The 57,671-nt window shown below is 65.5% G+C and carries 52 protein-coding genes and 2 pseudogenes (1 of these 54 running past the window's edge); 14 read left to right on the top strand and 40 right to left on the bottom strand.

What is annotated here, in order from left to right; all coding sequences use genetic code 11:
• The 17 genes from H7J73_RS29385 to H7J73_RS29305 all read right to left on the bottom strand — a co-directional run.
• On the bottom strand, positions 1-663 hold the 5' portion of the coding sequence (locus H7J73_RS29385; RefSeq protein ID WP_264071351.1) for an enoyl-CoA hydratase/isomerase family protein. It extends 84 nt beyond the left edge of the window; only the first 663 of its 747 coding nucleotides appear in the window; its start codon is at positions 661-663; its stop codon lies off the left edge, out of view.
• An 8-nt stretch (positions 664-671) separates the two neighbouring features.
• Entirely contained in the window at positions 672-2,609 is a 1,938-nt protein-coding gene (locus tag H7J73_RS29380; RefSeq protein WP_264071350.1) for a CocE/NonD family hydrolase, read from the bottom strand.
• Positions 2,606-3,427, bottom strand: a complete 822-nt coding sequence (locus tag H7J73_RS29375) for an ABC transporter ATP-binding protein (RefSeq protein WP_264071349.1) — start codon at positions 3,425-3,427, stop codon at positions 2,606-2,608. Before H7J73_RS29375 ends, H7J73_RS29380 begins: the two co-directional genes overlap by 4 nt.
• On the bottom strand, positions 3,424-4,464 hold the full coding sequence (locus H7J73_RS29370; protein ID WP_264071348.1) for an ABC transporter ATP-binding protein: 1,041 nt from the start codon (positions 4,462-4,464) through the stop codon (positions 3,424-3,426). Before H7J73_RS29370 ends, H7J73_RS29375 begins: the two co-directional genes overlap by 4 nt.
• The gene (locus H7J73_RS29365) at positions 4,461-5,381 is read right to left on the bottom strand and encodes an ABC transporter permease (protein WP_264071347.1); all 921 of its coding nucleotides are present in this window, start codon (positions 5,379-5,381) and stop codon (positions 4,461-4,463) included. Before H7J73_RS29365 ends, H7J73_RS29370 begins: the two co-directional genes overlap by 4 nt.
• Positions 5,366-6,268 carry an ABC transporter permease gene (locus H7J73_RS29360; RefSeq protein WP_264071346.1) on the bottom strand — a complete coding sequence of 301 codons (903 nt, stop codon included), beginning with the start codon at positions 6,266-6,268 and terminating at the stop codon, positions 5,366-5,368. Before H7J73_RS29360 ends, H7J73_RS29365 begins: the two co-directional genes overlap by 16 nt.
• A gap of 1 nt (position 6,269) precedes the next feature.
• On the bottom strand, positions 6,270-7,934 hold the full coding sequence (locus H7J73_RS29355) for an ABC transporter substrate-binding protein (protein WP_264071345.1): 1,665 nt from the start codon (positions 7,932-7,934) through the stop codon (positions 6,270-6,272).
• Positions 7,931-9,415: an aldehyde dehydrogenase family protein gene (locus H7J73_RS29350; protein WP_264071344.1), complete on the bottom strand. Its 1,485-nt coding sequence runs from the start codon at positions 9,413-9,415 to the stop codon at positions 7,931-7,933. Before H7J73_RS29350 ends, H7J73_RS29355 begins: the two co-directional genes overlap by 4 nt.
• A complete protein-coding gene (locus H7J73_RS29345; protein ID WP_264071343.1) occupies positions 9,412-10,563 on the bottom strand; it encodes an aromatic ring-hydroxylating oxygenase subunit alpha in 1,152 nt (383 codons plus the stop codon). The genes H7J73_RS29350 and H7J73_RS29345 overlap by 4 nt, the downstream gene beginning before the upstream one ends.
• Position 10,564: 1 nt before the next feature.
• Positions 10,565-11,395 (bottom strand): SDR family oxidoreductase, encoded by an 831-nt coding sequence (locus H7J73_RS29340; RefSeq protein WP_264071342.1) that lies wholly within the window; start codon positions 11,393-11,395, stop codon positions 10,565-10,567.
• On the bottom strand, positions 11,392-12,261 hold the full coding sequence (locus H7J73_RS33770) for an acyl-CoA dehydrogenase family protein (RefSeq protein ID WP_264071341.1): 870 nt from the start codon (positions 12,259-12,261) through the stop codon (positions 11,392-11,394). Before H7J73_RS33770 ends, H7J73_RS29340 begins: the two co-directional genes overlap by 4 nt.
• Entirely contained in the window at positions 12,258-13,523 is a 1,266-nt protein-coding gene (locus tag H7J73_RS29330) for a CaiB/BaiF CoA transferase family protein (RefSeq protein WP_264071340.1), read from the bottom strand. The genes H7J73_RS33770 and H7J73_RS29330 overlap by 4 nt, the downstream gene beginning before the upstream one ends.
• A complete protein-coding gene (locus H7J73_RS29325) occupies positions 13,520-14,659 on the bottom strand; it encodes an acyl-CoA dehydrogenase family protein (RefSeq protein ID WP_264071339.1) in 1,140 nt (379 codons plus the stop codon). The genes H7J73_RS29330 and H7J73_RS29325 overlap by 4 nt, the downstream gene beginning before the upstream one ends.
• Before the next feature lie 132 nt (positions 14,660-14,791).
• Complete coding sequence (locus tag H7J73_RS29320; RefSeq protein WP_264071338.1) at positions 14,792-15,751, bottom strand: PDR/VanB family oxidoreductase; 960 nt, start codon at positions 15,749-15,751, stop codon at positions 14,792-14,794.
• A gap of 88 nt (positions 15,752-15,839) precedes the next feature.
• Complete coding sequence (locus tag H7J73_RS29315) at positions 15,840-16,634, bottom strand: IclR family transcriptional regulator (RefSeq protein WP_264071337.1); 795 nt, start codon at positions 16,632-16,634, stop codon at positions 15,840-15,842.
• A 9-nt stretch (positions 16,635-16,643) separates the two neighbouring features.
• Positions 16,644-17,231, bottom strand: coding sequence for a TetR/AcrR family transcriptional regulator (locus H7J73_RS29310; RefSeq protein WP_264071336.1), 588 nt, complete (start codon positions 17,229-17,231; stop codon positions 16,644-16,646).
• A 56-nt stretch (positions 17,232-17,287) separates the two neighbouring features.
• Positions 17,288-20,113: an FAD-binding and (Fe-S)-binding domain-containing protein gene (locus H7J73_RS29305; RefSeq protein WP_264071335.1), complete on the bottom strand. Its 2,826-nt coding sequence runs from the start codon at positions 20,111-20,113 to the stop codon at positions 17,288-17,290.
• 52 nt (positions 20,114-20,165) lie between these two features.
• Between H7J73_RS29305 and H7J73_RS29300 the strand changes: the two genes are divergently transcribed.
• Complete coding sequence (locus H7J73_RS29300; RefSeq protein ID WP_264071334.1) at positions 20,166-20,906, top strand: GntR family transcriptional regulator; 741 nt, start codon at positions 20,166-20,168, stop codon at positions 20,904-20,906.
• Here H7J73_RS29300 and H7J73_RS29295 read toward each other — a convergent pair.
• On the bottom strand, positions 20,903-21,886 hold the full coding sequence (locus tag H7J73_RS29295; protein WP_264071333.1) for a LysR family transcriptional regulator: 984 nt from the start codon (positions 21,884-21,886) through the stop codon (positions 20,903-20,905). The genes H7J73_RS29300 and H7J73_RS29295 overlap by 4 nt on opposite strands.
• Before the next feature lie 38 nt (positions 21,887-21,924).
• Between H7J73_RS29295 and H7J73_RS29290 the strand changes: the two genes are divergently transcribed.
• The 4 genes from H7J73_RS29290 to H7J73_RS29275 are packed head-to-tail and all read left to right on the top strand — an operon-like array spanning position 21,925 to position 27,101.
• Positions 21,925-23,082 (top strand): Glu/Leu/Phe/Val family dehydrogenase, encoded by a 1,158-nt coding sequence (locus tag H7J73_RS29290; RefSeq protein WP_264071332.1) that lies wholly within the window; start codon positions 21,925-21,927, stop codon positions 23,080-23,082.
• Complete coding sequence (hglS, locus tag H7J73_RS29285; protein WP_264071331.1) at positions 23,079-24,425, top strand: 2-oxoadipate dioxygenase/decarboxylase; 1,347 nt, start codon at positions 23,079-23,081, stop codon at positions 24,423-24,425. The genes H7J73_RS29290 and hglS overlap by 4 nt, the downstream gene beginning before the upstream one ends.
• On the top strand, positions 24,415-25,950 hold the full coding sequence (gene amaB, locus H7J73_RS29280) for an L-piperidine-6-carboxylate dehydrogenase (RefSeq protein ID WP_264071330.1): 1,536 nt from the start codon (positions 24,415-24,417) through the stop codon (positions 25,948-25,950). The genes hglS and amaB overlap by 11 nt, the downstream gene beginning before the upstream one ends.
• The gene (locus H7J73_RS29275; protein WP_264071329.1) at positions 25,947-27,101 is read left to right on the top strand and encodes an NAD(P)/FAD-dependent oxidoreductase; all 1,155 of its coding nucleotides are present in this window, start codon (positions 25,947-25,949) and stop codon (positions 27,099-27,101) included. The genes amaB and H7J73_RS29275 overlap by 4 nt, the downstream gene beginning before the upstream one ends.
• Position 27,102: 1 nt before the next feature.
• On the opposite strand, the gene H7J73_RS29270 is transcribed toward H7J73_RS29275, so the two are convergent.
• From H7J73_RS29270 to H7J73_RS29255, 4 genes are all read right to left on the bottom strand, one after another.
• Entirely contained in the window at positions 27,103-27,549 is a 447-nt protein-coding gene (locus tag H7J73_RS29270) for an SRPBCC family protein (protein ID WP_264071328.1), read from the bottom strand.
• 83 nt (positions 27,550-27,632) lie between these two features.
• Positions 27,633-28,610: an antibiotic biosynthesis monooxygenase gene (locus H7J73_RS29265; RefSeq protein WP_264071327.1), complete on the bottom strand. Its 978-nt coding sequence runs from the start codon at positions 28,608-28,610 to the stop codon at positions 27,633-27,635.
• Positions 28,611-28,612: 2 nt separating this feature from the next.
• Positions 28,613-30,016 (bottom strand): amidohydrolase family protein, encoded by a 1,404-nt coding sequence (locus H7J73_RS29260; RefSeq protein ID WP_264071326.1) that lies wholly within the window; start codon positions 30,014-30,016, stop codon positions 28,613-28,615.
• Positions 30,013-30,339 (bottom strand): hypothetical protein, encoded by a 327-nt coding sequence (locus tag H7J73_RS29255; RefSeq protein ID WP_264071325.1) that lies wholly within the window; start codon positions 30,337-30,339, stop codon positions 30,013-30,015. The genes H7J73_RS29260 and H7J73_RS29255 overlap by 4 nt, the downstream gene beginning before the upstream one ends.
• On the opposite strand from H7J73_RS29255, the gene H7J73_RS29250 reads away from it, so the two are divergent.
• The 4 genes from H7J73_RS29250 (at position 30,338) to H7J73_RS29235 (ending at position 34,423) form a co-directional block, all read left to right on the top strand.
• On the top strand, positions 30,338-31,312 hold the full coding sequence (locus tag H7J73_RS29250; protein WP_264071324.1) for an antibiotic biosynthesis monooxygenase: 975 nt from the start codon (positions 30,338-30,340) through the stop codon (positions 31,310-31,312). The two genes, H7J73_RS29255 and H7J73_RS29250, sit on opposite strands and share 2 nt — an antisense overlap.
• A 338-nt stretch (positions 31,313-31,650) precedes the next feature.
• Positions 31,651-32,322, top strand: coding sequence for a GAP family protein (locus tag H7J73_RS29245; RefSeq protein ID WP_264071323.1), 672 nt, complete (start codon positions 31,651-31,653; stop codon positions 32,320-32,322).
• Between the two features lie 14 nt (positions 32,323-32,336).
• Entirely contained in the window at positions 32,337-33,503 is a 1,167-nt protein-coding gene (locus H7J73_RS29240; protein WP_264071322.1) for an FAD-binding oxidoreductase, read from the top strand.
• Positions 33,504-33,520: 17 nt separating this feature from the next.
• The gene (locus H7J73_RS29235; protein WP_264071321.1) at positions 33,521-34,423 is read left to right on the top strand and encodes an aldose 1-epimerase; all 903 of its coding nucleotides are present in this window, start codon (positions 33,521-33,523) and stop codon (positions 34,421-34,423) included.
• Positions 34,424-34,480: 57 nt separating this feature from the next.
• On the opposite strand, the gene H7J73_RS29230 is transcribed toward H7J73_RS29235, so the two are convergent.
• The 11 genes and pseudogenes from H7J73_RS29230 to H7J73_RS29180 form a co-directional block, all read right to left on the bottom strand.
• Positions 34,481-34,870, bottom strand: coding sequence for a heat shock protein transcriptional repressor HspR (locus H7J73_RS29230; RefSeq protein WP_264071320.1), 390 nt, complete (start codon positions 34,868-34,870; stop codon positions 34,481-34,483).
• Positions 34,867-36,054 carry a molecular chaperone DnaJ gene (dnaJ, locus tag H7J73_RS29225; RefSeq protein WP_264071319.1) on the bottom strand — a complete coding sequence of 396 codons (1,188 nt, stop codon included), beginning with the start codon at positions 36,052-36,054 and terminating at the stop codon, positions 34,867-34,869. Before dnaJ ends, H7J73_RS29230 begins: the two co-directional genes overlap by 4 nt.
• Positions 36,055-36,088: 34 nt before the next feature.
• On the bottom strand, positions 36,089-36,694 hold the full coding sequence (gene grpE, locus H7J73_RS29220) for a nucleotide exchange factor GrpE (RefSeq protein WP_264071318.1): 606 nt from the start codon (positions 36,692-36,694) through the stop codon (positions 36,089-36,091).
• The gene (gene dnaK / locus H7J73_RS29215; protein ID WP_264071317.1) at positions 36,691-38,565 is read right to left on the bottom strand and encodes a molecular chaperone DnaK; all 1,875 of its coding nucleotides are present in this window, start codon (positions 38,563-38,565) and stop codon (positions 36,691-36,693) included. The genes grpE and dnaK overlap by 4 nt, the downstream gene beginning before the upstream one ends.
• 431 nt (positions 38,566-38,996) lie before the next feature.
• Positions 38,997-39,263: a F0F1 ATP synthase subunit C gene (locus H7J73_RS29210; protein WP_264071316.1), complete on the bottom strand. Its 267-nt coding sequence runs from the start codon at positions 39,261-39,263 to the stop codon at positions 38,997-38,999.
• 9 nt (positions 39,264-39,272) lie between these two features.
• Positions 39,273-40,523: a glycosyltransferase gene (locus H7J73_RS29205; protein ID WP_264071315.1), complete on the bottom strand. Its 1,251-nt coding sequence runs from the start codon at positions 40,521-40,523 to the stop codon at positions 39,273-39,275.
• Positions 40,520-41,149 carry a TetR/AcrR family transcriptional regulator gene (locus H7J73_RS29200; RefSeq protein ID WP_264071314.1) on the bottom strand — a complete coding sequence of 210 codons (630 nt, stop codon included), beginning with the start codon at positions 41,147-41,149 and terminating at the stop codon, positions 40,520-40,522. The genes H7J73_RS29205 and H7J73_RS29200 overlap by 4 nt, the downstream gene beginning before the upstream one ends.
• A 397-nt stretch (positions 41,150-41,546) precedes the next feature.
• Positions 41,547-42,044 (bottom strand): annotated as a pseudogene (locus tag H7J73_RS29195) (DDE-type integrase/transposase/recombinase); the annotation flags it as partial.
• 123 nt (positions 42,045-42,167) lie between these two features.
• The gene (locus H7J73_RS29190) at positions 42,168-43,325 is read right to left on the bottom strand and encodes a M24 family metallopeptidase (RefSeq protein WP_264071313.1); all 1,158 of its coding nucleotides are present in this window, start codon (positions 43,323-43,325) and stop codon (positions 42,168-42,170) included.
• Complete coding sequence (locus H7J73_RS29185) at positions 43,322-44,806, bottom strand: APC family permease (RefSeq protein ID WP_264071312.1); 1,485 nt, start codon at positions 44,804-44,806, stop codon at positions 43,322-43,324. Before H7J73_RS29185 ends, H7J73_RS29190 begins: the two co-directional genes overlap by 4 nt.
• 49 nt (positions 44,807-44,855) lie before the next feature.
• Positions 44,856-46,478 carry an amidohydrolase gene (locus H7J73_RS29180; protein ID WP_264071311.1) on the bottom strand — a complete coding sequence of 541 codons (1,623 nt, stop codon included), beginning with the start codon at positions 46,476-46,478 and terminating at the stop codon, positions 44,856-44,858.
• Positions 46,479-46,595: 117 nt separating this feature from the next.
• On the opposite strand from H7J73_RS29180, the gene H7J73_RS29175 reads away from it, so the two are divergent.
• Positions 46,596-47,363, top strand: a complete 768-nt coding sequence (locus H7J73_RS29175; protein ID WP_264071310.1) for a TetR/AcrR family transcriptional regulator C-terminal domain-containing protein — start codon at positions 46,596-46,598, stop codon at positions 47,361-47,363.
• A gap of 166 nt (positions 47,364-47,529) precedes the next feature.
• On the opposite strand, the gene H7J73_RS29170 is transcribed toward H7J73_RS29175, so the two are convergent.
• From H7J73_RS29170 to H7J73_RS29150, 5 genes and pseudogenes are all read right to left on the bottom strand, one after another.
• A complete protein-coding gene (locus H7J73_RS29170; protein WP_264071309.1) occupies positions 47,530-48,384 on the bottom strand; it encodes an NmrA/HSCARG family protein in 855 nt (284 codons plus the stop codon).
• Between the two features lie 232 nt (positions 48,385-48,616).
• On the bottom strand, positions 48,617-49,390 hold the full coding sequence (locus H7J73_RS29165) for a type II toxin-antitoxin system VapC family toxin (protein ID WP_264071308.1): 774 nt from the start codon (positions 49,388-49,390) through the stop codon (positions 48,617-48,619).
• Positions 49,391-49,720: 330 nt separating this feature from the next.
• Positions 49,721-49,930 carry a hypothetical protein gene (locus H7J73_RS29160; RefSeq protein ID WP_264071307.1) on the bottom strand — a complete coding sequence of 70 codons (210 nt, stop codon included), beginning with the start codon at positions 49,928-49,930 and terminating at the stop codon, positions 49,721-49,723.
• A gap of 14 nt (positions 49,931-49,944) precedes the next feature.
• A pseudogene (locus H7J73_RS29155) lies at positions 49,945-50,945 on the bottom strand (IS481 family transposase).
• The gene (locus H7J73_RS29150) at positions 50,942-52,519 is read right to left on the bottom strand and encodes an MFS transporter (RefSeq protein ID WP_264071306.1); all 1,578 of its coding nucleotides are present in this window, start codon (positions 52,517-52,519) and stop codon (positions 50,942-50,944) included. Before H7J73_RS29150 ends, H7J73_RS29155 begins: the two are co-directional and overlap by 4 nt.
• A 113-nt stretch (positions 52,520-52,632) precedes the next feature.
• Between H7J73_RS29150 and H7J73_RS29145 the strand changes: the two genes are divergently transcribed.
• Entirely contained in the window at positions 52,633-53,523 is an 891-nt protein-coding gene (locus H7J73_RS29145) for a helix-turn-helix transcriptional regulator (RefSeq protein ID WP_264071305.1), read from the top strand.
• Positions 53,524-54,408: 885 nt separating this feature from the next.
• Here the strand turns inward: H7J73_RS29145 and H7J73_RS29140 are convergent.
• Positions 54,409-54,552 (bottom strand): hypothetical protein, encoded by a 144-nt coding sequence (locus H7J73_RS29140; protein WP_264071303.1) that lies wholly within the window; start codon positions 54,550-54,552, stop codon positions 54,409-54,411.
• 158 nt (positions 54,553-54,710) lie between these two features.
• On the opposite strand from H7J73_RS29140, the gene H7J73_RS29135 reads away from it, so the two are divergent.
• The gene (locus H7J73_RS29135; RefSeq protein ID WP_264071302.1) at positions 54,711-56,402 is read left to right on the top strand and encodes a hypothetical protein; all 1,692 of its coding nucleotides are present in this window, start codon (positions 54,711-54,713) and stop codon (positions 56,400-56,402) included.
• Positions 56,403-56,500: 98 nt separating this feature from the next.
• Positions 56,501-56,644: a hypothetical protein gene (locus H7J73_RS34045; RefSeq protein WP_435405599.1), complete on the top strand. Its 144-nt coding sequence runs from the start codon at positions 56,501-56,503 to the stop codon at positions 56,642-56,644.
• Positions 56,645-56,920: 276 nt separating this feature from the next.
• On the opposite strand, the gene H7J73_RS29125 is transcribed toward H7J73_RS34045, so the two are convergent.
• A complete protein-coding gene (locus H7J73_RS29125; RefSeq protein WP_264071301.1) occupies positions 56,921-57,223 on the bottom strand; it encodes a hypothetical protein in 303 nt (100 codons plus the stop codon).
• 100 nt (positions 57,224-57,323) lie between these two features.
• Here H7J73_RS29125 and H7J73_RS29120 point away from each other — a divergent pair.
• Positions 57,324-57,671, top strand: a 348-nt coding sequence (locus H7J73_RS29120) for a hypothetical protein (RefSeq protein ID WP_264071300.1), incomplete at its 3' end; no start/stop codon positions are given.

Here is a 57,671-nt window from a genome sequence, read left to right as displayed (position 1 = left end):
CATGTTGTCGACCACGGGGTGCGCCGACTCCGGCATACCCATGAGTGCCTTGGTGAGCCGGACCGCGGCGGGCGCGCCCTTCGCGACCTGACCAGCCAGCCGAAATGCGCTGTCCAACAATTCTTCCGGCGCGACGACCTCGGTGACCAGTCCGGCCGTGAGCGCCTCCTGCGCATCGAGAACGCGCCCGGCCAGCAGGATGTGCTTGGCCATCGGCTCCCCGACCAGGGCCGCGAGCCGCCAACTCCCACCGGCCGCGGCGGCAACACCGAGACCCACTTCCGGATTACCGAACCGGGCGTTGACGGTCGCGATGCGGAAGTCGGCGGCGTAGGCCAGTTCGGCACCGCCGCCCAGGGCCCAGCCGTCGACGGCCGCGATGACGGGCATCGGCAGCTGTGCGATCCGCCGGAACAGGAACGAGTTGATCCCGGCCAGTGCCTGCGGGGCACGCCGGTCCCGCATTTCGGCCAGGTCGGCGCCCGCGGCGAACACCCCGCCGGATCCGCTGAGCACCAGCGTCCGCGGCGTCACCTCCAGACGTTCGCAGACTTCGTGCAGCTCTGCCGCCATGCCGGCGTCGATCGCGTTCTTCTTCTCCGGACGCGACAGCTGCACGTGCAGACAGTGCTGTTGTTCCGTGACGGTTATTGCCTGGGTCATGATTCCTGTCATCCGAGATCTCTGAGAATGCTCTTTTGCCAGCGCTTCTCGGCGAACAGCTGATCGCCGTCGAAGGCTTCGACGTGCACGTCGAGGTGTAGGTGCGTGGCGTCGAGGTCGACTGTCATCGTGGACTGCGTAGCGGTGCGACCTTCGGGGAACTCGACATCGAAGCGGGCGAATGCCTCCGCCCGTTGCGCGAAGGTCCGGGTGTCCAGCTCGACCAGTCCCGTGTAGTGCTCGCGACAGCGATAACCCTTTGTGCTCACCCAGTCGCTGCCATGCTCGGTTCGGCATCTCGTCCTGCGCGCCAACACATCTCGTTCGACCGCCCAGGTAATTCCGTCCGAGCTCTGCAACTTCTCCGGCACGACGTGCACCAGCTCGGGCTCGTCGAGGTCGTCCAGACTCGTCAACACCGGAACGGACAGCCGGGATGCTTCGCGGTCGATCTCCAGGGTGAGGGGTTCCGGTGGAACGGTGGCGTTGGGCCAGTCGCCGCCCGCGACCGCGAGCCGCAGTAGGTGCCCGTCGTCGAGACTCCATGCGGTCGCCTCGAGTTCGACATCGACGTCGACCCACTCACCGGGCTCCAACGCCACCGGGTCGGCGTCATAACCGCCACGGTGAGTCAGGTTCAGGAACCCGCGGGTGATCAACACCGAGGTGCCATCGGCGAACACGTCGCACAGTTTGGCCGACACGGACGCCACCGGGCGATCCGCACGGACCCGTAGCCGCAGTATGGGATGGCCGTAGACGTGCAGATCGTCCCCCGGGAAGTCCCACGTCAGCGATCCCGCATTGTCGTAGCGTTGGTCGGTCGGCTGCCCCCAGGGCAGTGCCCCCGCGCAGCTGTTCCAGGCTGCTGTACCGATATCGCCGATCATCGCGTGCTGGACAACGCCGGTGCCCAGATCGAAGTCGAGGGTCTTGTTGTCCGCCAACGGCATTCCCGGGTGCGCCCGCCACACTCCCCTCAGCTCGGCCAGGTCGGGTTCGGGCCGGGTGCTTCGGCGGTGGAAGATCTGGACGCGCGGTTCGGTGTCCACTCCGTTGTCGTCGTCACGAAGCCACCGGTCGAACCAGCGCGCCATCTCGGCGGTCAGGTCCACCCATGGTCCGGGCAGCGACGTCTCGGTCCCCATGTGACTCCATGGCCCGATCAACAGCTTCCACGGCGTGCCGGCCTCTTCGAGCGCCTCCACGGTGCGGAAGGTGTTGTTGCGGTAGCCATCCGCCCAACCGGCGACGATCATCGTCGGGCAGGTCACGCGGGCGTAGTCGGGCCGGATCGAACCCTGCTGCCAATAGGGTTGGCGACGTTGCTCGGCCCGCCAGGTGAACAACCACGGCTCGTTGGACTCGATCCGGTGCCGCCATTGCGCACGCCAGTCGCCCGACCACAGCGCCGGAACCGGCGGCATGGCATTCATGGCGACCATGAAGGACGGATAGTCGACCAAGTCCAGCAGCCGCAATGCGCCGCCGATGTTGTGCACGTCGTCGTTGTAACGGTCATCCGAGGAGTAGACGGGCACGATCGCTTTGAGCGCGGCGGGCCGGGTGGCCGCGACCTGCAGCGAGTTGAATCCGCTGTAGGACCAACCGAACATGCCGACAGAGCCATTCGACCACTGCTGCGCCGCCAGCCAGTCGATCACCGTGTTCAGGTCGTCGAGTTCGGTGACCGGGTATTCGTCGGTGGCCGGTCCACCGGAGGATCCGGTGCCCCGCACATCGACGCGGCACACGGCGAAACCGTATTGGGTGACCAGCCTGTCATATAGATCCCGCTCCAGCATGTCGTCCTTGCGGTACGGCAGCGCCTCGACCAGAACCGGCACGGGCCCGTCGGTGATCGGGCGGTACAGCGTCATAGCCAGCGCGACACCGTCGGCCATCTCCAGGGTGATGTCCTCGGTGCTCAGTGCGTAATCGGTCATTGGGCAACAACCTCCAGGGTGCGGTTCTTCGCGAGCGGGCCCGACAGTTTCCGGGTGTGGGGCGACGAGCCCAGTACCGCCGACAGCAGCTTCTTGGTATACGGATGTTGTGGTTCGCCAGTGACGTCGGCGGTGTCACCCGACTCGACGATCTTGCCCTGGCACATCACCGCCACCTGGTCGCTGATCCGGCGGACGACGTCGATGTCGTGCGTGATGAACAGGTACGCCAGCCCGTGCTCCCGTTGCAATCGGAGCAGTAAGTTGAGGATCTGGGCCTGGACGGACACATCGAGCGCCGAGGTGGGCTCGTCACACACGATGAGGTCCGGCTCGGTGGCCAGCGCACGCGCAATCGCGATGCGCTGCCGTTGTCCGCCGGAGAAGCCGGTGACCCGGCAGTCCAGATCGATATCGGTCATCCCGCACAGGTCGAGCAGCTCACGCACCTTCTCCCGGCCACCCTTGCGGTAATGGCCTTGCGCACGTAGCGGTTCGGCGACCACTTCACCCACGGTGAAACGCGGGTCGATCGAGTCATAGGGATCCTGCAACACCACGCCCACGGTTCGCTGAAGAGCTCGGGCGGCCCGTCCGCGGCGGGGCCGAGGCCGACCACCGAACAGCACCGTGCCGGAGTCTGCCGTCTCCAGACCGGTCACGATGCGGGCCAGGGTGGACTTTCCGGAACCCGACTCCCCCACCAGGCTGGTCGTCTTGCCGCACTCGACAGTTAGCGATACCTCGTCGAGTACCGTGACCTTACCGAATCGCTTTGATACCGATCTGATTTCCACGATCGGCGGCTTCTCGGTCATCTACCTGCTCCGATCTCGAGTGGATGATGACAGGCCGTCCAATGCGCCGGCGTCATCTCGAGAGAATGCGGCGCCTCGGTGCGGCACTGTTCATCGGCGCCATCGCAGCGCGGCGAGAACGGGCAGCCGACGCGGGGCGCCCGTGACGACGGGCTTCCGGGAATGGAGCTGAACGGATCCTTGAGGCCGGCCGATCTACCGCTCCGGAAACACTCGAGCAGCCGTCCGGTGTAGGGATTGCGCGGCGTGTCGAACACCGAATAGACATCACTCATTTCCAGCATCTGACCGCCGTAGAGCACTGCCACCGAATCGGCCATCTCGGCGACAACTGACATGTCGTGAGTTATCCACAGGCAGGTCAACCCGTTTCGCTCTTGGAGGTCGACGATCAGGGCCAGGATTTCGGCCTGAACCGTCACGTCCAGTGCCGTCGTCGGCTCGTCCGCGATCAACAGGGCGGGCTCGAACGCCAGCGCCATCGCGATCATCACCCGCTGCCGCATACCGCCGGACAGCTGATACGGATACATCTCGGCGACCCGTCCGGGGTTGTGGATGTTGACCTGCTCCAGTGCGGCGATGGTCTTCTCGCGGGCCACGCTGCGCTTGTCACCGCCGCGCACGGCGTAGATCTCGCTGACCTGGCGACCGATCCGCACCACCGGGTTCAGGGCCGCCAATGCGTCCTGGGCCAGATACGCCACGGCGTGGCCCCGCATTTCCCGTAGCGCCTGCCCGGTCAGGCCCAGTACGTCGACACCGCCGATGTCGGCGGTCCCCGAGTCGATGGTGGCGTCGGTGGTCAACAGTCGGCTCACCGCCAGCGCGATGGTGGACTTGCCGGATCCGGATTCACCGACCAGCGCCAGCGTGGTGCCGGCCTTGATCTCGAAGCTCACATCGCGCACCGCGTGGTGGTCGCCATAGGATACGGACAGATTCCGCACCACGACATCTGACCCGACGGTGCGCACCGGTGGCTCGGGCTGCGCGTCAGGGCGCGCACCGCTCACCATATTGACGGCGGATTTCACAGTGCACCTACCTTTGTCCGTGGGTCGACGAACGCCCGAATGACGTCGGCTGCCAGGTTTCCGAGTACGACGACCACCGCCGCGATGATGACCGTTCCCATCAGGACGGGACGGTCGACGTCGGCGAAGGCCTGCGTCTGCAGGGCGCCGATTCCCGGCCACCCGAAGATCGCCTCGACAAACACCACGCCGGAGAACATGATGGCGATGTCCATGCCCAGCATGGTGATCGAGGGTGGTAACGCGTTGCGCAGCACGTGCCTGGTGACGATGTAACGCGTGGGGAGCCCTTTGGCCACAGCGGTGCGGGTGTAGGGGGCCCCCAGGGCGTCTTTCATTCCGTCTCGCACCAGGTTCGCGTAGTACGGCGCTCCCAGCACGCCGAGTGTCACCGCGGGCAGTACGAGGTGCGACCAGCCCGTGCCGCCGTCCACGGGGAACACCGGGATCAGATAGCCGAAGCAGAGCAGCAGCAGAAACCCGAGCGCGAATGCCGGTATGGACAGCAGTGCGACGTTGACGGCCGCCAGCGCCCAGCTGCGGTCCTGCCGCAACGCTTCCCACAATCCGAGACCGGCACCGAGTATTACCTCGATCATCAGCGCGGCGAGGGCCAGCATCCCGGTGGCGGGCAGGCGCTCGAGAATCAGGTCGAGCACCGGCCGGTTCCTGGTGTAGGACTCACCGAGGTTGCCGTGCAGCACCGAAGTGAAGTAGTTCCACAATTGCAGCGGCAGTGGGTCATTGAGGTGCAGTCGGGTCCGAATACTGGCGAGCAGTTCCGGCGTCGCTTTGGGACCGGCGATGGTTCGGGCCGGATCACCGGGCATCAGGTACTGGATGATGAAGGTCAGCAGGATGACCAGCGCGATGGTGAGGATGCCGTACAGCACCCGCCGGGTCAGATATCGAGCCATGAATGCCGCTCCGAAAGAGAGTTACGTCGGTTGATACCTTCAGCGATAAGGACGAATGACAGCACCGTCGCCACCGTCAGCGCCAGTGGAACCAGCAGTAGGTGTGGCGCGTAATCAATTGCAGCGGCACCGTTTTGCAGGAGGTTTCCGAGTTCGGGCTGCGGCGCCTGGATACCGGCGCCGAGGTAGGACAAGCCGGCGCCGATCACGACGACGGCCGCCCCGTTGAGTGCTGCGATATTGATCAGCACAGTGGAGGTGTGCGGCAGAACGTGCCTTCGTAGGATGGTGAATCGCGCGACGCCGTGCACGGTGGCCGCTTCGACGAATCCCCGGCCCCGCAGGCGCAGCACCTCGCCGTAGACCAGCCGGGCAGTCCAGGCCCAGTACAGCGCGGTGACCACGACGACGATGCCCCACATGCCCCGACCGACGATGCTGGCCAATGCAAGCCCCGATAGCACGACGGGGATGGAGAGGAAGACATCCACGATGCGCATCAGGCTCTGCTCGACAAACGATCCGAAGAAGCCGGCCAGCAGCCCGACCACAGTACCCAGCAGAAGCGAGGTGACGTTTGCGACGATCGCGACGAACAGGGTGGAGCGCAGGCCGGTCACGCTGCGGGCCAACATGTCTCGGCCAAGAGAATCGGTGCCGAAGATGTGGTGCGGACTGAACATGCCCAACGGGGCGCCGAGATCGGTGAGACCGTCCGTGTGCATGACATAGGGCGAGCCGAACAACGGCGCCAGCAAAGCTAATATCATCAGGGCGGCAAGGAGCCCGGCTCCGAGGTAGAGCACCCGACTTCGGTGGGGAGCCTTGCGCGGCTTGTCCGACACGTCGAGCTCATCGCGCACCGCCGCGGCAACGATCGTGCTCATGTCACACCCACATTCGATCGTAGTAACTGCCAGTCTCACAGCGCATCTGGTAGTTCTGCACCCGCGGGGAACGCATCGCTACGAACCGCAGGCTGGCGGTGAACACCCCGGGAGCGTCCGCGGCGACCATGGTCTCCGCATCGGCCAGGTAGCGGTTGCTGTCCTCGACGGTCAGGCTGTTCTGCGACTTCGCGATCAATGCGTCAACGGCGGTGTTCGAATAACCCTGGTAGTTCGACGACGCGCCGGTGACGAAGTTGCCGGCCAACAGGTCCAAACCGGTGGGCTGCACCTGATAGTAACCCCGGCCGAATGCGTCGGCGTCGCCGTGCTCCACCGCGGTCCAGAAGGCCGCATTGCTCAGCGTGGTGACCTTGAGGTTGACCCCGATCGGCGCCCATTGCTGTTGGAGAACCTGACTGGCGCTGAGCCAGTAATCGTCTTCACTGCAGTAGAAATCGAGGTCGAGTGATTGCACTCCGGCCTCTTTCATCAGTGCTCTCGCCCGATCCGGATCCAACGTGTACGGCGTGACCGTGCGGCGATAGTCGGGCTCGTCGTCGGGTATGACCGCACCCCACGACACCTGCAGGCCTCGCGAGAACTTGGCCAGCTGTTCGCGGTCGGTCACCCAGTTCAGCGCCTGGCGGATCCGGGGATCTTTGAGCTTGTCGCTGTCCACGTTGAAGGCAACCCAGCTCGCGCCGAGGGTGGGGATGTCGACGGTGAACTTGTCTCTGAGTTCGCTGTTGCCCTGAACTCGCGCGGCGATGCTCTGGGTGAGGCCCTCACCGAGGATGTCGACGTCACCGTTCTGCAATTGCAGAAACTGCAGGGCCGGATCGATGCCCCATCGGTATTCGACAGAATCGAGGAACGGCAGACCGGCCCAGGCGAAGTGGGGGTTGCGAACGAACCGGGCATGCCGGTTCTTGGTGTCGTAAGACGTGATCATGAACGGCCCGTTACCCACCGGGGTGCGGTTGAACTGTGCGCCGAGGCGCTCGACCTCTTCTTGGGGCAGGGCAGCGGCATAGGGCTGGGAAAGCTGGCCGAGGAAGGTGATATCGGGCTCTTTGAGATCGACGACCAGGGTGTGATCGTCGCGGGCCACCAGACCGGGTAGCTCGGTGGACGTGCCCGCAATGAACTCGTCGGCCCCCTTGATCGACGCGAAGTACTGTGCGGCCCAGGATTCGGTCGCAGGATCGAGCACTCGACGCCAGGCGTAGACGTAGTCGGCGGCGACGACCGGGCGACCGTTGTGGAATGCGAAATCGGGTCGAAGTTTGATGACGTAGCGGGTGCCGTCCTGCGAGATCTCCGGCATGGCCGCGGCCGCCGCCGGTGCGGCCGAGCCCTTCTGCCCGGCGAACCGGAAGAGCGGCATATAGAGCAAGCTGGTCAGCGCCTCCCACGAATGCAGGTCATAGCCGATGGCCGCGTCGTAGGAATTGCCTTCCGCCGTCCAGGCCGTGACCACCCCACCACCGGAGCGGCCCCGATCCACGCTGCCGGGGCCCGGCGGCGCGGCGGTCACCCCGGATGGCGGACCCTCGATCTGCGTCGCACTCACCCCGGATTTTCGCCCGCACGAGGCCAGTACGACCGCCATGCTGCCTGCGCCGCCGATGGCGAGGAAGCCCCGCCGACTGACATCGGTCATGATTGCTCTCCTGGGAACAGCACGCTCTTCACTTCGAGATACTCGCGCAATCCGTGCAGCCCGAGCTCACGTCCGTTACCGGACTGCTTGTAACCGCCGGTGGGCGCCACCACGTCGAACGGGCCACCGTTGAGCACCACCCGACCGGTTTCCAATCGCCCTGCCACAGCAAGCATCCGAGCCGTATCGGTACCCCAGACCGCACCGCTGAGCCCGTAGATGGAATCGTTGGCGATCCGCACCGCGTCGTCGTCATCGTCGTAGGCCATCACCAAGGCGACGGGACCGAAGATCTCTTCGCGTTCGATGGTCATCCCCGGCTCGACACCGGCGAAGACGGTGGGCAACACCCAGTATCCGTCGCGCATCTCGTCGTCGAGGGCGGCCTCGTCGGGCACTCCCCCACACAGCAGCCGGGCGCCCTCGTCGACTCCGACCTGCAGGTAACGCCGCACAGTTTCATATTGAGCCCGGGTGGCGATGGGGCCGATGTGGTCACCGGGCAGCCGTGGATCACCGATCTCCCAGCCACCGGCGAGCTCTGCGGCGATGCTGATGGCTTCCTCATATCGATGACGCGGGACCAGGATTCGCGCGCACGCGGTGCAGGTCTGACCGGAGTTGTAGAACACACCGGCCAGCGCACCTGACAATGCGGTGGTCAGGTCGACGCCGTCGTCGAGGATGATGGCCGCCGACTTGCCGCCCAGTTCCAGGCCGACCCGCTTGACGGTGGCCGACGCGGCGGCGCTCACCCGCCTGCCTGCCTCCGTGGAACCGGTGAAAGACACTGCCGCGATTCCCGGATGTGTCGAGATAGCCTCCCCGACAACACTTCCACTTCCGGTCACCAGATTGACGATGCCCGGGGGAGCGCCCAGATCACCGGCCACCTCGACGATGGTCTCGACCAGCAGGACTGCGTCCAGCGGAGCGTCCTGACTCGGTTTGAAGACCACAGTGCAACCGGCGGCGAGAGCGGCGGCGATCTTGATGGCGGCCAGGTACAGCGGGTAGTTCCACGGCGTGATGGCGGCGACGACGCCGATCGGTTCGTATCGCACGACACCGGCGCGCAACGGCTCAGACCAGACGAACTCACGGGCGATCGTCGCGTAAGACCGGAACACATCGATGGCCAGCTGCGTCTGAACGTCCCTGGCGTTGTCGACGGGCGCCCCCATCTCGGCGGTGATCACTGCGGCGAAGTCATCGATCCGGTCGGTGATCCGTTGCGCCACGCGATCGAGCAGGTCCGCCCGGAACGCGGGATCGGAGCTGCCCCAGTGCCTTCCCGCATCGCGGGCCGCCGCAACGGCGCGATCCACATCGACCGGGCCGCCTACCGGCGCGTACCCGATCACCCGGCCCGTTGCTGGGTCGACCACCTCGGCCGGCTCGACGGGTGTTGCGGGCAAGCACTGTTGGCCGCCGATCAGCAGCCGATCGGTACTGCCCACGACGAACGCCGGGGAGCTCATCGCGCTGTCAGCTTGTCCAGCAGCCAGCTCTGGTAGCCGGCGATCAGCTTCTCGGACTCCAGCATGATCCGGCCCTGTTCCACTGCGCCGGAACGGATCCCGTTCTGCACCGATTCCACCAGAACGGTGTCCTCCGCGCCGACCTCGTTGTCGAACACGATCATGTCGTCGATCCACTGTTGCGAGACATCCGGACTGAAGTAGTAGTCCAGGAAGCCGTGACTGTTGTCCGGACCCATCGGGATGATCGGGCCGATCGACAGGTTCGGCAGGCCGGGGTTGATGTTGACCTTCATATTGGGGAACACCGCGAAGTAGCGGCCTTCCGGGACCGCGCCGTCGCGGCCCGTGTAGCCCTGGCCCGGCGCGGCGCCGGGGCTCAGCTGGCGCAGCGGACCGTTCTGCCAGGCCAGCGTCGGCTCGAGGACGAGCTGGTAGGCGGACATGTCGGTGTCCAGGACGTGACTGAAGCCAGGATGGGCGTTGGGGCAGTGGTAACACTCGAGGTAGTTCTCGATCGCGACCTTCCAGTTGCATTTCAGGTCGTATTCGACGCGGAAATGGAACGTCAGGTTGTCCACGTCGATGCCCGCGCCTGCGGTCAGGGCGGGCACATCGGCGAGTTGGGCCTCTAGCGGTTCCGGCGACTCGGCCAGATTGGCGAACAGGAACGGTCCCCAGGTGGCAGCCGAGGCCTTGCGCAGCCCCAAATCCGACTGGGGGAAGTCCACTTCCGATTTGGAGCGCGGCGCACCCTTGAGGCTGCCGTCGAGGCCGTAAGTCCAGGCGTGGTAGTGGCACGACAGGCTGCGGCGGAGGCCGCACTCTTCGAGCACCACCTTGGCCGCGCGGTGCCGGCACACATTGTGGAAGGCGTTGAGTGAGCCATCGCGGTCACGCACCACCACGATCGGCCGCCCGGCGATATCGGCGGTGACGAACTGACCTGCCTCGGCGACGTCGGCGGCCCGGCCGATGTACTGCCAGGTGTCGGAGTAGATCCGGTCGATCTCGGCAGCGGTGACAGCCGGATCGGTATACCAGGACAGCGGCAGGGTCTTGCCCGTCGCGAGCTCTTGGGCGATACGGGCGGCCTCGTCGGGCGTCACGTGGAATGCGGTGCTATTGGTCAAAGAGGTGCTGTTCATATCAGGATTCCCTTCCGGCGGCTGATGGAATGAGCTGTTCGGCAAGCGGATTCGGTTTGCTGGCCGGGTGCTCCGATACCGCGTCGTGCATCGATATCCCGAGCGACCGGCCACCGTCGGCCGCGAAGACCGCACCGGTGACGTAGCGGGCCCCGTCCCCGAGCAGGAAGGCGGCCACGTCGGCGATCTCTTCCGGGCTGCCGAACCGCCCGAGAGGGATCAGGTCAAGCATGCGCTCCTGAGCTCCCGGGCTGGACAGAATTCCGGCAACTGCGTTGTCGGTCGGGACGAAGCCGGGAGCCAACGCGTTGACCCGGATGTTGTTCGGTCCCCACTCCCTGGCGACCGATTTGGTGAAGGCGATCATGCCCGCCTTGGCGGCGGCCGAATGCGCCACCAGCGGAGCCCCGGTCCAGCCGTAACTGGCGACGATGTTGAGGATCGTGCCGGCCCTGTTCTCGCGGATGAGGCGCCTGGCCAGCGCCTGCGACGCGTTGAACGTCCCGTACAGCGAGATCTCGACGACTGAGCGGAAGGCCCGGAAGCTCATGTCCACGGTCTTCGCGGCGAAGTTGCCCGCAGCGTTGTTGACCAGTCCGTCGACTCGCGGCAGCGCGTCGATCAGCTCTGCCACCGCGTCGTGATCGCGAACGTCGACGGCGTGGACCGACACCGAGCCACGGCCGCCGGCAAGGCTGTCCGCGGCCGCCGACAGCTTCTCAGGATTGCGCGAGACCAGCACCACGTCGTCGCCGTCGTCGACGAGTCGCTGCGCTATGCCGTATCCGATTCCGGTGGCACCGCCGGTGATGACGATGGTGCGCGCGGTCATGACGGACTGCTCGACGCCGCGAGTGCGGTGACAACCGCAGGGGTCCAGACCCGTAGCGCCTCCACGCGGCGCGAATACCGCTGCAAGGGGTATTCGAGCGTGAAGCCGAGACCCCCGAGAATCTGGTGGCACGCGCGCATCACCCGGAATGCGGCGACCGGCGCCTGCTGCAATACGTAGGCGTCGGGCCGGCGCTCCGCGGCCATCTGCAGGCCCTCGGTTGCGGTGGCGCAGTCGGCGATTTTCTTGGCGACCGAATCGAGGTCTGACAACGGCCGGCCGAAGGCGATCCGTTGTGCGGCATGTCCCCCGGCGAGGTCGAGTGCGCCCACGGCGAGGCCGGCGATGTACCCGGTCATCGCGGCGATCCATCCGTCCAGTACCGCGCTCGGAAGCTCGGCCGGTGCAGCAGCCTTGGTGATGACTGACGACACCGACTGGGCGTCGATGTAGCACAGCGGTTCTGCACCGACGATCTCGACGAGTTCAACACTGTCTGCGCCGCACAGCCACACCGTGTCGCCTGCACCGGCATACCGGGTCAGCGCGATGTCACCGACGATGTCGGCACCCAGCGCGACCCGGTGTCCGAGCAGGTCGTCGATCAGGTCGAGGGGTGCCAGTGCCCGGCCCAGCTCGACACCGGCCGCGCCCAGGATATCCGCAGCATAGGACTCGGCGGCGACATCGAACCAGCCGGCATCGGATAGTCGGTTGCGTAACAACGTGTTTCGGTCATTGCATGGCTCCGTCGGCGACCACTGGTCCGGAGTCGGAGCCGATTCGCAGATCTTCCGCACGGTGGCGACGAAATCCCGGATGTCGGCCTCCAAGCCGACAGGAGCGGTGGCGGTCTGAGTACTCACTGGTGATCGATTCCTTCGAACGTCTGTACTTGGCTGAGCGATTCGCGCAGTGCCTCGGTGTGTTGGCCGAGACGCGGAGCGCTGACCGCATCGGGCGCGGCGGTCCCGTCGATTGTGAAAAGTGAGCCCAGCAGGCTGACCTGGCCGATACCGGGCTGGTCGATGGTCTGCACCAGTCCGTTGGCGCGTACCTGCTCGGCGTGGTGAGCCTGCGAGATCTCGTGTACCGGTCCGCCGGGGATCCCGAGCTCTTCGAAAACCGCGATCCAGTGGGCTACCGGCTTCACCGAAATCGCCTCGGCGAAAGCGTCTTTGAGTGCGCTACGGGCTGTGTATTCGGCTGCATCGGCGGGGACGGCCTGCGGATTGGCCGCCCAGGGGTCATCGACACCGAGTAGACCGGAGACTTTCACCCGTTGCGCATGATTCAGGCACGCCAACGCGATGAAACCGTCCGCGGCCCGGTAGCAGCGGTAGTAGGGCTCGAGCTCATCGGAATCGGCCACCGCGGTGGCGATCTGCGTGAGCCTGGTGTCGTCGCAGTATGACGTCCCACCGGAGGGGTCGGGAGCTGGGTTCACGGCGACGAACCGCTGCACCTGCACGGCCAGCGCGGCACCCAGCAGCGAGACCTCGATACCGCGGGCTTGTTCGTCGGCGCCACCCGCGGCGGCTCGCCGGAACCGGTCGGTGAGACCGATCAGGGCCGCCGAAAAGGTGAGCAGACCGGCCGTCAGGTCCGCCATCGCGATCCCACCGGACCGGCGAGGCACCTCGTCGCCGGGTCGGGCATCGGCGAGTAGCAGGCCCGAGGCGGCCTGGGCGATCAGGTCATAACCCAGCGTCGCCGAGTCGGGACCGGCGCTCCCGAACGCCGATACGCAGCACCAGACTGCCTGCGGGTTCACCGCGGCGACCGATTGCCGGTCGAGACCGAAGCTGCGGGCGCGCGCCGGCGGCATGTTGTGGATGACGACATCTGCGGTACGGATCAGAGCCGCACTGAACTGTTGTCCCTCTTCGGTTTTCAGGTCGGCGACGACCGACTTCTTGTTGCGGTTCAGCGACAGGAACCACTTTCCGCCGTCGGCAGTCAACGGCTCGTAGTGGCGCCAGGCGTCGCCTCGTGGCGGCTCGACCTTGATCACCTCGGCGCCCAGATCGGCCAACAGCATCGCGGCGAACGGGCCGGCGACATACTGGGCGTAATCCAGTACCCGCAGGCCGGCCAGCGGTAAACGGGTGGTCGCAACGTCGCTCATGACCAGGACCCCACCCGACGCCGGGAGATGTTCTTGCGCTGGATATCCGAGACACCGCCGGCGATGGTGGTGGCCACCGCGGCGCGGGCGAAAGCGGCGAGCTTGCCGTCGAGTACCGCACCGGGCCCGGACTCCACCAACGCACGCGGCCCGACCAGTTCCACCGCGGTGGCGGCGAGTTCCTGCATGAGCAGCGCGATGGACAGTTTCGCCATCGACGATTCGGCGCTGGCGTCGATGCCGTCGGCCAGTCGCGCGGTGGCACGGCGGCCGTGCTCGCGGGCGATATGTGCGTCGCCGCGGATCCTGCCCAGCGTCTGGCGGCCGGCGCGATCAGTGACCAGTGGATCGAGTTCGTCGAGCAGGCGCAACATCACGCCGACTTTCTCGCTGGTGACGCGTTCGTAGTCGAGGGTACCCATCAGGATCTGCCAGCCGCCGTCGATCTCACCGACCACCTGATCGGCAGGCACGGCCACATCAGTCAAGGTCAGTTCGCCGATGGTGCCGCCGCCGAGGGTCCGGTGGACGTCGACGACGATACCGGGGGTGTGGATGTCGACCAGGAACACCGAGAGGCCGCGGTGGCGCGACTCAGCGCTGCCGGTGCGCACCGCGAGATAGACCCAATCGGCGTGCTCGGCGCTGGAGGTCCAGATCTTGCGGCCGTTGACGATGTACCGGTCGCCGTCGCGGCGGGCCGTGGTCCGCAGCGAGCCGAGATCGGTGCCCGCCTCCGGTTCGGAGAATCCCTGGCAGAAGATCAGCTCACCGGAGGCGATCCGCGGGATGAACTCCGCGCACATCGCTTCGGTCGCGTACTGGAGCAGTGCGTTGCCGATGGTCTTCACCGACAGCAGGTAGCTCGACATCGGCAGCCAGTGGTAGCCCATCTGTTCTTCGACGGCGAAGGTAACCATGGGGTCGTGTCCACCGCCGCCGAACCGAACCGGCCAATGCAGGCCGATCAACCCGGCCTGACCGTAGGCCGCGTACGCCGCGCGGGAGTCGGCGTCCGAAGGTGAACCCTGCGTCGGGGGAACCCCGCAGCCGTGTGCCGCGAATTCCTCTGCCAGCCGTGCGATGTCGTCGGCGGTCCGGCCGGGAACGAAGGTGGGCTCGACTGTGCTGGTCATGACGGTGGCTGCGCTCCGTTAGGTATGAGATTGGTTTATTTTCACTCTATGAAAGAGAACTTTTACTAGATGAATCTTATGAGCCGGTCCGGTCGGTTGTCAACGAAATCCACCGTTTTACTGACTCGAGGATCAGATATCGAGGACCAGTCGGGGTGAACGCGACCGCCCGACACAGATCATCATCACCGTGTTCGCCGCCCGCTCCTCGTCGTCCAGGACGTCGTCGCCATGCTCGGGTTCGCCTGAAACGACTCTGGTTTCGCAAGTGCCGCAATACCCTTCGCGGCAAGACCACGGCACGTCGGGCGCAACTTCGAGCACCTTGTCCAGAATCGACGAAGCCTCGTCGACCACGACCGTGGCGCCGGTTCTGGCCAGCTCGACTTCGAAGCTGCCCCGCGCCGCAGATGACGCGGATGGGTCCACGGTGGCGTTTCCCGGGGCGCCGAAACGTTCGAAGTGCAATCCGCTCACCCGATCGTCGCCCGCACAAACTTCGCGGACCGCCCGCAGCAACGGCTCGGGTCCGCAGCAGTACACCCGGGTGGGTAGCGCGCACCGAGCCAGCTCACCGGCGATGTCAATCCGGCCCGCGACATCTTCCGGCAGGATGCTTGCCGCACCGCCCGCTGCGGCCACCTCGTCGCGAAAAGCCATCGAGGCCGCCGACCTGCCTCCGTAGACCACTCGAAAATTGCTGCCAGACTTGGCGACCGATCTCACCATGGGCAGAATCGGGGTGATCCCGATACCGCCTGCGATGAACAGGTAACTGTCGGCCGCCACCAGCGGGAAGTGGTTGCGCGGGCCGCGAACCTGCACCTCGGCCCCCGGGGTCATGACGCGGTGAAACTCGCGCGAGCCGCCCCTGCCCTCGGGTTGCTCGAGCACCGCGACAACGTAGCCACTGCGATCCTCGGGGTCTCCGCACAGCGAATACTGCCGGACGAGGCCCGACGGCAACGTGAATTCCAGATGTGCGCCGGGGTCCCACGGATCCAGCGCTGCGCCACCGGGTTGTTCGAACCTGAAGGACCGGACGCCGTCAGCTTCCTGTCGGACGCTGCGCACCGCCAGGGTGGTCAGCATGAAACGCACTCCCGCATGGCGGAGACTCTACGGACGGCGCAAACATCCCGTCAATAGTTTACTGACTGAGAAATCAGTAGTAACTGACTTATAACTCAGTACAATACCCTTCAGATGAAGCGATTTCACTCGCAACTGAACGCAGCAGCTGCTCACCGGTTGTACGAAGTTCCGCAGTCGCCCGGTTGACCGGCAGCGAAATATTGATGGCCCGCAACGAGCCATCGGCCTGGGTCGGCAAGGCAATCGCGAGCGAGGCCAGACCCACCTCGAACTCTTCGTCGGAGCGCGAGATGCCGGTACGGCGGACGGTGTCGAGCCGACCCTGTAGATCCGGCCAGTCGACCGCGCTGAATTCGGTCGACTGCGGATACGGCCCCTCCCCCAGCCGCGCGATGACCTCGTCATCGTCGAGCTGGGCGAGCAGCGCCTTACCCAGCGCGGTGTTGTAGGCCGTCAGTCGCAGCCCCACCGTCACCTGCGGCGTCAGCATCCGGCCACCCTTGACGCCGTCGAGGTAGACCACCGACGAACCCAAGAGTGTCGCGAGATTTGTTGTTTCGCCGGTAATTTCGGCGATCTGCTGGAGCTTCCGCCGGATCACGGCCGCCGGGTCGCTGCGCGCGATCAGGGGGCCGGCCAATCGCAGCACAGCGGCACCGATCCGATAGTTGCGCCCACCCGCGACAGGTTCGAGAAACTCATGAGTGACCAGGGTTCGGACCAGGCGGTGGATCGTCGGCATGGGCAGTCCGCATCGGGCAGCGATATCGCTCTGACTCAGCTCCGCGGCGTCGTCGGCGAAGAGCTCGAGGATCTCCAGTCCACGGCTGAGTGTGCGTACCGCGTTCGTGGTCGACTCTGACGTATCCGCTGCTGGCATGGCGTCAACCTATCCGGACTGCAGTTCGAACTCGAGGACCTCGTCGACCCAGCGCATCCGCTCGGTGGGAGTCGGCCCCGCGCCGCGCACCACCCGCTGTACGGCGAGTCCATCCAGGAGGGCGGTGATCCGGGCCGCCGAGACCTCCGGCGCCCGGCAGGTGAACTCCCCCGCATCGTTGCCTTCGACGATCAGATCACAGACCGTGGTGCGCCATACGTTGTCGATCTCGCGCATGACCGCCACCAGTCCCGGATCCCGCAGCGCCGCTGCCCAGCCGTCGATCCAGAGCCGCCAGCCGGGTGCGCCGCCGGCCGGGCTGTACAGCTTGATGACGGCTCTCAGCCGAGCCGACGCCGACGTCTTGCGCGCGACGATCTTGGCCAGGTCGTCCAGATCGTGCTGCATGGCCCGTGGAAAGGCCGCCGCGAGCAGCGCTTCTTTGGTCTCGAAGTGGTAGAAGATCAGCCCAGTACTCACACCCATCGCCGACGCGACATCGGCCACCCGGGTCGCCGCGATCCCTCTCGCCGAGATCTGGTCGACCATCGCGTCGATGATCTCTTCCCGCCGAAGGAGCACACCTTTACGCGCCATGGCGCTAACAGTAACGCCGCGACGGCAATGCACTGATCAGCAGGTCAGCAATGTACCTATCCCGCCGACAGCGCCTCCGCCAGCAGTTGCGCCAGGTGGACACCCCCGCGCTCGGTGAGATCGTCGAGCTGCGTACGACACGAGTAGCCGTCCGCCAGGATCGCCGTCGCCGGCGCCGCGGCCCGCACCGCGGGCAGCAGCTGCTGTTCGGCGACCGCAACCGACACGTCGTAGTGACCTTTCTCCACACCGAAATTCCCAGCCAGCCCGCAACAACCGCTCAGTCGCGACAGTTCGGCCCCGGCCCCACGCAGCAGCTGCGCGTCGGGACTCCAGCCCATCACCGCGTGATGGTGGCAGTGCGGTTGCGCGATCACCTGTCGACCGACCAGCGACGGCGGGTCCCAGCCGCGCTCGGTCAGCAGCTCGGCCAGGGTGCGGGTGGCTCCGGCGACGCGGTCGGCGGCCGCGCCGCCGACGAGTTCGGCGGCATCAGAACGCAACACTGCGGTACACGACGGTTCCATGCCGACGATGGGGATATCGCGTTCGGCGCTGACGGCCAGCGTCGACACCGTCTTGCCCAGGATGCGCCGCGCCGTGTCGAGCTGGCCGGTGGAGATCCAGGTGAGCCCGCAACACTGTTGCTTGTCGGTCAGCACCGGCCGGTACCCCGCCGCCTGCAGCACCGTGACGGTGGCAATGCCGACCTCGGGTGAGAAGTAATTGGTGAACGAGTCGACGAACAACAGCACCTCGTCGCCTGCCGGGTGGCCATCGGCGTTGGCGGCGAACCAGGATCGGAATGTCTGGCGCGCGAACGCCGGAATGTGCCTGCGATGGTCCACACCGGCCACCGCGAGCGCGGCCGGGCCGACCAGCGGCAGCTGCATCGCCGCATTGGCCAGTCGTGGGGCCGCGCCGGCCAACCTGGCCCAGCGGGGCAGCCAGCCGAGCGAATAGTGCGAGGCGGGCCGGCGGCGGCGTCGGTAACTCTGATGCAGCACTTCGGCTTTGTACGCTGCCATATCGACGCCGGTGGGGCAGTCCGATGCGCAGCCCTTACACGACAGGCACAGACCGAGGGCCTCATGCACCTCGGGTGAGCGCCAGCCGCCGGTGATCTCGGTGCCGTTGAGCATCTCCTGCAACACCCGCGCCCGGCCTCGCGTGGAGTCCTTCTCCTCGCGGGTGGCCTGATAGGACGGGCACATCACCCCGGCGGTCGCGCTGTTGTCGGCCCGGCATTTACCCACGCCGGTGCACCGGTGCACCGCCTGCGTGAAGTCCCCACCGTCGTGCCGGTAGGCCAATGCCAGGTTTCTGCGTAGCGGCGGTGCCGCCGACACCCGAAGATCAGCATCGAGCGGTCGCGGATCGACGATGATGCCGGGGTTGAGCAGATTTCCCGGGTCGAAGGCGTGCTTGACCGCGGCCTGCAGTGCCAACGCCGCGGGCGAGTACATCAACGGAAGCAGTTCGCTGCGCGCGCGCCCGTCCCCGTGTTCACCTGACAGCGAGCCGCCGTACCCGGCCACCAGCGTGGCCGCGGCGAACAGGAAACTGCGGAAAATGCCAGTGCCGCCAGGCTTGTCGAGCGGGAAGTCGATCCGGACGTGCATACAACCGTCGCCGAAGTGTCCGTAGGGCATCCCGGTGACGCCGTATTCGGTCATCAACGCATCGAACTCGCGTAGGTAGTCGCCGAGGCGCTGCGGTGGCACCGCGGCGTCCTCCCAGCCGGCGTGCGCGGGCCGGTTGGCCGTGCTGCGCGCGGACAGCCCGGCGCCGTCCTCGCGGATCCGCCACAGCGCCGCGGCGCGTACCGGGTCGCTGACGACGAGTGAATCCATGGCACCGCAGGATGTTCCGAGGACCGCCGCGCGGTTGGCCGCTTCTTCGGCGGAGTCGCCGATCACCTCGACGAACACCCATGCCGCCCCGGAGGGTAACGGCGGCACCGCGGCATTGCCCTTACGTTCGCGGACGACGTCGACGATGCGCGAATCGATACCTTCACACGCCGTCGGGCGGTGTTCGAGAATGGCGGGGGTGGCGTCACCCGCGGCGGCGATATCCGGGTAGCCGAGGACGACCAGCATGCGGTGGGCGGGTTCGCGGACGAGGCGGACCTGCGCTTCGGTGACGATCCCCAGGGTGCCTTCGCTGCCGACCAGCAGACGCGTCACGTCGAACTTGTTCTCGGGCAACAGATTGTCCAGTGCATAACCGGAGACTTGGCGACCGAACCGCCCGAACTGCGTGCGGATGGTGGCCAGGTCGGAACCGACGATCGCGGCCAGGTCGTCGACGATGCGCGACGATGGCGCGGCGGATTCGGTGAGGCGCATCTCCGCACCGGATGCGGTGAGGATGCGCAGTGCGGCGACGTTGTCGGAGGTGCGACCGTAGCCCAGCGCCCTGGACCCGCAGGCGTTGTTGCCGATCATCCCCCCGATCGTGCAGCGGGTGTGACTCGACGGGTCGGGACCGAACCGCAATCCCAATGGCAGTGCTGCGGCCTGGAGCGCCGACTGGACGACCCCGGGTTCGACCACCGCGGTGCGCGACTCGGGATCCACCGACAGGACGCGGTTCATGTACCGGCTGAAGTCCAGCACCACACCCGTGCCGACCGCGTTGCCCGCGATCGACGTCCCGGCTCCCCGGGCCGTGATCGGGACTTCCTCTTGTCGGCACACCTCAAGAGTCGCCGCCACGTCGTCGTGACTCGCCGGGAAGACGACCGCCGTGGGGGTGACGCGGTACAACGACGCATCCGAAGAGTAGGCCGCTCGACTGGTGAGGTCCACGCGGACATCGGCGACACCCGCTTTGTGCAGGGAGTTCCGCAACGAATCGACGAGGGCCATTCGTAGCATGCTAGGACTTCGTAGCATGCTACGCAATCCCGAATCTTGCTAGAGTGCGCTGATGGCCGACGCCCAGCTCGCGCTGCCGCCCCTGCCCCCGGTCGCAGGCAGGCGCGCTGAACTGGTGATGGAGGCCGTCCGGTCGGCACTGGACAGCGGGGTGATGCGGGCGGGCGTGAAGTACTCGGTGTATCAGCTCGCCGAGGCACTGGGCGTCTCGAGGACACCGGTCCGGGACGCGCTACTACGGCTGGAGGAAGTGGGCTTGATCCGCTTCGAGGCGCGCCAGGGCTTTCGCATTCTGCTCCCCGACCCCCGCGAGATCGCGGATATCTTCGCCATCCGCCTCGCCCTGGAACTGCCGGCGGTCGCCCGCGTCGCGTCGATCTGTGACACCGTGCTCGCGGCCCGGCTCGCCGAGCGGATGGGCGCGCTCCGCGCGGCGGCCGCCGCCGGTGACGAACGCACCTTCGCCGAGCACGATCAGCTGCTGCACGACCACATCCTCGAGGCGGCCGGCAACGGCCGCGCCAGGGAGATCGTGCGATCACTGCGCGAGTCGACGCGCCTGCTCGGCGCCAGCACCGCCGACCGCACCCGCAGCCTGTTCGATATCGACGCCGAGCATCTGCCGGTCATCGCCGCAATCGTCGACAATCAATCCGCCCGCGCCGTCGAGGCGATGCGTGAGCACCTCACCTCCACCGGGCGCCTGCTCGTCACGCAGGCCATCCACGCCCAGGACTCCGATCTCGACAGCGCGACAGTCTGGGCCGACGCGGTCGATCAACGGCACGCTTAGCGTCGCTTGCCCTCAGCATCACCGATTCGAGCGCTTGGCGACTTCTCCCCACGGCGCCGATCCGGCAAGGTGATGTACGGGCCCCATCCGGTGGTGTGCACGGTGCGCCCGAACGACTCGATCGCCTGAGGAACCAGCGGGTTGTCCGTGCTGTTTCGGTACACCGCGGACACCGTTCGCTGCGCCCATTTCGATTGCACAGGAAGAATATTCACACGATCATGCGACACGATGCCCAACGCAGGGACGATGGCCACGCCGAGGCCCGCCGCCACGAACTCGGTCACCAGGTCGTAGTACTCCGTGCGCAGGGTGACGTTCGGGACGAAGCCCATATCGGCACAGATCCGATAGGTCGTCGATTCGCCGGCAGTTCCCGAGCCGCTCGAAATCCATTCCGCGGCCGCCGAAATCGACGCGATCGCCGTGGTGTCGGGCACCGCCATCTCAGGTGGGCTCAGGAAGACCAGTTTCTCGACCATCAGAGCCTGCCTGGTCAGGCTGCCCGGCCACGTGCGCGACAGCGCGGCGTATTCGTAGACGAAAGCCACGTCGAGCTCGCCGGATTCGACCATCGCGATGGTGTGCGCAGGTTCGGCGATGCGCAAGGTCACCTCGACGTCCGGGTGACTGGCTTTAAGATTCGACAGCGCGGACGGCAGCACCCTGGTTCCCGCAGTGGGAAAACAGCCGACCTTCAGCCGCCCGGCCCGCCCCGCCGCGATGGACCGGACATCGGCGTCGAGTTCATCAAGATCGGAGAGCACTCGGCGGGCGCGCTCGGCGAGCATCACTGCGGGTGCGGTGATCTGCACACCACGGGCACCGCGCTCGAACAAGGTCAGGCCCGCAGCGCGTTCGAGCGCCTCCATCTGTTGCGACACCGCGGATGCGGTGTAGCCGAGCTCTCGTGCCGCCGAGGCGAACGAGCCGGTCCGCACGACGACTTCCAGAGTCTGCAGGTGCACCGGCGAAAGCATCGGACCATTCAACACCCAACCCACAGGAGGACACACCCGTGACCGACCCACTGACCGAGATCGACGAGTGGGGTCCGGAGAAGATCGTCGTCGTCTCCGACGCCCGCACCGGGATGAAGGGCGTGCTGGTCATCGACAACACCGCGCGCGGCATGGGCAAGGGCGGCACGCGCATGGGACCCGGCGTCTCCGTCGCCGAAATCGCCAGGCTCGCCAGGGTGATGACGTGGAAATGGGCCGGCGTCGACATGTTCTTCGGTGGCGCCAAGGCCGGTATCGTCGGCGATCCGAACGCGGCCGACAAAGAGGACATCTTGCGCGCTTTCGCCCGCAAACTGTCCAACGAGGTACCCCGGGAGTACGTGCTCGGCCTCGACATGGGCCTCAACGAGTACGACGCCGCCATCCTGGCCGACGAGCTCGGGGACCGAGGAGCGGCCGTCGGTAGCCCGGCCGAACTCGGCGGCGTTCCCTACGATCAGCTGGGCGTGACCGGATTCGGCGTGGTCGAATCCGCCCACGTCGCCGCCGACCGCCTCGGACTCGCGCTGAGCGCGTCGACGGTGTCGATCCAGGGTTTCGGCGCGGTCGGCACAGCAGCGGCCCGCCGCTTCACCGAATACGGCGCGACGGTCGTCGCCATCTCGACCTCAGCTGGCGCCCTGCATGATCCGGCCGGACTCGATGTCGAGGAGTTGCTGACGCTGGCCTCTCGATGGGGTGATGACGCCGTCCGGCACTACCGCGGACAGCCCGTGCTGCCGGTCGGTGCCGAGCTCACCGTGGCGTGCGATGTCCTGGTTCCCGCCGCACGTCAGGACACCATCGACGGACCGACGGCCGGTGAAGTGAAGGCCAAACTGGTGGTGGAGGGCGCCAATCTGCCGGCGAGCCAGCAGGCGCTGGAAGTCCTCGCCGAGCGCAAGATCCTGGTGATCCCCGACTTCGTCGCCAACGCGGGCGGTATTGTCGCGGCGGGAGTGGCGATGGAAGCTCGCTACTCGCCGTTTCGGCCTGACCCGGACGCCATTCTCACCTTGGTGGCCAAGCGAATTCGTGCAAACACTGCCGATGTGCTCGACGAGTCGGATGCCACCGCCGCGCTCCCCCACGACGCGGCCCGCAGCATCGCCCAGTCCCGGGTACGCGCCGCGATGACGGCGCGTGGTCAGATCAGATCGGAGCTCACGGCATGACCGTCCAGACCCTGTCACAACTGCGAACCCGCTTCGCCGCGGCCCTGTCGACCATGTATGGCCGCGAAGTCCCCGCTTACACAACCCTGGTCGAGGTCGCCACCGAGATCAATTCCGGGCTGGGCGGTAACCAGCGGGTGACCGCGGAACGCCACGGCGCCATCCGGGTCGGCACCCCGGAGGAACTGCGCCAGGTGGGTCAGGTGTTCCGGGGCTTCGGCATGCACCCGGTGGGCTTCTACGATCTGCGCGATACCGGCAATGTCCCCGTTCCCGTGGTCTCCACAGCTTTTCGCCCGATCGACGAGAACGAGTTGGAGCGCAACCCGTTTCGCGTGTTCACCTCGATGCTGACTGTCGACGACGAACGCTTCTTCAGCGCCGAGCTGCGGGGTCGGCTGGAGGCCTTCCTCGCCAAGCGGACCTTGTTCAGCCCGGAATTGCTGACCCTGGCCGCTCGGTCGGCCGAGGGGAACGGGTTGACCGGCGCCGACGCGGACCGCTTCGTGGAGCTGGCGACGGCCGCGTTCGAACTGTCGCCGGAACCCACCGACCGCGCCTGGTACTCGGAGCTGGCGCAGATCAACGCGGTGGCAGCCGATATCGGCGGTGTCACCCGGACCCACATCAACCACCTGACCCCGCGCGTGCTCGACATCGACGAGCTGTACCGACGGCTGGGTGCCCGCGGCTTGCAGATGATCGACAAGATCCAGGGCCCGCCCCGCTGGAACGGCCCCGATGTGCTGTTGCGGCAGACCTCGTTCCGCGCGCTCGACGAGACTCGGCTCTTCGTCGAACCCGACGGTACCGTCGCAGCCGGCACCACCCGGGTCCGGTTCGGCGAGGTCGAACAGCGCGGTATCGCGTTGACACCGGCCGGGCGGCAGCGTTACGACACACTGATGGCCGCCACCGACGCGGCAGCCGCCACCGGCCTGTCCTGGCAGGAGGCCGGCCGTAGCGTCTGGGAGGCCTCCGATTTCCCGACCGACGAGCTCGGCCTGCACCAGGCGGGACTGGGGTACTTCACCTATTCCGCGTCCGAAACCGGCACCGTCGCCGCCACGCCGATCGTGTACGAGGATTTCCTGCCACGCAGCGCCGCCGGCATCTTCCAGTCCAATCTGACCGACGATGGCTCCATGGACGGCGCCCGCGCCGGCGCGTACTACGATATCGATTGGCTCGCAGGCACTCTCGGATGCGAAGTGCATGCCCCGGACGACTTGTACGCCGCCCAGAGCCGCCGTTCGTTACGCGCCTGCGCCGAACAACTCGGACTCGACCCCTCTCAACTGACCGCTACCACAACGATTCTGGAGACCACCGATGTCCGCTGACACCACACCCACCACCGACCAGCTCGCCGGGCGGGCTACCACTGTTCTGGCCCGGCTCGGTGTCGACCTCGACGGCGCCGAGCGCGGCAACGTGATATCCCGCAGCCCGATCAACGGGGAGACACTCGCACAGTTGGCGGCCACCACCGCCGGCGACGTCGACACCGCGCTGACCACCGCCTCGGAAGCGTTCCTGCTCTGGCGTTCGGTACCCGCACCGCGGCGCGGTGATCTGGTCCGCCGGCTCGGCGAACTGCTGACCGAACACAAGACCGATCTGGCCACGCTGGTCACCCTGGAGGCGGGCAAGATCGAGTCGGAAGCACTCGGCGAGGTGCAGGAGATGATCGACATCTGCGATTTCGCGGTCGGATTGTCACGTCAGTTGTATGGCCGGACCATGCCGTCGGAACGGCCGCTGCACCGCCTCAGCGAAACATGGCACCCGCTCGGTGTCGTCGGTGTCATCACCGCCTTCAACTTCCCGGTGGCCGTCTGGGCCTGGAATACCGCGGTAGCACTCGTCGCCGGTGACACGGTGGTCTGGAAGCCCTCGGAGATCACCCCGCTGACGGCGCTGGCGTGTACCGCGTTGCTCGACCGCGCGATTCGGGACAGCAACGCACCCAGTGCAATTCACACCCTGCTACAGGGGGCGCGCGACGTCGGTGAACGTCTCGTCGACGATCCACGGGTGGCGCTGGTCAGTGCGACGGGCTCGGTACGGATGGGCCGGGCGATCGGCCCCCGGGTGGCCGCCCGGTTCGGCCGCAGTCTGCTGGAACTCGGCGGCAACAACGCGGTGATCGTGTCCGAGGCCGCCGACCTCGATCTCGCGGTGCGGGGCATCGTCTTCTCCGCTGCCGGCACCGCGGGCCAGCGTTGCACCAGCCTGCGCCGGCTGATCGTGCACCGCTCGATCGCCGAGGAACTCGTCGCTCGGATCGCCGACGCCTACCGCCAGCTTCCCATCGGCAGCCCGCTGGCGGCCGGCACCCTGGTCGGACCGCTGGTGCACGAGGCGGCTTTCCGCGCCTTCGAAGAGGCCTTGGAGAAGGCCCAGTCCGATGGCGGGAAAATCGTGGTGGGCGGTAATCGGGTGCTGGCCGAAAGCGCACCGCAGGCGTACTACGTCGAGCCGACCATCGTGACGATGCCGCAGCAGACCTCCGTCGTGCACGACGAGACCTTCGCCCCGATCCTGTATGTGTTGACCTACGACACGCTTGACGACGCCATCGAGCTCAACAATGCTGTACCACAGGGTCTTTCATCGGCAATCTTCACCACCGACCAGCGCGAAGCCGAGCTGTTCATGTCCGCCGCCGGATCCGACTGCGGGATCGCCAACGTGAATATCGGGACCTCCGGCGCCGAGATCGGTGGCGCGTTCGGCGGCGAGAAGGAGACCGGCGGTGGCCGCGAATCTGGATCCGATTCGTGGAAGGGGTATATGCGCCGGGCCACCAATACGGTGAATTATTCCTCGGAGCTACCACTGGCACAGGGAGTGAATTTCAGTTGAGCGTCGCATGGGACGACGATCCCGTCGTCGCAGCGTGGCCGGGTCTGCCCAGAATCGAGGGCGCCGAGACCGCCGATGTCTGCGTGGTGGGACTCGGCGGCTCCGGGCTGGCCGCGGTCGCCGAGCTGGTCGACCGGGGCTTGTCGGTGGTCGGTCTCGACGCGGGCCGGGTCGGAGCCGGTGCGGCGGGCCGCAACGGCGGCTTCCTGCTCGCCGGGCCGTCGGCATTCCTGCACACCGCGGTGCTGCGGTGGGGCGTCTCGGCAGTCGAGCTCTACCGCGCCACCCTGGCAGAGCTGGACCGGCTCGCCGACATGCTCGGCAACGACGTGATCCGCCGGACCGGATCGATCCGGCTCGCCGGCCTGCCCGGCGAACCGGTCACCGATACCGACACGGCGGACCGCGACGCCGATCTGGCCGACTGCATGCGCCTGGCCGCGGTGCTGCGCGAGAACGGTTTCGCCGCCGAGGACTACCAGAGTGAACTCGGCCGCGGAATTTTCCTGCCCGACGACGCGGCGATGAACCCGGCCCGACGTGCGTTGGGGATGGCCTCGCTGCTCACTGCGCGGGCCACTCTCTACGAGTACTCACCGGCGGTCCGCATCGAGCCGGGCCTCGTGCACACCGACGCGGGCAGCGTCAGCGCACCGGTCATCCTCGTCGCGATCGACGGCAAGCTCGAACTCGCATTACCCGAGTTGCGCGGGCGTGTCCGCACGGCTCGGCTACAGATGTTGGGCACCCGGCCCGTAGCGCCGCGACGGCTGCCCTGCCCGGTGTACTGCCGGTGGGGTTATGACTATGCACAGCAGGACGCGCACGGTCGGCTGTTCGTCGGGGGTGGCCGGGACAGATTCGCCGATTCGGAATGGACCACCGCCACCGAGCCCACCCAGCCGGTTCAGGACTACATCGAGGAGGTGGCGCGACGGATGGCCGGCACGGACGTCACCGTCAGCACCCGATGGGGCGCATCGGTCGCCTACACCGACGACGGGCGCCCGCTGTGTGCGGAAGTGGCGCCCGGAGTGGTCGCGTTCGGCGCCTACAACGGCACCGGGAATCTGGTCGGCCCGCTGGCAGCCCGGTCGGCCGTCGGGCTGGCCGTCGACGGTGCACCCATCCCGGACTACTTCTGCAATTAGCTCAGAGCCCGAGTACTTCACCGAGCCGGGCCGCCACCGTGACCCAGCCGCGGCCGAGAGTCCTCCTGGCTTCCTGCTCCGCCTCGTCGTGGGGATCGAAACCCTTATGCCGCAGGATGACCCGGGTGCCGTGACCTTCGGGGTGCAGTAGCCAGGTCACCACCCAACCGCCTGGCAGGTCGGACTCGGCGTTGGTCCAGCCGATGGAGAGGAGTTCGTTGCTCCGTACCGCGATCACCCGACAGGCGCCCTCGAACCCCAGGTCGGCCAGCGCGTCGATACCGGTAAAGGCGAAGTCGGTGCCCACCACCGGCCGGAAACCCTTCGGTTCCAGCAACCATCGGGCCATCAGCTCGGGCGTCGTCAACGCCTGCCAGACTCGCTCCTTCGCAACCTCGTAGAACTGCTCCACGTCGATGATGGCCGGGTCGGTCGCGATCTCGCTCACGTTTCCCGTCTACCCGCCTTTCCGGCGGAACAACCGCGACGGCACAGAGCAGGCTGGCGCATCCACACAGTCGTGGGTCGCTGTCACCTCGCGAAATCCCAGAACTGCAGATACTTCACGGAGGCGAAGATCGCCAGTGTCACCGCATAGAGCGCGAGGATGATCAGCGCCCCGCGCATGCTGATCCGGCGATCAGCCCCGTCGATGGGGTCGAGCCACCGCCGGAACGGTCGGGAGATCGACGGCATGAACCACCATTGCATCAGCGAGACGCTGATCACCTGACTGAGCCACAGGGCCAACCACGGTTGCGCGCCAACGCCGTCGAGGACCGGACCGAAGAACCGAGACAGCATCATCACCGTCGGGTACAGCACCAGCAGCACCATCATCGCGGACTTCCAGTCCGGTGTCATGACGGTCTTGCCGGTATCGGTCGTTCGCACCGTGGTGGCGAACGGCGTCGTGGACGATACCGGGGCGAATTCTTTTGTCAGGCTTGAGCGCAACTCCCCGAGGACCTCAGCACGCTCGTGCGACAGCAGCCACCGAGTCAGCTGCGCCTGAGTGCGGAACCTGACCAGGGAAAGCCATTCGCCGCCACCGGCAGGGGGGAAAAGCGAGGTGCCTTCGAAGCCGGCAAAACCGGCGCTGGCGGCGGTCAGTTCCACCTGGGTCGTCAGGAAGTCCGCCTCTTTACCCGACGCGACGCTGTGCCGGAAGGCGCCGATTCCGGGCGGGGCCGCCTGAGCCTCGACTACGACGATATCGGTGGTGCTGCACCAGTATCCGCGGCTCCGGCCGTGCGCCATCACACCAGCCCGCTCGACGCTGTCCAGCCAGGCATGCACCTGGTCTTCGGTGTCGAACGTAACGGCGACGGCCCAGTCGAAACGGGCAATGTCGTGCACCCCGCGCGCTGCACCGGAGAAACCGTCGGCGGCTTCGGCGGAGTCGATCAGGTCGTTGAGCCACACGTCGAAAGCTTCCGGCTCACCGACCGGGTGGAAGATGGTGACCGCGGTCGCTACGGCCGCCTCGCGTGGCGACTTGACGGCCAACGCTAGTCGGCCGTCACCAGGCGGCCCTGCACGTAAACCTGCGCGATCGAACTCTCCCGAATCCCCATCAATAGCCCGAACAGCGTTTGGTCCCTGGCCAGTTCGGGATCAGCGGCCCGGACCGCGTTCGCGAGTCGGCCGTCGAGCGCGGGGGTCCCGGCCGGGTCGATCACCACGAAATCGGCTTCCTTGCCGATATCGAAGTTACCGAAGCGGTTTTCCATATCCAGTGCGCGGGCGCCAGCCAGGGTTCCGATGAAGAGCATTTCGGCGGGATGCAAGGAAACCCCAGCCGCGCCGTCCTCCGTGATGTGTTGCTTGAACGCATCGCCGAGCACGCGTGGGATCAGCCATTCGTCGCCACCGCCGAAGTCCGTTCCCGCCGAGATATTCACCCCCGAGGCGACGGTCCGCTTCCATGGCATCGTTCCCGAGCCGAGGAACAGCTGGGAGATGGGGCAATGCGAGATGGAGGTGCCGGTCTCGGCCATCCGTTCCAGCTCGACGTCCTGGCAGTGCACGCAATGGGCCAAGATGGTCTTGCGGCCCAGTAAGCTCTTGCCGCCGACCTGCGATCCGGGCAGGAACTTGCCGTCGTAGGTGTCCAGATACGAGTTAACCTGATAGGCCTGCTTGGTCGAGTCGACCTCACCGGTGCCGGGCCGGTTGTTCTCGTTGAGGTGGCTGTGCACGTACACACCGCGGTCGCGGACCGAGTCATACAGTTCGCCAAGGTTTTTCAGCGTCTCAGTGGTGACCGACAGCGAGAACCGCGGCACGATCGCGACGTGCAGCAGAGCGGTGTCGGGGTTTCCGGTGTCCGCGCCGTGCCATTTGTCGATCTCGTCGCGGGTCAGCCGGATGGCGTCCTCCTCGGACGTCATCAGCGGCTGCGCGGTCTCGCCGCCGGCGGTCTGGATACCCCGACCACTGACGACGCGCAGTCCGGCCTTCTGTGTCTCGGTGAACAGCGCGTCCTGCGCGTGGGGGAATGCGGATCCGAACACCATGGCGGCAGTGGTGCCCGCGGCGATCCGCCGCCGGGTGAACTCGACTGCAGCCTGTTGCGCGAAGTCCGGGTCGGCGAATTTCGACTCGGACGGGAAGATGCACAGGTTGAGCCACTCCAGCAGTTGACCGCCACCGTAGGAGTCGCCTGCATAGGTCTGCGGGAAGTGGATGTGGGTGTCGACGAAACCGGGCAGCAAGAACCCTGGGCGGTGATCGAGTACCGTCGCCGACTCGTACTCGGCGGGCAGTGCCGTCCGCTCGCCACAGAAGGCGATGACCCCGGCGTCGTCAATCACCAACGCACCGTCGGCAATCGACACCAGTGCGGCATCCGCCTCAGTGATCAAAGGGCTACCCGCAATGTGGAACACGTGCCCGAGGTGAACCTGACTCACAGCAACTCCTGCGCGCTAGAAAAGACCCGAAACTGACACTTCGATCGGACGATGCCTGCATCCTCACCTGCGAGGCGGTAAAACAGTGCGTCAAACAGGCAGAACTGTGTCCGCCGACCAGCGAAGGACGGTTCGACAATACTCACCGGATTCGCCGTGGGCGCATCGAACAGGGCAGCATCGGGAAAAGTCGGCAAACCGTAGCATCGGCCGGCCCGGCCCTGGCCGCCGCGGCACACGATGCGACGGGCGTACGCTACCGCGAACTGCCGTTGACACCGGAGCGGATCTATGGCCGCCTCAACACACACGGAAAGATCCATGGACGACAGAATGCCGACGGACAACGCCGCAACCGTCATCATCGGTCAACGAGTCCGTGGCGGGTCCGAGCGGGAATTCGAGTCCTGGCAACGGGATATGAACAGCGAGGCCGCCAAATACCCGGGCTTCATCGGCGCCGAGATCAACCCGCCGACTGCCCTCCAGCCCGACTGGATCGTGATCTACCGATTCGACTCGGTCGCGCACGTGCAGGCGTGGATCAACAGCTCGACCCGCCAGACGTGGCTGGAGAAGGGCAAGCCGTTCGTGGTGGGTCCGGGTACCCAGCAGGTGGTCGGCGGTGGCGCGCGCGCGACGGATCCGCTGGTCACCGTTGTCGTCACCCATCGCGTCAGCAAGGAGAACGTCCAGGACTTCCTGGCATGGCAGGACCGTCTGAACGCCGCGGAGAGCTCGTTCGAGGGCTTCCGCGGAAGTGAACTGTTCCGCCCGGTCGAGGGCGTGCAGGACGAGTGGACCGCGCTGTACCGCTACGAGACCGCCGACGACCTGGACCGGTGGCTGGTGTCCTCGGAGCGCAAGCGCCTGCTGGCCGAGGGCGAGAAGTTCTCCGAATTCCATTCCAGGACGATCGACAACTCCTTTGGCAGCTGGTTCGCGTTCGACGAGAAGGGTTCCGGCGCTCCGCCGCCGTCGGATACCAAGACCTCGATCGCGGTCTGGGTGGGCCTTTATCCCACCGTCGTCCTGCTGACGTTGTTGCTCTGGCCGTTGAAGCTGCCGATCTGGCTCGGCATGCTCGTCGGCAACCTGATGTCCAGCTTCGTGATGAGCTTCGTGACGATGCCCTACTACGTCAATCCGCTGCTCAAGCACTGGTTGCGACCGCCGCCGAATGCCCCTGCGGCCAAGACGAACTGGCGCGGGCTGGGCATCGTGGTGGCAGTGATGGCGTTCTGGGTGGTGGTGTTCTATCTGGCCACCAAGGTGTTCTGGCATATCGGCGGCTGACGCACTCGCCCGCCAGCCTGCCGAGCCGTTGAATTACCATGTCGTGCAAGAGAATATGGTTGTCGATGCTCTTGGCGATGTAGCGGCCGAAGCCTGAAGGCAGCCGCCCGGCTCCTCGACCGGTTGTGGCTTCCCGCCGGGCCCGACGATGACTTCCACGCTGCGGCGACCGCGGAGCTGCGCACCGTGATTGCCCACCCACGCCTCACCTGCGGGCACCGCGTATGTCCCCGCCGAGGGCGGGGCGGACACCTGCAGCAAACAGTCAGCGGACCTGGATGCGGTCCATCCGTGTCGATACCTTCGCAATCCCGGCCCGGAACGGCTACGTTGCTCAAGTGTCAGCAGGCTGGGGCTCGGAACTGACCGAGCTCATCCCCCTCGCCCTCGTCGTCGCGCTGTCTCCGCTGTCGATCATCCCGGCCGTTCTGATCCTGCATACGGAACGTCCACGGCCGACCGGTCTGGCGTACCTGGCCGGCTGGATAGTGGGGCTGGCCGGCCTGACGGCGATCTTCATCGCCATTTCGGGTGCACTCGGCGGTATGGGCGGCAAGCCGCCCAGCTGGGCGTCGTGGCTCCGGATCGTGATCGGTGCGGCGTTGCTCGCCTTCGGCGCCTTCCGCTGGCTGACCCGCAACAGCAAACCGCACCAGATCCCGGGCACTCGGCACATCACCACGGCGGGTCCGGCGAAGGCGCTACTGATCGGCGCGTTGCTCACCGTGGTCAATCCCAAGGTGCTGTTCATCTGCGCCGCAGCGGGATTGGCGATCGGAACCTCGGGCGTGCAGGGACCGGGCACGTGGCTGGCGGAGGCCCTCTACGTCCTGATCGCGGCGTCGACCGTGGCGCTGCCAATCCTGGCGTACGCCATCTCCGGGGACCGGCTGGACCCCACGCTGGCGAAGGTCAAGACATGGATGGAAGACCACAACGCCGCGCTGGTGGCGGCGATCCTGATCGTGATCGGATTACTGGTGCTCTACAAGGGCATCCATGGCCTGTGACCTAACATAACCTCGTGGGATTGGAAGACAGCGAAGCGCTGACCTTTTTACGCGACGCCATCAGCCCGCTGGGCCAGTCCGACGCGATGATCAGCAAGTTCTACACCTGTTGGTTCGCCATCGACGGTTCCGTGCGCGACATGTTCCCGCCCGATATGGCTGAGCAGCGGGCGATGTTCGCCCGCGCGCTGGACTGGGCGTTGGGCGAGTTCATCGCCCAACGCGCCGAGGAACCGATCGCCTTCCTGGCTCAGCTAGGTCGCGACCACCGCAAATACGGTGTTACCCACAGCCATTACGAAAGCCTGGCGCAGGCACTGTACGCGACGTTGACAGCAAACCTGGACGACCAGTGGACCGACGCCGTCGACGAAGCCGCGCACCAGCTGATCAACCTGGTGACCGGCGTGATGAGTGGCGCCGCGGACGCCGAGGACGGCCCGGGCTGGTGGGAAGGCACCGTCGTCGAGCATCAGCGGGTGTCCAGGGATCTCGCCGTCATCCGGTTGTATCTCGATCAGCCGCTGCCCTATCACCCGGGTCAGTACGTCAACGTCGAAGTGCCTCAGGTTCCGCGCCGGTGGCGGTATATGAGTCCGGCCATCCCAACGCAAGCCGATGGCGCCATCGAGTTCCACGTCCGTGCGGTGTACGGCGGTATGGTCAGCAACGCCATCGTCAGCGAGACCCGGCCGGGTGACCGCTGGCGGATGTCCGGCGCGCACGGTGGGCTGGAGGTCGACCGCGACGGAGAAGACGTACTCATGGTGGCGGGCAGCACCGGCCTGGCCCCGCTACGCAGCATCATCATGGATATGACGCGGTTCGGCGTGAACCCGCGGGTACACCTGTTCTACGGTGCCCGCTACCCGTGCGAGCTCTACGATCTGCGGACGCTGTGGGACCTCGCATCGACCAATCCCTGGTTGTCCGTGACACCGGTGTCGGAATACTCCTCGGATCCGCCGTGGGCCGCCGACTATCCCGACGTGCAGCCACCGCGCGGGCTGCACGTCCGGCAGAAGGGGTTGCTGCCGGAGATCATCACCCGGTACGGCAGCTGGGGTGATCGACAGATCCTGGTCTCCGGCGGGCCCCCGATGGTTCGGGCCGTCCGCGCCGCCTTGATCTCCAAAGGTGCACCGGTACAGCGTATTCAGCATGATCCACTCGAGCTCTAGCGATGGAAGGACCTGACATGTCGGCGTACCCGACCGTCACACTGCAGGATCCGTCGTCGTCGATGACGGCCACCTACGTACCGGGCGCGGGAATGATCTGCACCTCGCTGGCGGAGGACGGTGTCGAGTACCTCGGGCAGCGGCGCGGTCTGGACGCCTACGTCAGCAACGGCAAGACCATGGGCATACCGATTCTCTATCCATGGGCAAATCGTTTGAGCGCCAACAACTATGACGTCGACGGCGCAGTTGTCACCTTGACCGCAGGGGCGGGCGGGGTGCGCACCGACGGACACGGCGCACCGATGCACGGTGTGCTGGCCGCATATCCGGGCTGGGTGGTCACCGCGCAATCCGGCAACCAGGTGACCGCCGCCCTGGACTTCGGGGGCACGCCACAACTGCTGGCCGCGTTCCCCTTTCCGCACGTTCTGGTGCTGACCGCCTCATTGGCTGATCGCACGCTGACCGTCGAGACCACCGTGCGGCCGACGACTGCGGCCGCGGTTCCGCTGTGTTTCGGCTTCCACCCGTATGTGCAACTACCCGGCGTACCCCGCCAGGAGTGGCAGCTGGAATCGCCGGCGATGCGGCACCTGCCGGTGGACGAGTTCGGGCTGCCGACCGGCGCCACCGCCGAATGGGCCGGCGGCGCCCAGATATTGGCGGAAACCGAACTCGACGACGGTTTCGACCAGGTACCCGACGGTGCGGTGTTCGCGATCTCCGCCGGTGGCCGACGCGTCGCGGTGACTTTCGCCAACGGTTATCCCGCAGCGCAGATTTTCGCCCCTGGTGGTGACGATCTCATCGGCCTTGAACCGATGGCGGCGCCCACCGACGCTTTGCGCCGGGGCGCCTACCGCGTGGCGGCACCGGGGAAACCGGAAACCGCCACGTTCTCGATCAGGGTCGGCTAGCGCCTGGAGCTCAGGTTGATGCCGCGCTCCTCAAACGCTCTCCGCAAGCTCCGAGGGTTATCGTCGACTGCGGGGCTGCCAGACCACCAGGGCTGTGCTCTTCGCCGGCGGAGTGACATCGCGACGCTGGCTTGCCCGCAGTTCCTCGACCTCGTCGGCCATCTCCATGAGCCGGGCCTTGAGTGCCTCGACCTGGTTGGTCAGTTCGATAACCCGTTTGATACCAGCCAGATTGACGCCTTCATCCTGCGAGAGACGCTGAACCTCACGCAGCAGTTCCACGTCACGCTGGGAGTACCGCCGCCCGCCGCCGGAGCTGCGCCGCGGGCTCACCAAGCCGAGCCGGTCATACTGGCGCAGCGTCTGCGCATGCATGCCGGCCAGCTCGGCGGCCACCGAGATCAGGAAGGTCCGAGCGTCGTCACGAGCCTCGCTTGAGGAGCTCATAGCCGATTCCCGGCCCATCCTGCCCGCGGATCGAACCCGCTGGCCCGCTCGGCGGCCTGATAGGCCTCGAGCGCTTCCAGTGCCGGGCCCTCCAGGCTCGGCGGTACCGCGACCTTCACGGTGACCAGCAGGTCGCCGTGTCCGCCGCTGCGCTTGGGCACTCCCCTGCCGCGAACCCGCAGGATCCGGCCGTCCGCGGTGCCCTTGGGCACCCGCACACCGACCTTCCCTTCCAGGGTTGGGACGGAAAGCGTTGTGCCCAATGCCAGTTCGTGGAAACTCACCGGCACGGTGACCGTCAGATCGTCCCCGTCACGACCGAACACCTTGTCGGGCCGGACGTGCACGGTGACGTAGAGGTCACCAGATGGTGCGCCACGGAGACCGGCTTCGCCTTGCCCGGCGAGCCGGATCCGCTGCCCGTCCTCCACACCCGGTGGGATGCGCACGTTGATGGTGCGCGACCGCGTCGTGACGCCAGTGCCTTTGCACTCGTCACACGGGTGCTCGATGATCGAGCCGCTGCCGCGACATTCGGTGCAGGGCTCGGAGAATCCGAATGCGCCCTGATTCCGATTGACGACACCGGCACCGTTGCAGTTCGGGCAGACCTTCGGGCTGGTTCCTGGCCGGGCGCCACTGCCATGGCAGTTGGTGCACGGGGCGGGGCTGGTGAGCCGGAGCGGCATCGCCACCCCCTTGGTGGCTTCCAGGAAGTCGAGTTCGGTCTCGGTCTCCAGATCGTTACCCCGACGGGGCCGACTCGGCCGCGGCTGGGCGCCGCGACCGAACAGACCACCGAACAGGTCACCGATATTGTTGCCGCCGGTCTGGCCGGCCGCGTCGAAGAGATCGTTCAGGTTGAACTCGGCGCCGTCAGTGCCGGCGCCGAAACCACCGAAGTTACCGCCTGGGTTTGCACCTGCCCGTCGACTGAAGCCGCCGCCTGCGAAGAGTCGACGGGTTTCGTCGTACTCCTTGCGCTTGGCTTCGTCGGACAGCACGCTGTGCGCCTCGGAGACGCGCTTGAAGCGTTCTTCTGCGGTCGGGTTGTCCGGGTTTTTATCAGGATGCAGCTCAGAGGCCAGCTTGCGGTAGGCCTTCTTGATCTCGTCGGTGCCGGCATCAGACGGGACGCCGAGCTCCTTGTAGAAGTCCTTTTCCACCCATTCTCGTTGGGCCATGCAGCGTCACCTCCTTACCTGTTCACTGACGTAATTAACTTGATTCTGGGGCCTGCGGCGCATTGGTGCTGTCGTTCGGAGCCGTGTCAGTTACCTCGACGGCGTCGACGACACCCACCATCGCGTGGCGCAGCAGATGATCTCCGAGCTTGTAACCCTGTCGCATCACAGTCCCGATCACCGGGTTCGACCCGTCGCCTTCGTGCTGCACAGCTTCATGCAGTGCCGGATCGAAGGGGTCGCCCTCCGCGCCGAACGATGTCAGACCGAGACCGCTCAGTGCGGTGTCCAACTTGTCGGAGACGCTGCGGAGTGGGCCGGCCTCCAGATCGCCGTGCGTGCGCGCGCGGTCCAGATCGTCCAGTACGCCCAGGAATTGGGAGACCACCGCAATCTTGGCCCGGTCGGCAGCAGCTTGCTCCTGACGCACCGAACGCTTGCGGTAATTGTCGTACTCGGCCTTGACCCGTTGCAGGGTTGCCTTCAGCTCGGCGGCCTCATCGTCGACAGCCGGAGCCGGAGCCCCCTCCGGCACCGGCCCACTGGGGGCCGGGCCGGAGGGCGTCTCACGAACTTCGCCCGTCTGTGGATCGATGCGCCGTTTGTCGGTGACTGTCACCGGCTCGTGCGGATCGCTCACTTCTTCTCCTGGTCATCCTCGTCGTCGACGACTTCGGCGTCCACGACATCGTCGTTGGACGATGACGAGCTTCCGCCGTCGAAACCACTGGCAGCCTGCTCAGCCTGGGTGGCCTCGTAGATCGCCTGGCCGAGAGCCTGAGACTCCTGACCGAGCTTCTCCATCGCCGTCTTGATGGCGGAGATGTCGCTGCCGGCGAGCGCCGTCTTGGCTTCGGAGATGGCACCGTCGACCTTGGTCAGCGTGTCCTCGGATACGGCAGGACCACCCGCCCCCTCTTTTGGTTCACGCTGCTCTTTGACGAACTTCTCCGTCTGGTAGACCAGCGATTCGGCCTGGTTGCGAACGTCAGCCTCTTCGCGACGCTGACGGTCCTCCTCGGCATGCGCTTCGGCGTCCTTGATCATCCGGTCGATCTCCTCCTTGGAAAGGCCGGAGCCTTCCTGGATCTTGATCGTGTTCTCCTTGCCGGTGCCCTTGTCCTTGGCCGTGACGTGCACGATGCCGTTGGCGTCGATGTCGAAGGTGACCTCGACCTGAGGCACGCCGCGCGGAGCCGGCGGCAGGCCGGTCAGCTCGAAGGAGCCGAGCAGCTTGTTGTGCGCCGCGATCTCGCGCTCGCCCTGATAGACCTGGATCTGCACCGAGGGCTGATTGTCATCGGCCGTCGTGAAGGTCTCGGAGCGCTTCGTCGGGATGGTGGTGTTGCGTTCGATGAGCTTGGTCATCACGCCACCCTTGGTCTCGATACCGAGACTCAGCGGTGTGACGTCAAGCAGCAGAACGTCTTTCACCTCACCCTTGAGCACACCGGCCTGCAGGGCAGCGCCGACCGCGACGACCTCGTCGGGGTTGACGCCCTTGTTGGGCTCCTGGCCACCGGTCATTTCCTTGACCAGCTCGGAGACCGCGGGCATCCGGGTGGAGCCGCCGACCAGCACGACGTGATCGATATCGGAGACCGGGATACCGGCATCCTTGATCACGGACTGGAACGGGTTGCGGGTGCGGTCCAGCAGGTCCTGCGTGATGCGCTGGAACTCCGACCGGGTCAGCTGCTCGTCGAGGAACAGCGGGTTCTTGTCGGCGTCGACGGTGATGTAGGGCAGGTTGATCGAGGTGCTCTGGCTCGAGCTGAGTTCGATCTTCGCCTTCTCGGCCGCTTCACGCAGCCGCTGCATCGCCATCTTGTCCTTGGTCAGGTCGATGCCCGCACTGGACTTGAACTTGTCGACGAGCCACGTCACGACGCGCTCGTCCCAGTCGTCGCCACCGAGGTGGTTATCACCGGAGGTCGCGCGGACCTCGACGACACCGTCGCCGATCTCAAGCAGCGAAACGTCGAACGTGCCGCCACCGAGGTCGAAGACCAGAATGGTCTGTTCCTTCTCGCCCTTGTCCAGGCCGTAGGCCAACGCGGCCGCAGTGGGCTCGTTGACGATGCGAAGCACGTTGAGGCCGGCGATCTGGCCGGCTTCCTTGGTGGCCTGACGCTGCGCGTCGTTGAAGTACGCAGGAACGGTGATCACCGCGTCGGTGATGTCCTCACCGAGGTAAGCCTCGGCGTCCCGCTTGAGCTTCTGCAGCACACGCGCGCTGATCTCTTGTGGGGTGTAGTTCTTTCCGTCGATCTCCACCGACCAGTCGGAGCCCATGTGACGTTTCACCGAACGGATGGTCCGGTCGACGTTGGTCACTGCCTGGTTCTTGGCGGGCTGTCCGACCAGCACCTCGCCGTTGCGCGCGAACGCGACGACCGACGGGGTGGTGCGGGAGCCCTCAGAGTTTGCGACGACGACGGGGTCTCCGCCTTCGAGCACTGCGACGACGGAGTTGGTGGTCCCGAGGTCGATACCGACCGCACGAGCCATAGTTACTGCCTCCTGATTAGCCTTATAGGGGTCTGAGTGGACCGGGCTCAAGTCTGCACTCGTCGACGTCTTGCTGTCAACCCAGACTTGAGTCTGATTCACTCAGGTTCAGAAGGCACAACGGGGGGTTCTACGAATTTGTTCCCGCACGCTGAGGTTGGTCCAAGCGCCCTGGGGAGAATCTCCGCGCCTATGAAGTGGCTGCATGTCATTGAGGTCGTGCCGTACTGGTCCATGCGGCCGCAGCCGAAGCGGTAGGCGGTTCACTGCCGAAATGCCGGTTCTCTCGGCGAACTGTATGAGCCTGCTGGGGGCACCACCTTCGATGCCGCGATACCGCCGCCGTCGGCTGGCGCCACCTCACCGTCACTGTGTCGTGCACCCTCGTCTTTCATCGGAAGCCGAGTTCATCCCTCGTAGCGCCGGGGCACCTATAAACCGGGTGTAGCGAATACGAAGAGGGCCATGAAGGCGACGTTGATGAAGAACGCGGCTTCGACAAGACCAACGGTGATCAAGAATGGCGTGAACATGCGGGATTGGGCTTCGGGCTGGCGGGCGACGCCCGCGACGAGTTGCGCGCCGGCCATGCCGTCACCGATTCCGGCTCCGATCGCGCCGCCGGCCATCATGACTCCACCGCCAAGGAGTCCTCCGGCAGTGATGATCGCCCTGACGATTTCGGGATCTGCGGCCATGGCGTCCTCCTAGTGAGTGGATTGGTGGAGCAGGTTTTCGACAGTGGCGACCACGCGTGCGGAACCATCCTCGCCGGTGATTTGCGCGGCGAGTTGCTTTACTTTCTCCACGATTTGGCGGTCAGTGACGGCCGTGCGGATGGCGTCGGAGAGCTTGTCTGCGGTCAGTGCGCGTTGCGGGATCGTCGCGGCGCAGGCGCCAAGTTCGTGCAGTCGCCGCGCCCAGAAGGGTTGATCACCGGCGGGCCCGGGCAGGGCGACCGTAGGGACACCGGCGCGCAGGCTCGCGGCGGTGGTCCCGGCGCCGCAGTGGTGTGCGACGGTGGCCATTTGAGGGAAAAGCCAGTGGTGGGGTGCTTCGCCGATCGTGAGAATGTCGTCGCCGGATACCTCGAGGCCAGCCCACCCGGCTTGAACGACACCGCGCATACCCGCCTGCCCCAGCGCACCAGCAATGATGACGGCAAGCTGTTCGGCACGAGGTGCGGTGATCACGGTGCTGCCGAGGCCGATGAACACCGGGGCTGGGCCGGCGGCCAGGAAATCGGTCAGCGCCTGCGGTGGCTGCCATCCCGGTGTCGGCGGCGGCCACCAGTACCCGACGACCTGCAGGTCGGCCCGCCAATCGGCCGGTCGCGGCAGCACGGCGCTCGAATAACCGTGCAGAATAGGCCAGTTCGCCTGAGTGCGCCGACGTCGCAACACGCGCGCAGAGATCTTGGGCAGCCCGAGATCGCGACGGAACCCGGCGACCACCCCGCCGTAGAAGCGGTCGATGACCCACCCGGCGGTATCGGCCGCCGTCCGGTTACCCACGGCACCCATGGACCAGGCGCCTAACACGGTCGGCGGGTAGGCGGCGGTGGCCGACAGAGGCTGCAGTCGCACGCCTAACGACGGGATTCCCTTGGCTTCGGCCAGCGGGTGACCAGCCAATTCCGACATCGGCGACAGAAGCAGGACGTCGGCGGGTATATCGCTCAACGCGTCCAGAATTAACTGACCTGTTTTGCGCACTCCCCGAGGCATGAAGATCGCGGCGAGAGTCTCTCTTGAAGTCGCGTCGGCGTGATCGCTACCTGGGGTGAAGTCAGCAGGCAGCTCACGAAATTCCAACCCGCACTCCGTGATCAGGCCGGCGAACGGAGTGTACGCGGCCACGACGACCCGGTGCCCGGCCTGCTGCAGGGCCACCCCCACCCCCGCAAGAGGGGCGACGTCACCGCGGCTGCCGACAGCGGCAATCGCCACGGTGCTCATTGCCCGCTGCTCACGACGCACCCGAAGATCTCGACCAGGTCTTCGCCGTAATCTCTTGCGTCATAACCAGGTTCGCGCAGAATCTTCTCCACCACGGAGTTGACGGCTCCGCGTAGCGCCATCGCCGTCGACTCAAGGGGAAAATCGCCGAACTCGCCGTTGCGCTGGCCGGCAGCCAAGATGGCCATGGGATCGAGCACGGCCAGCTGCTCGGCGACCTCCGGGCTAAGTCCGAGCTCATCGAAGCGCCGTCCGTCGCCAGGCTGAAAGTTCGTCGCCGTCGAGGTCAGCGCCAGAAGCGCAGCTCGGTGCGTGCCGAAATACCCCATGCAGGAGCGAATGTAGGCGTTGAGCTTGCCTGTTGCGGTGCTCTCGGCATCCAACGCCGGGACCACCAGCGCAAGCATAGTTCGGTACATGTGCTCGACGATCGCGTCGACGAGATTGTCCTTGCTACCGAAGTGGTACAGCACCGCACTCATCGCGATACCCACACGATCCGCAATCTTGCGGATCGACGCCTGCGAGTAGCCCACCTCGGCAATCACTTCGATCGCACAAGCCACGATCTGCGCCTTACGCGCAGTCCGGGTGAACGACTCCGGCCGCTCGTCCTTGGATCCCATGAGCCGACCATAGATCGGCAGAACCAGGAATAGTAGAGGTGATCTAATTTCAGATCACCTGATCAAAGGGCAGTACCTCGTGGCAGTGACCCCTGATCGGCGTTTCCACATCGGTGACATGCCCGTCGCGGATCACCGCCGTTCCACGCCGGCAGCACTTCTGAGGATTCGGACACGTTAGCGAAAATCGGCCACCGCCACGTTAATGACAATCCCCAGGTCGGAGCAGCGGCATGCCGACAAGATCAGCGACTTCCTACAAGTTCGTTCAGGTAGCGAACTACTCTCGTACCGGAGACAGCAGGTGAGACCCCGGTGATACGGACGTTCACACCACTCAGGGCGACGAGTTCCATCCTGGCCCTGACGAGAACTACCAAGGACGATTGACCGTGTTGCGTCCATACCCCCACCCGGCGGCAAGTGTGCGGTTAAATCGCTCGACTTTCCCGATGGCCTGTGGCCGGCATGGCCGGGTCCGCTTGTGCGTGACGGAGCCGAGAGTTCAGCGAATAACTGTGAGCGGTAACATGATCCGTTGTCGGTGAGCACTCGTGAGACAGTGACCGAGTGTGAGGTGAAGAAGGCATTCGCCCGCAACCAGAAGGCCGCGGCGCTCTCTTTGGTTTCGTCGCCGAGAATCTCTGAGTACGCCAACGGGGAGTGATCATCGACCGCGTGATGCAGATACGAGCACCCCATTGCGCCGACCGGCCTGACGGCCAACCTTGCGGTGCCCACCACCGTCGGGGATGCGCCCGAGCTTCTCGATGTCGATATGCACCAAATCGCCGGGCTCGGCGTGTGCATACCGGCGGGGCTTCTCACGGCGCATCACCAGGCCGGAATTCTGATCCACCCTGGCCAAAAGGGCCATCGCAACTTGTCGCAGGACCGCCATATCCGACGGTCACGAACCCGTCAGGTGACGACCAACGGTAACGGCCGACCATCTGGCCGACCGCTACCCGTTGATTCCGTCGCCTACTCGACAAACAAGGCATCCACTCCCGGACGACTAGCGCGGCGCGTTTGAAAGCCTGCGCAATCCATCCTTCTCTACGACGTAGTTGTCCTCGATTTTGAGGACAACCCTGCGGTCACCAATCTGCACTGTTGTCTCTGGTTCGAGTGCGATGACATCTCCGATGCGGAGGGTCGCGTCCTCGTCGAGGAAGTCGGGCAAATAGATGGTAGGCGGTTCGGCCAGTCGCAGACCAATCCCATGGCCCATGGAGTACGGCGTCGGAGGGTATCCGTATCTTGTCAGGTTGTTGTTGATCTCAACGTGAAGCCTGGATGCTCGCACGCCTGGGCGCGCTAGTTGTTCGCCGAGTTCGAGCGCATTGAGAAGACACCGGTACGCCTTTTGAACATCTTTGGAAGGTTCTCCGACGAACCCAACACGCGCCAGGTCGGAAGCGTAGCCGCCAACGCCGTAGCAGCCGATATCGAACATGAACGCGTCGCCTGGCCGTAGCAGCGTCCCGTCGGGATACCAGTCGCCGCTGAGTTTTCGAACGTTGCACACGCCATGCGAGTACCCCTCGACACCGGCCTGAAGCTGGGACGCGGCTGCCGCGGCGAGGAAGTCGTAGTCTCGTACTCCTTGTTGGCCGGCCTGCAGGGCCGCTTCCACAGCGCGCGAGTTGACTTCGTTCACCGCCTCGAGTAGCCGGATCTCGGCTGGAAGCTTCTCCCGGCGAATCGTGTACAGCTCACGCTCCACCGGCTGCCAACCAATATTGGGAGCGAGTTCAGCGAGCGCTGTAACGACGTTGCCACTGAGACCTTCGAGACCGACTCTGCGCGCACCTCCCAGGGTAAGTAGCCGACTGATGCGGCGAGCCCACGCTTGAGGGTGTAGACCAGCCGGCGCCCACGCCGGCGCCGCTTGCAGCGTCCGGACTGACAGGCCTGGAAAAGGTTGCGGCACTTCTTCATCTGTGTACGGCACGAAGAGATCTGACTGACCCTCACGGTCGATGACGAGCGCGAACCATCCGCTGCTTTCAGGGGCGATATAGGTGCGCGCGCCGGTCGCGTAGCGGATAGTGTCCGGGCCGGCCAGCACCAGGTGGTCCAGCATCAGCTCTCCCATCATGGTCTGCACCCGCTGCCACCGTTGGCGGCTCAGCCCCGCTTCGTCGATGTTCGGCCATTCGAAAACTGTCACTGTTTTGCACTTTCCGTGTTGGTAGAGCCTGAGTTTGTCTCGGTGGAGCCCGACTGTGACGAGCGCGGGCCGGCGTCGTCCTCGTCGGCGATATCGGCGTCGTGCAAGCCGAATTCCATGCGTCGTCGCACGATTGAGAGCACTATGCCCCCGAGGACCAGGATCGCGGCGAGCACGATGACGACCGCCCACTGCAGCACCACGTCGGGGCCCGAGACCGCCTCGCGGGGCCACGCGATGTTCACCGTCTCAAACGCGACCCATGCCAGCGCGAGGACCAGGATTGGCGTCGACCATGAACGCAGCGAGAACAGCGATGGCCGCCACCGCCGTTTCACCCGAACGATGAACGCGGCCACCAAAACCATAAGGAAGGTCAGGTACCAGCCGCCGATGGTGTAACTCACGAGGACGTTGTAGACGTTCGAACCGCTGACAAAGAAGAGGATCGCCACAGGCACGATGGTGACCAGGATTGCGTTCACGGGTACGCCCTGTCGCGTGGACAGGGTGCCGAGCCATCGCGAAGCTGGCAACGCTCGGTCGCGCGCGAATGCGTAGAGGACACGGGAGATGCCCGTCTGAAGACCCAGGCAGCACGCGGTGAAACCGAGCGCGAAGATCGCATTCGCAAACGCGGTGACCACCGGTCCAAGGTGAGCGCGGAAAGTCTCGTCGATCGGGTCGGCGACAGCACCGGAGCTTACGGCGCCCAAATCGGGGATAGCGCTGACCAACGCGAGGCTGGAGAGGAGCACGATCGCGCCAATGCCGAGGAGCGAGTAACGCAGCGCCTTGGGAACGTTTCGTCGCGGGTCCTGCACTTCTTCGGCCACGGCCCCGGCGCTTTCGAAGCCGAGGAAGGACCAGCCGGCGAGAGCGAGCGCGAGCGCGAATCCACCTGTCCCCCAACCTGAGGTGAAGATCACCGAGATAGGGTTGACGTGGAAGAAGATCAACAGAACCAGAGCGAGTCCGATCGATCCGATCACCTCGGCGACGATGCTCACGACGATCATGATCCGCAGTGGCTTGCGGCCGAGCATGTTTGCGACAGTGCAAAGCGTGACGATGATGAGCGCGCCGGTGATGCGGCTGGCCGGGCTCGACATGTCGATGCCGAACGCCGATCCCCAGTAGCCAGCACCTCCCACGGCGACGGTGGCCATGGCGATCAACACGGTCCACATGTAGACCCAGCCGGTCATCCATCCGTATGTCGGGCCGAGCAACCGGCCTGCCCACTGATACAGGCTGCCCTCGTACGGGTATTTCGACGCGACCTCGCCGAGGGCGAGGGAGACGAGGTATTGACCCAGTAGGGCGACGGGAAGCGCCAACAAGAAACTGGGTCCTACCAGCACCATCGCGAGAGCGAACACGCCGTAAACCGCGACGATTGGCGACATATAGGCGAACGCCAGAGAGAAGGTGGAGAACAAGCTGAATTCGCGGCGCAACCGCGGTGCAGGTGAATTCATGGGAAGGCTCCAGGGGTTGGGGACGGGGCGGGTTTGGTGCAGGGCGCTCCTACGCGCGGCGGGTGCCCGCGACCCAGGTGCCGAGCACCCGGATTGAGCGGATATCGTGGGGATCCCGGCGGCGCGGGTCGTGGTCGAGCCACACCAGGTCGGGCGCGGTTCCGGGTCGCAACGTGCCGCGGGTCGCGTCGGCGAAGGCCTGGCGGGTAACGCCGAAGGAGTAAGCTTCCAGCGCTTCGGTGATCGGGATGCGTTGTGCGGGAGTCCATCCCGCAGCCGGCACTCGATCTGCGGTCTGACGGGTGACCGCGGTAGCGATCCCTGGACGCCAATCGTTGTCGCTGACCGGCCAGTCACTGCCGAAGGAGATGTGGGCGGTCTCCAGCAGCGTACGTATGGGGTATTGCAGCTGCTCGCGCTCGGGCCCGAGGCGAGGAAGGGTGAGGCCGACCATGACCGGGTCGAGCTGCGCCCACAGCGGCTCGAAGTTCGCAGTGACGCCGAGCGCCGCAAAGCGTGGAAGATCGGCGGGATCGGCCAGCTGCACGTGCGCTATGACTGGACGCCGGTCGCGGGGTCCGTTGGTCCGCTCCACATGTTCGAAGATGTCCAGCGAGGTGCGGCAGGCGGCGTCACCGATCGCGTGCAGATGCAGCTGGAAGCCAAGGCGGTCGAAGACAACGGCGGCCTCGGCCAGCTGAGTGGCGTCCCAGTTGGGCAGGCCGCGGTCGCCGACGACGTCGTTGTAGTCCGCGAGCAGCGCGGCTGTGCGGTTTTCGACGATCCCGTCGACGAAGATCTTGACTGTGGCGGCGGTGAGCAATGGGTCGGCGAGTTCCTCAACGCGGCGGCGTATGTCAATGAAGTCGGGTACCTGATCTCGCCATCGCAGCGGGTCAGCCCGCAGAGCGAGGTTGACGCGGGCACAGAGTAGGGCGCGTTCGGCAGCAATTAGGTAGGCGTCCACGTCCGCCGGCTCTACCCAGGCGTCCTGGATCCAGGCCACGCCGAGCGCTGAGTATTCGGCTGTGGCGAGACGGATCGCCTCGACGCGCTCCTCGGTCGTCCGGCCGGGTTCGACCGGCCGGAGCAGGTCAACGGCGCCGGGCTCCTGAAGGATGCCCAGCGGCGTCCCGTCTGGGCGGCGAGGGATGCGCCCGAGCGGCGGCTCCGGCGTATCGGCGTTGATGCCGGCGCGGCGTAGCGCCTCGGAGTTGACCCACACCGTGTGGTAATCCCAGGCACGCAGCACGACTGGGCGATCGAGCACGGCGTCATCGAGCCAGCGGGCGTCGAACAGGCCCTCGGGGACGAGTGCGGCGTCGTAGCTGCCGCCGTAGATCCACTCCTGCTCGGGATGCCCGTCCGCCCAGTCCTTGACGCAGGTGACGATCTCAGCCACAGTGCTGCACCCGCGCACCTGCGGGCCAAGCTTCTCGAGCCCGCCCAGTATGGGATGAGCGTGCCCATCACCGAATGCCGGGGCCAGCACGCCGCCAGCCAGGTCAACCACCTCGTCCGCCGCGTCGCGCAGCGCGAGCGCGTCCGCATCGAGGCCGACGATCCGCCCATCATCGACGGCCACCGCACGACTCTCGTGCGCGTCTGCGCGATAGCTGGACAGGACCGTGCCGTTGACGAAAACGGTGGCACCCAACTGAACCTCCAACATTCCAACACTAAAAATGAACGGCGTTCGTTAATGTCGTCAGATGTTAGGGCACTGTGGCACCGGAAGGGAAGAGCCGCCGATGAATTCGATCTCACTCTGAGCGCTAGGGTGACATCCATGCCGAAGGCGAAGGGCGAAGCAGGGGCGCAACGGCCGACCCGCAGGGTCGGTCGTCCGACCACCACCGTGCTGACCCGCGACCTCATCGCGACGACCGCCTTGCGGCTGCTCGATGAGGCAGGGACCGAGGACTTCACGATGGCCGAGCTCGGCAAGGCGCTCCGTGTGCGACCCAGTGCCCTTTACAACCACGTCGACGGCAAGGACGAGGTCATCGCGGGCATCCGCGAGCTCATCAGCGACCGCATCGACGTCAGCGCGTTCGCGACCGAGCCTTGGGACCACGCGATGTTGCACTGGGCACACTCATACCGGTTCGCTTTTGCCAGGCATCCGCCGACCATCGCGATGCTCGCCACGCTGCCGGTCAAGGGCGCCAAGCGCACGATGCGGATGTACGAGACCGTGGTCTCCGCCATGGTCGATGCCGGCTGGCCTGAGTCGGAGGTGCTGCAGACGATCGTGGCCGTCGAGTCGTTCATCCTCGGCTCCGCTCTCGACGCTGTCGCACCCGGCGACATGTTCGACCCGATAGGTGCAGAGGAAGAGGTCCCGGCCTTCACCTCCGCGTACCGGGCCCGCGAGGAAGCGTTGACCGATAGCGCTCCAGCAGACATAGCGTTTCAGGTCGGAATCGAGGCGCTGGTTGCAGGTCTGCGCATCCGGTTTGCGGCGTTACGCGGTGCTACCACTGAGAACTCGCGTGAGGTGCGGTCTCGTTCAACCACCCCGCCGCCGTGCAATAACCGCGCCGTGAACACCTGATATGCCCCCGAGTTTGCGCAATTAGACGCCACTCGTCGCAGGTCAGCTGGTAGCGCGTAGAGTCCCCGAACTGACATCGCGCGTACCGGTGCAACACCCGAAACATGGCTATCCGCAATAAGGTTGCGCCGACGACTCAGGAGCGTCTCGGATCCGCTCGGGCCGTTTACGGCCCCCAGTGCCCATCCAGCCATTGTTCGAATGTTTGCAATTGCGGGTCGAGTTCAGCGGTCAGCGCACGATCTGCTTGATAGGACGGGGGTGTGGCGAACCACGTGAACATTGCCTGCAGGTCGTCGTCGCCGGAGGCCGTGGGCGGCAACGCTTCAAACCGTGCGGGCAGTCCCGCTTGGCGTCCGAAGACGTCGGCGATTTGGGAGCCCGTCAACTCGTCGCCGGCGATCTCTACCGCCCCGGTGGGTACCCGGGACGGCGCGATGAGCACGGCAGCCGCGACTGCGCCGATGTCGTCGACGGCCACCATTTGCAGTGGAACGCCGTCGGGCATCGGCAGGCGCACGACGGTGACGCCGTCCTCGGGCACCGACGACTGGCTGCGCAGGTTGTCGTAGAAGAACGTCGGCCGCACGAATGTGGCCGGCAATCCAAGACTTTCGATGTGTTCCTCGACGCGGCGTTTGCTCTCGAAGTGCGGGATTCCGGTGTGTCGCTCCGCGCCACCCACCGAGCTGTACACGAGATGCTCGACACCGGCGGACTTGGCCGCATCTGCGATGAGGATGCCGTCGTTGATCTCACCGGTCGTGCCTCGGCCCGAAGTCATCGTGGTCATTGCGAACACCCGCGCAGCCCCGTCGAAGGCCGTCCGGAGGCTCGCCGGGTCGTCGAAATCGGCAACGGCCAGCTGGGCTCCGGCGGCTGCGAGGGACTGCGCGGCCGGTCTCTCCGGGTCGCGGACCAGCGCCCGTACCGTCGCCCCGGCGTCCAGGAGGGCCCGCGCGGTAGCGCCGCCTTGCTGTCCGGTTGCTCCGACAACGGCGAACACGCCAGATAGCGCCACGTTCTTCTCCACTCACGAGGTACAGCAGTTGCGTCGGCGCGGGTGCAGCGACGCCCAGTAGCGGACGAAATATTCCGTATAACGGTAGGGTAGGTCGCTTACCGGTGATAGGCAATGCGAGCCGCGCCGCCGCGTGGCCCACAGGCGGTGCGGGCGTGAAACGGGAGTTGACGTGACCGCTTTGAGGCCCGGACCGCCACGACTCCGCACACCTCGACGACGGCCCAGCACCCTACGGCGGTGGCCCCGGATCGTCCGGATTGGGTCGGGCCATCTGTCCCCCGCCCCAGGGACGCAGGATGTCGGCCAGGGATGCGATCTTGACGAATGCACTTGCCGTGAAAGCGAATTCGTCATCCAAGGTAACCAGTGCGTCGGCCTGGAGTTGGGTCAGTGCGATGTACTCGGCCCGGTGGATGTCGGGCCAGTTCAGTTTGACGGCTAGTCGCCAAGCATGGTCCTCCAGCGATCTGTCGCCGAGATACCGGATCCGTAGACCGCGAACATCGTCGAGGATTTTCCGGCCGACCCCTTCGTCGATCTCGCCGCGGCGGACAGATTCGTACACCAGGGCGAGCGTCTGCGAGCGCAGCAGCGTGGGAGCCGTCAGGCTGTACTGCGGCGAAATGGTCGCTTCGCCAGTGGCGAGGTGGATGGCCACCTGTGCATCGATGACAAATGTGGTCATCGACGCACTTTCAGATTGACCACCGACGTTCCGACGGCCGACGTGGAGCCGCACCCGCACGTGATCGCCGTCGTCGATCCCTTCAGAACGGCGCAGCGCCACCTTCAGCGGTATCAGGTACACGCCGTCCTTCGGCATCAGTGATGTCGTGACCTCGGTGGCGCCGATGCGGACTTGCGCAGGGATGCCACCCCAGCCGTATGTCAGCTCGCCGAGATGAGCGTGCAGGAAGTCATCGACATGCGCGGGCGCGGCGACGAAAAAGTACGGTGCGGGGCCACGCCACTGGAACACCTCGGCGTCGAATTCCCAGTCCACGGCACCACGTTAACGGCGCAGAAGCTTCGGCGCGCGCGGTTTACGGACGGACTGGCTGCGCCGGCCAACCGTCGACGACCGCGCGATAAGCGCCGTTTTGCCATCCGCTTGGCGCCCTGTTCGAGGTTGTAAACCGCCGCAGCTGTGATGGCAGCCCGCGCCAGTGCCGAGATTGACACCAGGGCTGCGGCCGGTGCCGAATCAGGCCCCTGATGTCAATCCCGCGTGCAGTGAATACGTCTCGCATGTGAGTGCCGTACGTTGGCCGGCTGTGGGGGATCTCGTTGGTCGATCTGGACACGTGGGATGCGGGATCGAATCGCGCAGTAGCTACCGGCTCGACAACCGCGCAAACAACTCCGCGGCTGACATGACACGTCCGGTCGCCGACTGGCAAAGAGCCACCTTGGTCGGTGCGGTGGTCGGCGGAGTTTTCTGGGGGCTGGCTGCGAGAGCAATCTTGGTCTCGAAGGCTTCTGCGACGGCGATCACCGCGATCTGTGTTGCCATAGTGATCGTGATGATCGTGGGGGCATCCATGAACCGCCGCAGTACTAGTTGTATGAGGCCATGACGTTGGTGACACCGTGAGTGAGTCGTGATGCCGGTGGCTGACCGTCGGTGGCGGAGTGTGGTCGGTGGTAGTTGAAGTGGATGTTCCAGATCTTCAGGGCGTCGGCGCGTTGGGCTTCTGAGGTCCAAGTGCGGGCATAGAGGAACTCTTCTGCCAGGATGCGGTTGTAGCGCTCTACTTTGCCGTTGTGCCGCGGGGTGTAGGGCGCGATTCGCTGATGACGTGCCCCGTGAAGGACGTGAGCGAAATCCTTGGCTCGGTAGCAGGCGCCGTTGTCGGTGACGATCCGTTCGATCCGGTCGATGCCGTGGGCGGCAAACCATACGCGAGCGCGGTGCATGAAACCGATTGCGGTGATGGCTTTTTCGTCGGGTAGTGCTTCGGTGTAGGCCAACCGCGCATAGCCGTCGATGGCGGAGTGCAGATAGACGTAGCCGGCTCGGGCGCCCGCGGCGGTGGTTCGGGCGACGGCTTTGGCGTGTGGGCTGCCCTTTCCGTGCACCCTCCAGCCGCCGCCGTCGGGGATGCGGCCGACCTTCTTCACGTCAACGTGAACCATGTGGCCGGGTCGGCGTGCGGTGATGGGACGTGGCGCACGATTCGGCTCCCCGTTGGGGTCGATGAACCGTCGCCGGTTTAGCCCGAGCGCGACCAGGTGCCGAGATACGGTGCGGCGGCTGATCGCTACGCCTTGAGCGTTGAGTTCGAAGGCGATCCGGGTCGCCGACCACTTCCGCGTGCGGCGCATCGTCTCGATCACGGTGATTGTCTGCGCAGCAGTCGCGGCGGGTTGACATCGCGGAGTGGACGAACGGTCTTCCAAGCCCATCTCGCCGAACTGACGAACCGGTTGACCCACTTCGAGGCACACGCCCGGGAGATCCCCATCTCGGCGGCCACGTGGGCGATCGGACGCGTCTGACAGCGAGCGACGAGACGGCGTCGGCCCTCAACGGACAATGGGGCGTTGCGGTGAGTCATCGAGTGGCTCCGGTCGTGGACGTGTGGTGGTCGCTGCCTCGAGATTGGGCTCTGTGGGGTGCCAGGGCGAAGAATGTCAGGACCGCACCGACGGCCGACAGGGCGGCAAGCGCCAGCCCGATGGTGTGGAAGGCATTGGTGATGCCTTCGGTCAAGGCAGCTGAATGGGCGGGGTCAAGGTGTCCTTGGATCGCTTGCCCGGCCAGTGCTGAAGCGTAGTCTGCGGCGACGCCGTGGCTGCTCAGGTCTCGGGCAGTCAGGGTGGTCAGGACCGCCGCGGCGGCGGCGATCGCGACGGACTCCCCGGTGACGCGCATGGTGTTGAAGATCCCTGCCGCCGCCCCGGCGTTGCTGACAGGGACGGTGCTGACGGCAGCGTTGTCCATGACCCCAAACGCCAGGCCCACGCCCGCACCGAACGGCAACAGCGGCAACGCAAGCATCAGCCATGATCCGTCGCTACGCAGTGTCATCAACAGCAGGGCACCGATCACGATGAGAACGGAGGCTCCGGTCAAGACCATCCTGACCGACGTCCGAGCGGCTAGGTTGCTGGCGATCAGGGGTAGGACCAGTACCGGCGCAGTCATCGGGAGCAGCAGCAGGCCGCTGGCCACCGTGGTGTGCCCGGCAACGCCTTGAAGATAAATGGTGAGGTAGACCAACAGGACCACGAACCCCAAAGAGACAGTGAAGGGTTGAAAAATCACGGCAACGAACTCGGGTTTGCGGAAGAGTCGGACATCGAACATCGCCCGCTCTGCCATGTGAAGTTCCACCACCGCGAACAGGGCTATCAAGGCCACCGCGCCTGCCAGTAAGAACAGCGTGCCCGCCGCGGCCCAGCCGGTGGTACTCGCTGCGACGAACGCAAAGGAAAGACACGTCAGCCCCGCCGTGAAAAGCACCAGCCCGGCCACGTCGAATGCGGGCTGATCGGGATTGCTAGATTCCGGTGCCCGCGTCCCGCACAGCAGTGCGGGTAGGGAGATCGCAGCCAACAGGAAGAACACCGACCGCCAGCCGGCGGACTGCACCAGTGCACCGGCGGCTAGCGGGCCAATGGCCAGACCTGAGCCAAACGATGCCCCGAGGATGCCGAAGGCGAGGTGTCGGCGGCGCCCGGTGGTGGCGTGCGCCAAGACCGCGGCCCCCGACGCCAAGACCGACGCGGCCCCGGCTCCTTGGATGACGCGCGCAGCAACGACCACAGCCATTGACGGGGCCACCGCCACCACCAAGGACATCAGCCCGACCATGGTGATGCCCGACAACAGGATGCGTCGCCTTCCCCACCGATCTGCAAGGCTCCCAAAGGCCAGGGGTAGGGCGGCGAAGGTGATGTTGAAGCCGTTGAGCACCCACTGTCCGGAACTGACGGGTGCGCCCAGATTCGCCGCCATGGTGGGCAATGCCATCGCCGCCCCGGTGATCGAGAAGGGCAGCAGCATGCTGGCTAGCGCGATCGCCACCATCATTGGCCAAAATCCGTTTCCGGCCTGGTCGGTCATCGGAGCTGGCTCCTGGGTCGGGATATCAGCGGTGCGGGCAGTACCCGCTCGTGAAGAGGACATGGTGTCGATCGTCAGCGCCGGGGATCCTCGGATGAAGAGACGGTGATTCCCTGGGTATGACAGGACCACCTTCAGAACACCCCAGCCGCGGTGTCGCGGTCATACTGAATTCGATGTCCGACACGCACGCGACCAGCACGACCCTCGGCGGCTACCTACGCGCGCGCCGTGCCCTGGTTTCTCCCGCCGATGTCGGCCGCACGTCGACCAGCAGACGCAGAGTTCCCGGACTACGGCGCGAAGAAGTCGCCGAATTGGTCGGCTTGAGCACCGACTATTACGTACGACTGGAACAGGGACGTGCCGACCGACCCTCCGACGAAGTACTCGACGCGCTCTGTCGAGCGCTGCTTCTCGGATCCGCCGAACGCGCCCACCTCTACGACTTGGCAAGGCCGGTCCGACGCAGGCCCACCCGAGTGATCGCTGACCACCCGCGCACGCTGCGCGACCCGCTCCGCCAGATGGTCGAAGCAATCCCAACCACACCCGCGATGATCATGAACGACCGAAACGACGTGTTGGCGTGGAATCACCTAGCGGCGGCCCTGATCGCCGATTTCCCTAACCTTGCTGTCCAAGAACGCAATATGGGACGCCAGATCTTTCTGAACCCCCAGTCCAAAGTTGTGCACCCCGATTGGGACGACGCAGCCCGCACCACGGTGGGGATGTTGCGTATGGCAGCCGGACGTCACCCACGCGATCCCGAACTCGTCCAACTCGTTGGCGAACTCTCACTGAGCAGCCCCAGCTTCCGCACCCTCTGGGCATCTCACCACGTCCATCAAAAGACGCACGGCCCCAAACGATTCCACCACCCAGACCTGGGCGATATCGACCTGCGATACGAAACATTTCAACTCCCCGACGCCGCCGATCACTTGCTTGTCATTTACACCGCCACTCCGGGTAGCACCTCAGAGGAAGCACTCAACTTTCTCGGGAGCCTCACGGCCGCATCGCCAAAGACTCCCCACAACCCCAACACCCGCTCGGTCTGATACCGCGGACCCGAATGCGGGCCGGTTTTCATGCCCACGCACCGAGCTCATCCCGAACCGACCCGGCGTGTTCGGAAAGCCTGGTGCACACCGCCCACTCAGCCGCGCTGACCGCGATCACAACGTTCGCGCCTCGATAAAGAAGCATCCCCGGAGGCCCGTAAGCAACGTCATGACCCGCAACAACTAGTACGTCCAATCGCACCTTCGGAATTGGCTTGGTCCTCGCCCCACCTACCGGTGCGGCGCCCGTGATCGCCGTTTGGCCGCCTGGCCTTGTGACCCAAGCGATCTCCTAGAGAGGGTGACGACCGTGGGTACACCCCCGAAGTCTCAGGTCGCGAGGAACAGCATCCGATTGCATTGCTGACCGAACTGTTCGTCGGCTTCGCATCGGTCATTCTGACTTCGGATTCTTATGGCCGCTTGCCCCGCTGTTTCCCGCAGGTTTAGCCTGGGTGTTCCCATTCAAGAACCATTGGTATGTGGCCCGTGGCGCGTTCTATGCGTGCCTCGGGGTTGTCGCGTTCGAAGCCGTATTCGTGCCGATCCTCTTACTGAGCTGACAACTCGAGTACTGCTACGCAGAAGCGCGTGGCGATCTTGACGTGTCTCCCCCACGGCCGCGGGTTTGATGCGATGCATTGGGGGTGACTCCAGCTCCGCGGGATCGATTACTCAACGATGCTCAGTGGGAGCGGATTTGAACGCTGTTCCGTCGAACGCGGCCAAACGTGGGCATCCGTGTGGTGACGACCGGCGGGTGGTCGTCGAGCAGCCCCTCGGACGCTCGCTCGCGCACGGCCTGTTCGAGGTTGTTCCTCCCAGAAACAACAGAGCCGGCAACCTCGCGGGTCACCGGCTCTTGTGCGAGTACGCCTCGCGTCAGCGATTCTCACCCTCGTGGCGTTGGGCAATGGCCAACAATTCCTTGCGGAAGGTGGAGTCGGGGAGGCTGCCGATACGGGCGTAAAGACGGCGCCGCTCCCGTGCTCGCTTGATGGTGGCGCGGTACTGCGTGATGGACATTTTTTTCTCTCACTCCTTGGTAGACCCCCTCTATGGTCCTTGTTAACTGCATGTAAATCAAAAATCTGACGTATGAGATGCGCCACCCTGAGGGGGCCTGAACAGCCGATTCAAGAATTTTCAAGAATTTTCCAAGCACGTCCGACAACCCTGTCGAGGTGCAATCGCCACTCACCGACAGCCGAGAGTCTCCGCTGCAGCGCTTATGGGAGGACGCACGCCGGCGCCCGACCCGCCTGCGTCCGGGCCATCTCTGGGCCCCCTTACTCCCACTCGCTCTCCTAGCCTGGATCGGCGCGGCGATCATGCTGGCCTTCGGCTTCATCCCGGGTGTGTTCACACCGGTGGAAGGCAGCCTCTACGACGGTCAGTTGCCCTTCAACTACTCGCCGATCTGGCCGCTGCTGGCCGGCATCGCCGTGGGCTCGGGTGCGGCGGCCACCGGCTACGTCGTGACTTCCACCGGCGTGGACCACCCTCGACACCACGTGCTCCTGGCGTGGTGTGCGGGTGTCGCGACTCCCCTGATCCCGCTCCTCGTGCTGGCGATCGACCGTTCGTGGATGGCGATTCCCGCCGCTGCCGCGTGGTTCGCAGCCACGGCGATCGTGATCGCGTTTGTCCATGTGCGGCATCGGCCCCCCGCTCCGTGGCTGGCCCTGCTACTGGCCGTATTGGTTGCGGCGCCGTGGATCCCGGCCATCTACGCGAATCTCCGGTTCGGACGGGCTCTGCGCGCCGACCCGCCGATTCCCGAACCCGAACTGCTCAAGATGTTGATCGCCGACATCTCCACCCAGACTTACGTTCCCGGTATCGCCCTGGCGTTCGTGGCGGCAATGTCGACCGGTGGCGTTGCGTTGGCGGCACATTCGCGATCGGCGGTCGCGCATCGAATCTCCGAACATCGTGGCGGGTGGTGGGCGACCGCGCTGCTCTGCGCCGCCGCGGTAGGAGTCATTGCTCTCGAAGTGTCTGGGATCGGCGGGATCTCGTCGGGGTTCCTTGACGACTACTGGGGCCTCGGCGACCTGTGGACCTGGCCACACGCCATCGTGGTCGCCCTCGCCATCACGCATGTGACGAGACGTTCGTTCCGGTCTCCTCTGGAGCAACGCGGCGACGTGGCAACGACTTTGGCAGTGGGGGTCAGTGCGCTCTCGGGGCATATCGTGATCGCCGTCGCCATGGTCGTGAACCTCATCGCGAGCGCCGTCATCGGGCCGTTGCACGATATCGTGCCGGTGCCCGCTGAACTCGGTCTGGTAATCGCATGGGCAGCAATGGCTGCCTTGATTCCCATCGCCGTATCGGCGCGCTGGAGCGGCACGGTCGGGAGGGCCGTCGCCAGGGTGAGCCTGTTGTTCCTGATGCCGGTGTACATCGGTGTGATGGGCCAACAGGCAGGCATGGACTGGCCCCGGGCTTTCTGGGCCAAAGCCCCCCAAGTAGCCATCTGCCTGACCGTAGTCGGCTGTATCGCAGCACTTTTCGGCAGAAGATACTTCTCGGCCGAGATGATCAATCGGCTGGTGTTGGTCCCATTGCTGATCGTCAGCGGCACGTCATGGCTACCGAGTCTCATTGCCACTCCGCTCACGCCGGTCATCGCCGTCACAGCTGCACTGTTCGCCTTACTGTGGGCGATGCCACCGGCAGCGCTGGACCGGAACGAGCACAGTGGCGTCGTACTCACGGTGTCGGCGCAGCTGTTACTGGTGGCCGCCGCGGCGGCCGTCGTGACCCGCCTGCCCGATGTGGCCGCTGACGATCCGACGTTGGCGCTGCTGCTGTTCAGCGTTCCGTTGAGCACTCTGTTGTGCGCCAAGGTGACGAGTAACGCCGCCTGACATGTTCAGCATGACAGCGGAGGACGTGTTCGCTATCAAAGGTCGGGGGCGTCGCAACTGGTCGGGTCCAGAGCGGATCGCTGCGCGTCGGCGATCTGGTGCAGATCGACGGCGGTGTTACCGCCCGGGTGGAGGCCATCGAGAAGTTCCGCAAAAAGCTCAATGAGGCGACGGTCGGCGGAACCCTCGGCAACGTCAGCACCGGCGAAAAGGTGACTGGCGCGCAGCGAACACTCAGGTAAATTCGCTGCCTGTGGGGATTGGATTGGCGGACCTGGAACGGTGGGACCCAGGATCCATCCGAGCGGTAGCCGATGCGGCTACCAAGCGTGCGAACGACACCCGCGAGGCGGCACACAATCAAGCCGCGACCATCCTTGGCTTGGAATGGCAGGGTTACTCACGCGAAGCCGCCATGCAAATGGCCCAGAAGATCAGCGCCAGCATGGTGCAGCACGCCGACGAATGCGACCAAGCCGCCAAGACCGTCCGTGGCGCGGCTTCCCAGGTGGAGTCCATCAAGGCGGAGTGGAGCCCGGATTCAGCACATGGCCGATCGGTGGGGGATCACCATCGATTCCGCCTCGGGAATGTTGCACCCTCCCCACTCCACCGATCCCGATGAACAGGCGGAGATCGAGCACCACATGAGCATCGTTCATGACGCCATAGTCGATCTCCTGCGGAAGGCGGATTCGACCGACCAGAATCTCGCCACAGCAGTCAATGGCGCGATCTCCGACATGGCCGATGCTCTGGGCACGGATTCGATCACCTCTCCCGAAGATGCGCGCAAGACGGTCGAGGAAGGCTTTCGGCATCGCAGATGCCGCAGGCACTCCTGGAACCGACCTAGTCTCAAAGACATTCGAGGAAGCTCTCCTCGGCGACCAGCCCAAGGGCGAGTGGCAACCGCACAACATGCCTCATCTCAATGAGGGGGACGCCGGCAGCGACGTACTCAACGCATTCATCAACCGCGGCGTGACGGTCCAGCAAGCGGACATTGGGAACGGACTGTTGGCTCCCGCAGACGATGACCACCCGACGCCTTACGTGCGGTCATTCACTGAATACAACGAGTGGGCGAAGGAAAATTCGGCGCCACAGGATTTCGGGACCTACAAGGATTTGATCAACTCATCGCTTACGGCAACTGCAGTACCTGCTGTCCGTGGCCATGAAAAGGTATCCACTGGTGGCCAAGTCGAGGTATCCAGTTTTGGCCAGATAAAAGTATCCACCCCGTGTTCGTCGTGTCGATCAGGA

Origin of the sequence: Mycolicibacterium komossense, assembly GCF_025822605.1 — a bacterium.
GTDB classification, from domain to species: Bacteria; Actinomycetota; Actinomycetes; order Mycobacteriales; family Mycobacteriaceae; genus Mycobacterium; species Mycobacterium komossense.
Note: the sequence above shows the minus strand (reverse complement) of the source record. Positions and strands in the feature narration are given on the sequence as shown.

Coding starts and splice junctions, on each gene's coding strand:
- H7J73_RS29380 (WP_264071350.1), bottom strand. CDS start 2,609: ATGACCGATTACGCACTGAGCACCGAGGACATCACCCTGGAGATGGCC.
- H7J73_RS29295 (WP_264071333.1), bottom strand. CDS start 21,886: ATGCTTTCGCCGGTGCACCTGCAGACTCTGGAAGTCGTCGTGCGGACC.
- dnaK (WP_264071317.1), bottom strand. CDS start 38,565: ATGGCTCGTGCGGTCGGTATCGACCTCGGGACCACCAACTCCGTCGTC.
- H7J73_RS29375 (WP_264071349.1), bottom strand. CDS start 3,427: ATGACCGAGAAGCCGCCGATCGTGGAAATCAGATCGGTATCAAAGCGA.
- H7J73_RS29145 (WP_264071305.1), top strand. CDS start 52,633: ATGTCCGACACGCACGCGACCAGCACGACCCTCGGCGGCTACCTACGC.
- H7J73_RS29355 (WP_264071345.1), bottom strand. CDS start 7,934: ATGACCGATGTCAGTCGGCGGGGCTTCCTCGCCATCGGCGGCGCAGGC.
- H7J73_RS29345 (WP_264071343.1), bottom strand. CDS start 10,563: ATGAACAGCACCTCTTTGACCAATAGCACCGCATTCCACGTGACGCCC.
- H7J73_RS29140 (WP_264071303.1), bottom strand. CDS start 54,552: ATGTCCATCACGCAGTACCGCGCCACCATCAAGCGAGCACGGGAGCGG.
- H7J73_RS29175 (WP_264071310.1), top strand. CDS start 46,596: ATGCCGAAGGCGAAGGGCGAAGCAGGGGCGCAACGGCCGACCCGCAGG.
- H7J73_RS29205 (WP_264071315.1), bottom strand. CDS start 40,523: ATGAGCACCGTGGCGATTGCCGCTGTCGGCAGCCGCGGTGACGTCGCC.
- hglS (WP_264071331.1), top strand. CDS start 23,079: ATGACCGTCCAGACCCTGTCACAACTGCGAACCCGCTTCGCCGCGGCC.
- H7J73_RS29305 (WP_264071335.1), bottom strand. CDS start 20,113: ATGCTACGAATGGCCCTCGTCGATTCGTTGCGGAACTCCCTGCACAAA.
- H7J73_RS29250 (WP_264071324.1), top strand. CDS start 30,338: ATGGACGACAGAATGCCGACGGACAACGCCGCAACCGTCATCATCGGT.
- H7J73_RS29255 (WP_264071325.1), bottom strand. CDS start 30,339: ATGGATCTTTCCGTGTGTGTTGAGGCGGCCATAGATCCGCTCCGGTGT.
- H7J73_RS29210 (WP_264071316.1), bottom strand. CDS start 39,263: ATGGCCGCAGATCCCGAAATCGTCAGGGCGATCATCACTGCCGGAGGA.
- H7J73_RS29315 (WP_264071337.1), bottom strand. CDS start 16,634: ATGCCAGCAGCGGATACGTCAGAGTCGACCACGAACGCGGTACGCACA.
- H7J73_RS29160 (WP_264071307.1), bottom strand. CDS start 49,930: ATGGATGCCCCCACGATCATCACGATCACTATGGCAACACAGATCGCG.
- H7J73_RS29350 (WP_264071344.1), bottom strand. CDS start 9,415: ATGAGCTCCCCGGCGTTCGTCGTGGGCAGTACCGATCGGCTGCTGATC.
- H7J73_RS29180 (WP_264071311.1), bottom strand. CDS start 46,478: ATGTTGGAGGTTCAGTTGGGTGCCACCGTTTTCGTCAACGGCACGGTC.
- H7J73_RS29150 (WP_264071306.1), bottom strand. CDS start 52,519: ATGTCCTCTTCACGAGCGGGTACTGCCCGCACCGCTGATATCCCGACC.
- H7J73_RS29365 (WP_264071347.1), bottom strand. CDS start 5,381: ATGGCTCGATATCTGACCCGGCGGGTGCTGTACGGCATCCTCACCATC.
- H7J73_RS29310 (WP_264071336.1), bottom strand. CDS start 17,231: ATGGCGCGTAAAGGTGTGCTCCTTCGGCGGGAAGAGATCATCGACGCG.
- H7J73_RS29320 (WP_264071338.1), bottom strand. CDS start 15,751: ATGCTGACCACCCTGGCGGTGCGCAGCGTCCGACAGGAAGCTGACGGC.
- H7J73_RS29185 (WP_264071312.1), bottom strand. CDS start 44,806: ATGAATTCACCTGCACCGCGGTTGCGCCGCGAATTCAGCTTGTTCTCC.
- H7J73_RS29300 (WP_264071334.1), top strand. CDS start 20,166: ATGGCCGACGCCCAGCTCGCGCTGCCGCCCCTGCCCCCGGTCGCAGGC.
- H7J73_RS29325 (WP_264071339.1), bottom strand. CDS start 14,659: ATGACCAGCACAGTCGAGCCCACCTTCGTTCCCGGCCGGACCGCCGAC.
- H7J73_RS29230 (WP_264071320.1), bottom strand. CDS start 34,870: ATGAGCTCCTCAAGCGAGGCTCGTGACGACGCTCGGACCTTCCTGATC.
- H7J73_RS29340 (WP_264071342.1), bottom strand. CDS start 11,395: ATGACCGCGCGCACCATCGTCATCACCGGCGGTGCCACCGGAATCGGA.
- H7J73_RS29330 (WP_264071340.1), bottom strand. CDS start 13,523: ATGAGCGACGTTGCGACCACCCGTTTACCGCTGGCCGGCCTGCGGGTA.
- H7J73_RS29200 (WP_264071314.1), bottom strand. CDS start 41,149: ATGGGATCCAAGGACGAGCGGCCGGAGTCGTTCACCCGGACTGCGCGT.
- H7J73_RS29125 (WP_264071301.1), bottom strand. CDS start 57,223: ATGCCGAAAGCCTTCCTCGACCGTCTTGCGCGCATCTTCGGGAGAGGT.
- H7J73_RS29360 (WP_264071346.1), bottom strand. CDS start 6,268: ATGAGCACGATCGTTGCCGCGGCGGTGCGCGATGAGCTCGACGTGTCG.
- amaB (WP_264071330.1), top strand. CDS start 24,415: ATGTCCGCTGACACCACACCCACCACCGACCAGCTCGCCGGGCGGGCT.
- dnaJ (WP_264071319.1), bottom strand. CDS start 36,054: ATGGCCCAACGAGAATGGGTGGAAAAGGACTTCTACAAGGAGCTCGGC.
- H7J73_RS29235 (WP_264071321.1), top strand. CDS start 33,521: ATGTCGGCGTACCCGACCGTCACACTGCAGGATCCGTCGTCGTCGATG.